The following is a 57,671-nucleotide window of genomic DNA, read 5'->3' as shown; positions in this document are numbered from 1 at the left end:
AATGGCGAAAAATCTGCGGACAAAATTTTAGACCACCAAATCCAGAAGCGTGATTTTTTTAAAATAGTAGCCTATCAAGAATTAAAGACATTCTTTGTTGTCTCAAAGGTTGGAAAATGTTTGAGAACGGGAGGAAGCGAAAATGAATATCAAATGTAATGTATTTTATGACGAGAAGGCGAGAAAAATCGTCGTAGAGTTGCCCATTACTTTACAAACAAGTTTAGTTAGAGTTAAAGATGTAGATGGAAGTCCAATAGGTAGCGTTAGATCACAAAATTTAAGAGAGAATTGGTATATAGAATGGCAGATTTCTTACTTTGATGAAAATAGGCGGCTTGTGGAGTTAGGGGAAATGTTTAGATTATTAGTCACTAAAAAAGTAATAAATGAAGCTAGGATAAAAGAATTATACAGTTATCTAAAAAATAGAGATGTTTTCTTCGAGGAAACTTTTTTTATCAATATAGAAAAAGACGAGAAAGCCAAGAAATTCGAAGGATTTACCTTACTGTACAAGAAAGCGCCAATCTTAAGAAAACAGCTGTCGGACGGATCATTTATTCATATTGAACTAAGACACAAACAGAAAGCAGTAGGATATCAGGCTATGTTATATATCTTTATTCCGATAAGAAGTGTTATATCTAAACTTGATCGTAATCCTATAGTAGATAGACCAGCACACCGAAATGAGGTGGTATTATGGTTCCCCACAGAAGAACATATCATTGAACTCATGAAAGGATTCTCCGTGATGTCCAAGAAGCATTTGAAAGACATCGTATCTATTGTGAAAAAGTTTCATGGCGTTTAACTTAGGATTCTATTCGCAAAGAAGAACTAGTTATCGCAGTTGAATCTTTTTTTTAGAAAAAAGATTAAGTGATGATAATCTTCTATTTGCAAGTTGGCAATATTTTTCGTTGATCTCAAAACCGATGAACCGTCTGTTTAATTGTTTACAAGCTACCGCAGTGCTTCCGCTACCAATAAAAGGATCTAGGATTAGATCTCCCTCCTTTGTAAACATTCGTAGAATCTCCCTTATGAAATGTTTTGGTTTTGGGGTCGGATGATTTATGAAGCCTTCGTCAGGTTCAATCATTTTTCCAGGAGTATCAACAAAAATATCTTTATTTCGCAAAACAATCCGTGGATTTCCTTTTTTGAAAACAAGACAAGACATATACTTTGTAATCCCTATTGGTGATTTAACTGCTCCCTCTGGACAGTAGAGTATAATTTGCCAAAAATAAGTGAAGGGATTATTCTTAAATAACTTGGGAAGAAATTTTGTGCTAAAAAATGTTATAAAAAAAGCATTCTTTTTTAAAACCCTGTAGCATTCGGGGAGCACTTTATAGAAAGTAGTCAAATCTTCATCGCTACATACTCCTTCCTTATACAATCCGTAAGGGGGATCGGTGATAATCGCATCAACACAACCATCTGGTATCTTCTTGATTAATACAAAACAATCACCACAAATTATTTTGTTGATAAAATCGTCGGGAAATTTGAGTTCACGTTCATTTTTCATATAAATCCCTTCTTTCATAAAAATACTCTTCTCATGTAGTCTAAATATTTTCGGCATCTAGCATGACTCATTTTTCTCCCCCTCAATCTTCTGGGTGGAGGTCCTTTTTAAAGAAAAAACGAGCACGGTGGGGTTCTACAAGTGGTTTAGGACTCTTTCCCGTACTATAAATTCCAATCTTTTTACATTTTTCCCTTTTTTTGCCTCCAAAATACGTCCTAATTCTTTGATGCCTGAACACATCATACAACAGTTGTGGCGAAACGTCCCTGAAAATGGGATTGAAAGTGGCTACTAGCTTAAAGTGAAAACCCTCAGAAAAAGGTAAAAATCCATCTATTCCATTATTCTCCGTGACAGACACAGCATTCCTCGTCGGATATTCTATCTTCGCCGGGCTAACTTGGCTCATACTTTTTGTCCTCCTCGCCATTAGGAGCGACAAGAGCTTCATGCGTCCAGTCATCTACGGCCTAATGATGGGACTAATCGGTCAATTCTTTGGTATTGGACTCTTTGGATTGTTGATCGGCGGCATGCTCGCCGGCTACCTTTTATCGAAAACCGGGAGAGGAGCAATGGACGGATTCAAAGGAGGGGGAATGTCCGGCCTTCTCATGAACCTTTCCACCCTGTTAGCTCTCGGGCTCTTCATCGGCTTAAGGGATCCCGATATAATCGTTGGACTTGGCGAATTCTGCTCTGTCGTCGCTTTCATGATTCTCCGAGATATCATGCTTGCTGGGATAGGAGGAGCAATGGGTGTAATGATTGGAAATCTGATGAGAAAACCTCGGTAAATATTTTATCCCACAAAACTTGTAAATAATCATATTGGAGCGGGGTGGGGCAGCGTGGAGTGCCCGCCGGGCTCATAACCCGGAGGTCGGAGGTTCAAGTCCTCCCCCCGCTACCATTTTCCTTTAAATTCGGCAAATCTCATTAATCTGGATGCCGCAAGCGATTGTGACCGAAAATCTAACAAAATACTACGGGAAGCTGCTCGCGCTGGACAATCTAAACATGAAAATAAAGCGGGGAGAAAGCGTCGGGCTTCTAGGCCCGAATGGAGCCGGGAAAAGCACAACCATAAAGCTTCTGTGCGGGCTCATAAGACCTTCCGGAGGAAGAGCGTATGTCAACGACTTCAATGTCATCGAAGAGCATGAGGCGGCGGTCGAAAATTTGGGCGTGATTGTTGAAACCCCAGAGTTCTATCCGTTTCTTACACCGGAGGAGATCTTGAAATATTTTGGACATCTCCGGGGCGTAAAAAACCTGAAGGAAAAAATTAAGGAAGTCCTCAGAATGGTTGGGCTGGAAAAGTGGGCAAAAGTCAAAATCGAAAATTTCTCAAGCGGAATGAAGCAAAGGCTCGCGATCGCTCAGGCATTTCTTCACGACCCGCCCATTCTAATTTTAGATGAACCATCTTCCGGTCTTGACCCAAAAGGGATGGTGGAAATCAGAAACATTTTGAAGTCTATAAAAGGAGAAAAAACCATTCTCCTGTCATCTCATCTGCTGAATGAAGTCGTACAGGTTTGTGATAAAATCGCAATCATGAATGAAGGAAGACTTCAAGCGTTCAACAGCGTGAGAAATCTGAAGAGGAAGTACGGCTCACTGGAAAGAGCTTACATAAGACTGACGGGTGGTTGACATGAACAAGTTCAAGACTGTTTTCAAGTATGAGCTGCTGAAACATTTGCGAAGAAAGCGCTTTTACGGAGCGTTGGCAGCAGTTCTACTCGCGACCTTTCTGATGACCTTTCTTTACCGTTCTATAGACATTCCGGGAAAGATGCGTGAAAGTCTTCTCGAACGTTTGCCTGAGAATATTCCTAGGGAAACCGGAGAGATGATCCTCGATCAGTACGGAATAAAAGATAGTCCGGAGTTTTTCGCAGTCTTTACTGGCTCTGTTGGACCGTCTATAGCCCTCCTATTTTCCGTATTCTTCGCTGGAGATGCAATAGCTTCAGAGTTTGAGCGAAAAACAGGAGTCTTTCTGTTTTCCTCACCGGTGGGGCGAAAAACAATCGTGGCGGGTAAATATTTCGCCTGTCTGATAGCCACGATATCCCTCCTCGCAGTTGGCTATGCGGTTTCCGCTCTCTCCATTCTTGGACTATACGGCACGGTACCGTTCGGAATGCTCGGATCCCTGGGAGTGGCTTTCGCCGTGGCCACTTTCATGGTTGCAATGACGTTCATCTTCAGTTCGTTGATGCGAGGAGGCATGGGGGCAACGGTTGCCACGCTACTTACATACATGATCATCTTCAGCATAATATCAACGTCTTTGGTTTACGCCGGCTATGACCCATGGTTCATGCCAGACAGAGCCGCGGACGCGATAAGCGCAACCTACAATGTGAGCCTCGAAAGCGTTTATGGCGCTTTCGGAATATCGGCTCAGATAAAGACCCCAGAACCTCTCACGAGCTCTATACTCTTACTCTCCTACTCAGTTTTTCTCCTCCTCGCGAGCATTATCCTAACCGAAAGAAGGGAATTCGCTTGAAGGGGAAGACAGAACTCCTCGAAATTCATGGAAAAATAAAAAGCGAAATAGAGCGCAGGCTTCGGGAGTTCGAAAAAACGTGGAGAACAGACGATGAGAAAGTCTTCTCTGAGCTAGCCTTCTGCCTTCTTACGCCTCAGTCGAAAGCGAAAGTTTGCTGGGAGACAGTTGAGAAACTCGAAAAAAGTCGGACACTTTTCTCTGGAGGAGAAAAAGAAATTGCGGAATTTCTACGTCCGATAAGATTCTGGAGAAAAAAGGCGAGATATATCATTGAAGCCAGAAAGAGATTCACAAAAGGTGGAAAACTTGTGATAAGAGAAGAGCTTACAAAATTCTTGAATAATCCCATGGAAGCCAGAGAATTCCTTGTAAAAGAGGTCAAGGGGCTTGGATACAAAGAAGCCAGCCACTTTCTGAGAAATATCGGCTGGGGGAGAGATCTGGCGATACTCGACAGGCATATACTCAGAAGCCTGCTGGAATTCGGAGTTATAGACGAGATTCCAAAAAACCTGAATAAAAAAACTTACCTTTCGATCGAGCAAAAGATGAGAAAATTCTCGGATGAATTGGGAATTCCCATGTCGCATTTGGATTTCGTGCTTTGGTACAGAAAAACAGGTGAAGTCTTCAAGTGAAAATTTTTCATGCTCGCAGCGGAATCCATCCGGTTTTGTAGAGATACTCTGCAGCTAGAACGGCTCCTTTTGCTGCCCCCAACTCCGTGTTATGGGACAACACGGTGTACTGGAAACCTCTTTCAAAACAGTTGGCTTCAATTCCTCCGACAACTACGGCCATTCCTCCCTCAATGAGCACGTCAAACCTAGGTTGTGGTCTGTCTCTTTCCTCCATCACAACAATCGGGTTCTTGGGCGCAGTCGGTAGACCAAGTCTCTGTGGTTCTCCTTTATAACTCTTCCACACATTTATCAAATCTTCAACAGAACAATCTTTTCTCGTCTGGATGAAGACCGACTCTGTATGACCGTGATGAACCGGAACTCTGTTACACTTACACGTGATCTTTAAATCTGCTGGAATTATTCTACCCCCGTCAAAGCGACCTAAGAGTTTCACCGTTTCCTTCTTGACCTTCTCTTCTTCGCCCTTTATGTATGGAATCACATTCCCTTCGAACATTCTCGGTCTGTACTCCTGAAGAACGGATGGTAATTTCGAACCGACTTCCGATCTCTGCTTTGCCCATTCAACGACGGCTTCATAACCGGCTCCGGATACAGCTTGCATTGAGGCCATTATCACGCTCTCCAGACCGAAGGCATCGTAAATCGGTTTCAGAGATAAAACCAGCCCAATTGTTGTGCAATTTGGCTGAGGAACAACGAAGCCCTTCCATCCCCTGTTTCTCCTTTGAACTTCTATCATCTGCACGTGATCTTCATTGACTCCTGGAAGGTATGTGAAACTGTCTTCAAAATATCTGTAGGCGGAGGCTGTGCTGACTACCGGTTTTTCTTTAGCGACTTCTCCCTCTATTTCTAGAGCTATCTCAGAAGGGAGAGCGGAGAAGATGAGATCACACTTTTCTCTGACCGCCTCTTTGACGTTTTCTACTCTTATCTCCAAGATCTCTGGCCGGGGCTCTTCTTGAAGAAACCATCTTGATGAGTCAGTTCCATAACCTAAGGCCTCGCCATATGTCTTGCCCGCAGACCTTTCTGAGGCGAAAAGACTTTGAATTTCAAACCATGGATGATTTTGAAGATTTACCACGAACTTCTGGCCTACCTCGCCCGTCGCACCCAGAATTCCAACCTTCAGTTTCTGCATTTTTCTCCAGCAGAATAAACAGTGAAAAGTTTTTAACTTTTTTGATAGGACTTTAAGAAGCTTTACATTTTGTTAGAAAGTTTGGCGATTTTCCTGACTGCGCCCTCGGCTGCTGAAGAAACTATGCGAGAGTAAAAAGCAAGATATCCTTTCTTGAATTTTGGTGGTTTAGGCTTTAGCCTCTTAAGTCTGCTCTCCAACTCATCTCTCGGAATTAACAAATCGATTTTTCTATTCGGAAGATCAATCAGAATCTCGTCGCCATCTTTGACCACCGCAATCGGTCCTCCTTCAGCTGCTTCTGGGGAGACATGACCAATGCAGAGTCCTCTAGTCCCCCCAGAAAATCTCCCATCTGTTACTAGAGCTGCCCGGATACCCATGCCAGAGATCGCAGAAGTCGGGCCCAACATCTCCCTCATGCCAGGTCCTCCCTTAGGCCCTTCATACCTTATGACCACAACGTCGCCATTCTTTACCTCACCATTATAGATCGCCTTGACTGCGTCTTCTTCGCTGTCAAAAACTTTTGCCGGGCCTCTGTGCTTGCGCATCTGGGGTGGAACGCCGGCAAATTTAACAACCGAACCAGCCGGAGCAAGTGAGCCGTAAAGAACCGCTATGCCCCCCTCTCTCATGTATGGTCTGCCGAGAGGTCTTATGACGTCCGTCTCAACTAGTTTGACATACTTAAGATTTTCAGCAACTGTTCGGCCGGTTACCGTGAGAGGACTTCCACAGATCAGCTTACCAAGACGCTTCATAACAGCTGGGATCCCACCCGCTTGTTCGAGATCCCACATCGTATGCGGACCGTTTGGTCGTATGGAGCAAATCGTTGGAACGCGTCGACTTATTCTATCGAAAATATTCAAATCCAAATTTATTCCGAGTTCATTGGCGATTGCCGGAAGATGGAGCAGCGTGTTCGTGGAACCTCCTAAAGCCATATCCACTGTGATCGCGTTCTCAAAGGCTTTGCGCGTCATTATTTTGCTCGGGATGAGTTTCATCTTAAGAAGTTTCAACACCTGAAGTCCAGCCCTCTTGGCTAGTCTGATTTTCTTTGCGTCTGCTGCGTGGGCTGTCGCGGTTCCCGGCAGAGACATGCCGAGCGCTTCTGTGAGACATGCCATTGTGTTGGCTGTGAAGAGACCGGCACATGAGCCGCACCCCGGACAAGCCCTATCTTCGATTTCTAGAGCCTCCGCCTGCGTCATTTTCCCAGCTTTCACAGCACCAACAGCTTCGAAAGCGCTTATGACGTCTAGGTTCTGTCCCTGCCACTTACCTGGAAACATTGGCCCCCCGGTCACCATTATCGCCGGGATGTCTAGTCTGGCGATTGCCATAAGCATTCCAGGAACTATCTTGTCACAGCTTGCCACACAAATCAGAGCATCAAATCTATGTGCTTCGACCATCGTCTCCACGCTATCGGCAATAAGCTCCCGGGATGGAAGAGAATAACACATCCCTTTTGTTCCCATCGCTATTCCATCGCAGATCGCAATTGTGTTGAACTCGAAAGGAATTCCTCCACCAGCAATTACCCCTTCCGCGACTGCGCGGGAAATCTCACGAAGATGAATGTGACCGGGAACTACGTTCGTATAAGAATTCGCTATCCCGACAAAAGGTTTTTCCATCTCCGCATCGGTTACTCCAACCGCTTTCAGAAGTGCTCTTCTGGGCAGACTTTCAAGTCCCTCAACAACCTCTTTACTCCTAAACTTCAAGGCAACCTCCGGCGTATCCTTTGAACTGTTTCAATTTAAAATTTTTCCAATCTTTGGGAAAAAACGAAAACTATGAATATTCACGCGGCGGTAGCACAGATTGCACTTTTACTTTTCTATTCCCGCCCACTTGCGAAGTTCTCTCCCCACCTTCTCTATGAGATGCTCTTTTCCTTCTTCCCTCATGCGCTTGAGCGTTGGGATTCCCTTTTTGGCTTCCTCCACCCATTCTCTCGCGAAATCTCCGCTCTGGATATCTTTAAGAATCTTCATTATAGTCTCCCGAACATGAGAATCTATTATTCTCGGACCCCTCGTTCTTCCGCCGTATTCTGCCGTATTGCTTACTGCTTTCCACATACCTTCTATGCCGTGTTCATAGATTAGATCTACTATCAGTTTGAGTTCGTTCAGGCATTCGAAGTAAGCGACCTCCGGCTGATATCCCGCTTCGACTAGCGTCTCAAAACCTGCTTTTATGAGTTCAGTTACGCCACCACAGAGAACTACCTGTTCACCAAAGAGATCGGTTTCCACCTCCTCCTTGAAGGTCGTCTCAATAACGCCTATGCGAGTCAAGCCCACGCCCTTCGCCAGTGCCAGAGCGATCTGTTTAGCCATACCGCTTGCATCCTGTTCAACGGCAAGCAAGCCCGGAACTCCGCTTCCCTGAAGATACATACGACGAACAAGAGCGCCCGGTCCCTTTGGAGCGATCATTATAACATCGACGTCTTTGGGGGGAACGATCTGCTTGAAATGAATGTTAAACCCATGACTAAAGCAGAGAGCTTTCCCGTGTTTCATGTGTTTTGCTATGTCCCTGTTGTAAACCTCGGCCTGATATTCATCTGGAATCAGCATGTGGACAATATCTCCGATTTCAGCCGCTTCCGAAATCGAATAGACTTCAAAACCATCGCGGACAGCTTGCTCATAACTCGCATCTCTTATGCTTCCGATTATAACCCTGCAACCGGAATCGCGCAGATTGTTCGCCTGCGCATGTCCCTGATTTCCATAACCTATAATCGCAATAGTCTTGTCCTTTAGGATACTCAAATCCGCATCCTTGTCATAATATATTTTTGCCAAATGTCCACCTCGAAAGAAATCAAAAGTGAAAGAATAAAAAGATGTCTGTTCGTTCGGCTCTTCACGGAAGCCATTTCAGTGTGCGGAAGATTTCCAGCTGTAGTTCTGCAAAATTTTTATTCTTTCCCCGAATCTTAAAACCTTCTATCTCTTCAACTCTGTGCGCCCCGATGAGAGAATTTGTCAAAAAAACACAGTCGGACTCCAGCAAATTTTTCAGTCCGTATCTCCCTTCTTTAACCTTAAATCCTAGCTTGGGAGCAAGAGAAAGAACCAATTCTCGGGTTATTCCCGGAAGAAGACCACAAGATTCATCGGGTGTATAAATGACCTCGTCCTTCATCCAGAAGATGTTTGAAGCACAACATTCCGCGACTTCTCCTCGCTCATTTAAGAATAGTCCCTCATCAAAACCCATTTCCTTGGCTTCTCTTCTCCCGAGAACGTTTTCCAAGTAGTTTAGAGATTTTATCCTGACGACTGGTGACTTCGAGTTTCTCGGAAAGGAAACCAAATGTAATCTAAGTGGTTTTCTTGGTCGCTCATATCTTGAAATAAAGCAGACGAGCTCGCTTTCCTTAGGTTTCTCATCAAACACTTGCGATCCAAATGAAAACAGACAGACCTTCACGCGCAGATCTGCAGAGACATCGATCTTCTCTTTAACTGTTTGTTTGAATTCCCTCCAGCCCGGAGTCGGGATTCTAAGAAGCTTGGCTCCCATCTTCATCCTCTCAAAGTGCTTCCTCAGAAAAACGGGAAGACCGTGAAAACACCTGAAAGTTTCAAAGACCCCTTCCCCGTAAAGCGTCGACCTGCAAATCAAGCCTCACACCTCAAGTTTTTCCAATCCCAGGGCTTTGCAGGTTGCAACGGCTTTCACAACGGTCTCATCATATTCCGCCTCCGGATCCGAGTCCCATGTTATTCCCCCGCCAACCCAAAAAGCCCCATAACCATTTCTCATTGCCATTGTCCTTATCGCAACACTCATTGTGAAGTCTCCAGCTGGCATGACAACCGCCGTTGCACCACAGTATGGTTCCCTTCTGTGTGGTTCGAGCTCTTCGATGATTTCCATTGCCCGCATTTTGGGCGCCCCGGTAACGGAGCCTGGCGGAAACGTTGCCACCAAGATGTCCTGCAAACTCATTCCGTTTCTCAGTCTGCCAATAACCTCTGAGAACATTTGATAGAGAGTAGAGAAACCCTCAACTTCAAATAATTTCGTAACTCGAACACTTCCAAATTCGCAGACTTTAGACAAATCGTTCCTCATGAGGTCAACTATCATCAGATTCTCGGCTCTTTCCTTTTCACTTTCTCTGAGATCTTTAACCATCTCTCTGTCAATCCTCACGTTCGGATGCCTCGGTCTGGTGCCCTTTATCGGTCTGGTCATAATTCTTTTTCCATTTCTTTTCAGAAAGAGCTCCATAGATCCGCTGATTATCTGAAAATCTGAAAAATCGAGAAAACACGTAAAAGGTGCGGGCTGAGCCCTAATGAGGTTTGAAAAGATTTCCAAAGGTTTACAGCTGCTTACAAAGTCGAAACGCTGCGAGATGTTGACTTCATACACATCGCCCTCCGCGATGTATTCCTTTATTCTTTCGACCATTCGGAGGAATTCTCTCTTCTCAATCGTTGGTTCTATTTTTGTCTCACCGTCTTTTCCTACAAACATTTTCGAAATCTTGGCACCGCCGTCGAAAAACATGAACGCCGATGGTGGAATTCCAATCTTTAGCTTATTCGCACGAAATCTTACGGGCAAGAAATCCTGTGAAAGCTCGTAGCCGAAATATCCGATTCCAATCAAACCATCGTCAAGAAGCGTAGACAATTTTCTAAAAAATCTACGAATTGATCCCTTCATGATCACCACCTCAACTGGATTTTCGAAAAATGTCAGAAATTTACCGAGTCCCCAGCCAGGCCCCAATATAGCCGTATTTTCAGAATTCATACCTTTCCGAATATGAACGGTATGAAAATTTGATGTCACCGTAGAACCTCCAGCAGATGAAGTATAAGCAAAACGAAAGAAATCAGGATCAAGATCGGCGAGGTGACGAAGTAGAAACCATCTGACCGATAAACGTAAATAAGCCAAGAAGGAATCCGCTCCACGTCAAAATAGCGCGCAATTATCGGAGCTATGAGAAAAGCTAAACCGAGCAGGATCAGGACGATGCCCAGTAGACTGAGCGGATACATCTCCGACTCTCACAGAATCTCTTTTTTGTCCACATAACCGCCGCAGTATTTCCTAGCGTAAAGCGCAAGACTCTCGACTGCTCTTTCAACATTCTCTCTCGGAATCCCCGGCGCATTCCAGAGAACGAAAATCACGGAAGATGTCCCATAGGTTATTTTGCTTATCTTCGAGTCGCCAAGTGTGTAAGCCGAAAGTATCTTTTGGTCATCTTTCAAAACTATCTCGCCGGGCAGAGGCTGAAGTTTCCGACCATCTATCAACTCTATCGGTTTATCGTCTGGACTGGCCAGAGTCGTTCGGAGCTCTCCCACAACTTTCTGAAGATCGTAAACTCCGGCCGACACCATGTGCTCAACGGAAGCCAGCATGCAGGAGTCCACGACGTTGTTTATCCTCGGAAACTGATCTTCGAGCGTTTTCCTAAGCAAATACTCCACAGAGGGTCTGAAACTCGACGGGTCTCTACCCATCTGCTTGAAGAATTCTCTGTAAGCCTTTATCTCCGGTATTTCCGTTACCTGAGTCTGCGCGAACTTGGCTTTGATTTCGGAAAGCACAGATGACAATCTATTGTTCAGGGTTTCCACATCCGTTTCTACGGTCACGCCGGTAGCGAGCACGTATCCAGCGATAAAGTTCGGGTATTTTTCTCTCACTATTTCATCAAGCTTCATGCTCTCCCCAATCTATCATCAAAGCATGCTTTAAATCTGTCTATCTAAAGAAATCCATCGCAAATTTTCGGGTCTATGCAGACGGAGATTTCTTCACAATATGTCCAAGATTCTGTCCAATCTCGAGATAAGCCCAAGCCCAGACCAAGCACTCAAAACTCCTAACCAGATCCCCCTTCCTCAGAAAGTGATCGCAGTCTTGTCTATACGCTTTTATATTCGAAAGCATTGCTTCACCTACTGAATCGATCGGAGCAGCGGTCAAGATACCTTTATCTAATTTCGCCTTCCACTTCTCAATTTCGTTCAAGAGGTCATCCGACAAGCTCATCTACGGCATCCTCCGGCGCACGAGCAAAAACCTTCAGAGCTTCAGCTTCTATGAAGTGAAGCCTGCCAGGAACCACCAAAGAGTGAGGCGGAGGACCAAAATCCACACCCAGCATTTCCTCCACTCTGCCAGCTCTGACCAACTCATCTTCGCAACCTGCCCTAGCCACAACTACCACAAGAGTCTTCGGAGTGAAAATCGATTCCCGGCGCACGAGTTCGTGCCCAAGCATTATCTCCATCCCTTGGTTTGCGCTCATCACCCTTCCTTCCTCAGCCCGGATATCTAGAAAAAGAAGGGTGTGAAATCCTCTTTTTCTGTTATCCGCGAGAACCTCATATGGTCTTGCTGAGGGATTGTCCGGAAAGGGAATTGTTGCCGAGGGACCGAATTTATAACTCTGGAGCCCACAAACCCCGGCCACGGCGGAGAGAATCGAACCTGCATGAACTATTTTTGTTTCCACGTTCATCTTTGCGGCTCTCAGTCTCAAATCGATGTGAGTTGTGGCGACCATTGGATCTCCCGGAATTAGTAGAACCACCCTGCCATCCCTTGCTTTTTCGAGAATCTCATGAGGCTCCTCCTCAAGCACCCTCCTGTCCAGTACCTTCACTTTTTTTCCTGTGAGTTCCTGCAAGTAAGAGACGCTTAACCCGGGAACTATGCTGGTATATGTCTCAAGATATACCGCATCGGCCTTCTTTGCCTCTTCTATCCCACGTAGTGAAATCCCTCCTTTTTCGAGGCCAAGGCCAACAAACACCAGAACCATCGACTCCTCCGAAGAAGGATAGCCCAAATTGGTTAATAACAGATGTGGCTTGATTTTTAAATTTTTGGAAAACTAATAACAAACTGACGGGCCCGTAGCTCAGTCTGGTCGGAGCGGCCGGCTCTTAACCGGCAGGTCGGGGGTTCGAATCCCCTCGGGCCCGCTAATCTTTCCTTTCACGCCACGAAGTCGAGAGGAAAAATCCAGAAATCCCCGCCAGTACTCCAGCAATCGCCATGTAAAACCCGTACGAGAGATCTGTAAGCAGCCTCCACCACCCAACAGGAGAAGAGAAAAACATGTACAAGCCGGGCGCCGGATTACTTAATGTAAAACCACCTTTCAGATACCAAAGGGTTAACGCGACCCCGATTATTCCGATAACGGAGCCGATGAAAAAAATATTCCCCATGTCTTTCCTCGATAGAAATCTTGCTAGAATTCCGCCAAACAAAAGGATGAACCCTCCGAAAAACAGCAGAAAAATATGGAACATGAGAGGGCCGCCGCTCCTTTTCATGAGCAGAGTTATGCATGAGAAAGTGAACCTTCCGCTAGCAGGATACCATGGGGCAAAAACACTCAATAAGACAAGGATCCCGCCCACAATTCCCAACATCGGCGCAATCCAATCTCTGAGCAACATAAGTAGCTCTTAGCTGTGAAATTAATAAAATTTCTCCGTTCGTCTTCAAAAAATATCCAAAATTAGCTCCACTCTTTTAAATATCCCGAAAATCAGGAGCAATCGGAGGTAAAAAATGAAAAGAGCTACAAGAAGAATCGTTCCCCTCTGGTTGCTCGTGGTCCTCGGAGCTGCAGTCGCGTCCGGTGCAGTTCTCTACACATACCAGACAACGACTTTTACCGCAACAATAGTTGAAAACGTCGGAGTCTGGGGAGTGATGGAAAACACGAATTTCCAGATACCCGACAACGGAGCTGCAAATATCAAATATACTGTTTATAACCAGAGCGGAGAGACAAAAACTTTGACCCTGATAAGTAACGTTGATAGCGTTACTGGAGACAGACTGTGGTATGCCTGCGCTTATCCGTGGCCAACTTCAGCCAACAAAGTCTGGGCAGACGGAGTCAACTATGGATTCACCCTTAACAGCGGCCAATCACTGGAGCTAAAGGTCACCGTTGGAGATGCTGGTCCAGCCGTTCCGGGCAACTCATGGAACAACCTGCAGCTCTATCTGATGGACAACGCGCTCTACTAGAGGGGCTAGAAAGGTGAGCCGCCTTGTCGGCTCACCGCCCTTTTATTTTTCCCAAAAAAAGAAAAGGTGAGATGATATGCAAAAAAACACATGCCCGCTTGCGATCATACTTGCTTCTCTTGTTCTCTCATCGGTGGCCTCTGGTGTGGTTTACTATACATACTGTGAGACAAAATTTTCCGCAGAAATCATCGAGAAAACAGTCGTGACCGTAGACGGACGTCGGCTGCTCGTAAACGGATCTCCTTTCACCGTAAAAGGGGTTTGCTATTCACCAACTCCGCCAGGAGAGGGGCCCGACTTCTTCTGGTGGCATGCGCAAGAAATCTATGAAAACGATTTCGAGAACATCCGAAGCATGGGAGCGAATACCATCAGAACTTATAATGCCGGCGTAACCTACTTTAACGATGCCTATTATTGGGTTTACCACGACGATGGAATTCCTCTGGATTCCTATCTCTGGACATGGCAAGGGGGTGGTGGAAGCTTCACAGAAACACATGAAATAACCCCTCCCGAAGGAACAAAATCGTTTAAAACTGTGAGCGCAAACTGGGCTGGCTGGGGAATTTTCCTAGCGAACCCTTCTGCTCACACAATAAATCTCTCTGGTGCTACGGCGCTCAAATTCTGGGTCAAAACTACCGCAAATCTGAAGGTTGAGATAGAAGCACCACAGGGAAACACACAGACTAAATACATAAGCAATTACGGCTGGGATGGAACAAACAACTGGCAAGAGATAACGATTCCCGCCAGTCACTGGAGTAACCTGAACCAAGTCTACTGTCCTTTCAAAATAACGATGGAGACTAGCGGAACGTTTTACATAGACAAAGTTAGATGGACCGGTTTTTCTCCTTACTCTGATGGCGGGATACCTGGAGGCGTCAAAATCCTAACGTGGGGGGGTGGCTATTTTGAAGCCAGATATACTGGGTTCGGACCGGGCAACGTTCCCGAAGGAGGGAGATGCTTCCTCACACAGCCTTCTGGGAGCTATGCCGGCTGGGGTCTTTTTCTCGCACTCCCGCATGATCACACCGTTGACCTCTCTGGCGCCTCCGCTTTGAAGTTCTGGGTTAAGACACCCGTTAACCTGAAGATCGAGATTGAGGCTCCGAAGGGGAACATCCAGAGTTATTACATCAGCCAGTTTGGATGGGATGGAACAAACAACTGGCAGGAGATCACTATTCCTGCAGAGAACTGGGAAAATCTTGACAAAGTTTACAGTCCCTTCATGATCACCGTGGAAACAAACCAGACGTTTTATGTAGATTTCGTCCGGTGGGAAAATTTTGTCCCACCGCCCCAGCATGCAATATTAGAAAACCGAGATATTCTGGATGCCGCTTGGAGCCAACGGTTATATGTTATCATGGGATACTGGGTGGATCGATCCGTAGACATGAGTAAAAGCTGGGTGAGAGAGAACCTGAAAGAAGGTTTTCTCAAACTGGTTAATAAATGGAAAGACCACCCGGCAGTTCTGATGTGGGCATTCGGAAATGAGGTCGATGTATACCCGGCGAGAAAGGAAAACTGGTTCTCGCTCGTTCAGGCTGTGGCATTTGCCGCCAAACAAGTAGACGACAACCATCCTGTTATGACAGTTAACCAAGACATCACGCGTATAGGGGATCCAAGCATCGGTTCGGCTGACGAAAACCTGACGTCCTTGGACATATGGGGAGTAAACGTGTATTATGGTTCCTCTTTCGGCAATCTCTTCAGCAACTACAAAGTCAAGAGTAGCAAACCCCTTCTTCTGGCGGAGTGGGGGTGCGATGCTCTGGACGCAAGGGACAACACAGAGAACCAGCTCATGCAGAAGCTGTATATAGAAAATCTTTGGGATGAAATTTCAGAAAATCTGAGCGCGGAAAACGAAAATCGCGTTTGCATTGGAGGAACGGTCTTCGAGTGGTCCGATGAGTGGTGGAAGGCCGGAAATTATGAAATCCATGACAATTTGGCGACTTGGGCGAATCCCAACTACTACGACTACGTCGCCGGCCAGAACAACATGAATGAGGAATGGTGGGGGATAATGAAGCTCACCTCGCTCGAAAGTCCCGTCAAGATTCCTAGACTTGCGTACTACGCTCTCAAGGAGAAGTGGACGTAATGAAAGATAAACACGAAGAAAAACGTGTATACGGCGAAATTCGCTTCATATATGTTCTCGCAATAGTGATCATCCTCACTGTGATAATCTTTGTTCTCCTATTACGACCCAGACCCAAACCCGTTGTCAATATCCCACCAGTCGCAGATTTCACGTGGTCTGTTGATTCTCTGACAGGTGATAACGTTGAACCGCAAGAAAACGAGGTCGTCCAGTTCATCGATAACTCGTACGATCCAGACGGCCATATCGTAAGTTGGCTTTGGGACTTTGGCGACAACACCCGTTCCACAGAACAAAACCCCACACACAGATACTTGAGGGATGGAGAATACACAGTAACTCTGCTCGTAACCGATAATGCCGGTGAAAATGCAACAAAAACTAAAGTTATAAGAGTGAGACCTTCAGGAATCCCCCGCGCATTTTTCATATTTTCTCCCCCACATCCAACGGTGCTCGACACTCTTCAATTCATCGACAACTCGTACGATCCAGACGGCCATATCGTAAGTTGGCTTTGGGATTTCGGAGATGGAACCTTCAGCAGAAGTCAGAACCCAACACACATTTTCCATGCAGCGGGCTCATACAGGGTCATCCTCACAGTCGTGGACAATGACGGGAATGAGGGAAGATTCGAGACTATTGTCTCTGTATCGCTTCCGCCTTCAGAGTTAATTTACATTATCTACTGGGATGGGGGAATGGGTGAGGATATCGGTGCTCCGGCTCGTTACGGACATCCAAACAACGGACAACATCTTTCGCTGCTCGAGATTCAGACTGGCGGATGGGAGTCTGACTCCGATAAAGCTTGGAAATTTATCTATTCAAACATAAGCGGAGGGTGGGCTGGATTTTACTGTGAATTCACGAGCGGCCCGAAAAATCTCTCCGATTATGAAAACCTAGTGTTCTGGGTAAAAGGAGAAAGAGGCGGCGAAGACTTTGAGATAATTCTTGAAGACATCTATGGCACAGGAGGAAAAGTCAGAGTAAGCGACTACGCACATATCACAACCTCGTGGCGTAGAGTAGTTATTCCACTAGGAGCATTTGGGGAAGACCTCTCCAACATAAGAGTTCCGTGGAACATCGCTTTCTCGGACGGCATCACCGGAAAAAATGTGATCGTCTATATCGATTACATAATTCTTGTAAAAAGAGTCTCCGTTGTTGGTGCGCCGGTGGCTAGATTTACGTATTCTCCAACTTCTCCGACGACCTCTGACACCATACAATTCATTGACAACTCGTACGATCCGGACGGTCATATAGTGAGATGGATCTGGGATTTCGGAGACGGAACTAGCTCAACAGATCGCAACCCCACCCACAGATATTTAAATCCTGGAAGTTACACGGTGACACTCACGGTGATCGACAACAGCGGAACCTCTGCTTCCTGTCGCTTGACGATAGTTGTTTCCTCACCCATTTCACCCCCACCTCCTCCGCCTCCTCCACCTCCAGGAGTCGTGACTCTTTCTGGTATCCCGTCTGCGGTTAACATTCCACGCATAGGATCGGTGACCATAACTAATATTCTTCTGAACAACAGCACCAGCGAGACTAAAACTCTGAAGGTTATCTGCGACGCTTGGGATGCTTCAGGAGGTAAACTCTGGTCAAACATTTACACTATGGATGGACAAAACGTCTTTGTTAATGGGGTAATCTACCCGCTCGTGCTTGCTCCAGGAAGCTCCAGATATCTAAAACTGACAGTCGGAGGTACATCGACTGCGCAGTCGGGCGAGACTTTCACGCTTCACATCGTCGTGGAAGATTACTAAACAGAATTTTTAGCTGGTGAGATATTTCTCTTTTATAATATTGTAAACTGACCTCGGCTGAAGGATGTCTACGCCTCCCGCGCGGTTCTCAAGAACTCTGCAAACACCAAACCATTCCTCGTTTGCCACGCCGTCCGGGAATGATGGCATTGAGAATCCTCCAATATCGTGTGCGCTGGGATTTCCGCTCTTTTGCCATTCGTCTGTCCATTCAAAATAACATCCGCCAAGAATTCTTTCCCCAGCCTCGAATAACTCCCTCAGAAGATCTTTGGCGTACTCAGCCTGAGCGTTTTCATCCTCTTTTTTCTGAAGATTGTCCCAAGCGTCTATTCCAAATTCGGTGACCACGAGAGGTTTCAAGCTTCTGCTTCTGAACTGATCAAAAGCCCCTTCAAAAGACCTACCACGGAAAAGAGTCGCTCCCCAAGCATCTAGAAACTTTAAAGAACCGTCATCAGATCCTATCGAATTTTCTCCGATGACATAAATTTCCGCCGCTGAGGTTATAACTGGATGGTAGGATTGACCCTCGACTTCAAAAGCTGCTTTTGCCAATTCATTCAGAAGCGAAAACCAGTCCCTCAGCTTCGTTTCGTCGCCCGGCCATAAATTCTGAATCTGAAACTCGACCTCATTTCCAACACACCACATCAAGACTGCTGGATGATCCTTGAACCTCCTCACATACTCTTTAAAATCATTCAGCGCGGAATGACGATGCAACTTGTGAAGGGATAGAAACGTGATACCTAACAATCCTTATATACTGGAAGCATAGAAATGAAGGCAGAACTACAGCGAGATTAACCTGGGAAACCCGGGACAGCTTTTCGGCTGTTTCTCGCTGAAGTTCTAGGAGAAGTAGGAAAAGTGGCATATGGAAGGTTCGGCAGAAGAGGACCAAGGCAAATGTATAAAGCAGTCTGTTCTGACTGCGGTGCCGAGTGCGAGGTCCCCTTCAAGCCGACGGAGGGCAGACCGGTTTACTGCCGGGATTGCTGGCAGAAGAGAAGAGCCGCGGGTAGATAGAAAAATCTGATTATCGTGGCTCTAGCTTTTTTCTTTTTTATATTTCTTTCCATTTTGTGATTTTCACAGCCAATAAAACGAAAACTACAGAAAGAGCCCCGAGTACAACGAAAGATGTTAGAGCACCGGCAGGATTCCCGAGGATGAGTGTCTGCCTGAGACCTTGATGGAAGTAATAGAGAGGCATACACTTTGCAATTGTCTGCAAAATTTCTGGCATTATCTCTATTGGCCAAAACGCACCAGAAAGGAACATCATCGGAAACGCAACAAGATTCCCCGCTGCGCTAGCTGCTTCGACATCTTTTATCAATCCTCCCATAGTTATACCTATTGCGCAGAAAAGGGTTGCTCCCAGCAGAACCAAGCAAATGAAGAAAATGTCTGGGGTTCCGCTGGTTCCAAATATTAGGCGTCCCAAAAAAATCATTATAATCGTGAGAAGAAAAGCAAGTATGACCTGCGTAATCAGATTTGCCAGAATCCAAGATTTCTTCGAAAGAGGTGTTGCGGCCACTCTTTTAAGAATTCCATTTCGCCTGAACTCGGAAATGTTCGATGTCAAACCAATTACACCATTCGTCATTATGAAAGCTGCGGTATATCCTGGCACGTAATAATCTGCCGGCTTGAGCGTTCTCTCCGAGAGCGTTGTAAATTTCACCTCGATAACCGATTGTGCGCTTATCAGAGAATTGTTGAATGCTTGAACTATGCTCTGCACTGCGCTGCTAACTACTTGAGCCGATGCATCTCCTTCTTGAACATATAAAATAAGTGTTGCTTCCTCAGGTGTAATTCCTGTTACCCAGTTCTCCAGAGCCGATTTGCCTTCTTGAATGGATCTAAGATTGTTCTCATCCATATATTCCCCATAAGTTTCGACTATCAGATCTAAACTACTCAGAATTATCATGCCACGGACCTTGATGCCCTTCTCGGCAGCCTTTTTCCCGAAATTTTCCGGTATCACTAGAACTCTGTAGCTGGTAAACGAAGGTATGTGCTCCTTAACCCAGCTCGAGATTTCGACAGAGGGTGGTATCATCTTGATTGAGAAAACACCCGAATTCTCCATTGCGGATATGAAGGCAATCGATAGGTCGCTCGGAGACCCATTTTCCAAGTCTCGATTTTGCACCCATATGCTGTACCTCCCGGCTCCTCCTCCAAAGACTGATCCAAAAATCAAAAGGAGAACGACCGGAAAGAGAAATGAAAAGAAAACCCCCATTCTGCTTCTGATCCAGTTTTTAAAAAGCACTACAGTTAAGTGAAGAGTCTTCACTGTATCAACTCTCCATGCTCGTTTATTCTCCCTCCTGCCAAGTTCAGGAAAACTTCATTCATAGAGGGTTCTTTCATTTCTGGTTTCAGACCATGCCTACTAAGATAAAGGAAAGCCTCGAGCATGTCTTCGCGAGATTTGAAAAACGCTGTTGTTTTACCATCTTGCTGAACGATTTTTTCGCCGACTTTCCTCAAAATTCTTATGCCTCTTTTCTCCGAAATAGACACCCTGAAACCACCGCCATACTTGGAAATTAGGGATCGCACAGAATCCGTTATCAATATTTTACCATTGAGAATCAGCGCAGCTCGATCCGCGAGAGCTTCTACTTCCTCCATGTAATGAGTAGTCAGAAAAATTGTCATGCCTTCCTTTCTCAAATTCTTTATTGTTTGCCAAAGCTCCTGTCTTGCTTGAGGATCAAGACCGGTAGTCGGTTCATCAAGAAAGATTATTTCTGGACAGGATGCAAGAGCCATGGCAATTCCTACGCGTCTCTTCATCCCTCCAGATAACTCTCCAAATTTTCTCTTTCGATGCTCGAGCAAGCCGAGGGTCTGAAGAATATTTGAGACGTCAACTCTGCGTTCATAAATCTTTGCGATAAAGCGAATATTTTCTTCTACTGTAAGTCTCTCAAAGGTACCGAATTCCTGTGGTAAAACTCCAATCCGCTGTTTTATCTCCTCTTCGTGCCCCTCGATATCCATTCCAAAGATTTTCACGTTTCCACTCGTCGGGTTTCTAAGACATTCAAGGATTTCGACCGTAGTCGTTTTGCCGGCGCCGTTCGGACCGACCATTGTAAAAATCTCTCCACGATAGACATCGAAGGAAACTCCAGACAGGGCTAAAATGTTGCCATACCGCTTGACAAGATTTCTAACCTCTATCACTTTTCTTCTCACGATCGCCCCCCGATTTTATACCGATAGAGGCAAAAATAAGTTTTATGAGGAAAACATGTGAAAATTTGATTGTTGGGCCCGTAGCTTAGCTTGGTTAGAGCGCTCGGCTGATAACCGGGAGGTCCTGGGTTCGAATCCCAGCGGGCCCACCAGATTTCGAAATCTCAGAAGCATCTATTTTAAATCCTAGTGTACAATTATTTTCAGAATGGCACAAGAAAAACTCCCAATATCTTTACTCCCAAAAGAAAAGCTACTAAAAATTTTAAAACCACAAAGGCTAGCTTTTTTGGGCCATTTCATTCTTTCAGGGATCATTTTTATAATCGGTCTAATTCTTCTAGGCTATCTCTGGTGGTTGGGAATACTAGTAACATTTTTCGGAATAATCGGGATAATCGCAGTGATTTTTTACTCACAAGCGTTTACTTACTATCTCACAAATAAAAGAATCGTGATCTATCGCAAATTCATAACTATCTCATCTAGACAAATCCAATACGACGACATATCTGATGTTGTAGTAGACCAAGGCATAATTGGTAGGATTTTCGGCTTCGGAAATGTAATACCGATAACGAAATCCGGACTTGGAACCGGAATGGTCGGATGGCAGGCGGGTGGAGGAAGAGTAGGACCTTCCGGAACTATTGTCGTCGGAGGGCCAGTCGGAGGGCAAGTCGTTCCTGTTGCTAGCCCATCTACTTGCGTCTATGGTGTGAAAGATCCATTCGCTGTAAAGAACATTATATTTAAATATCAGGAAGAATACGCAGAGGCACCCTATCTAAAAAGAATCGCGAAAAGTTTAGAAAAACAACCTAAAGCGTCCGGAGTGAGCTACTGTCCGTTTTGTGGTGCGGGGATAAGTGTTAAAGAGGCAAAATTCTGTCCTAACTGTGGAAAGAGACTTGAGTGAAAAGTATGGTCCAAAATAAGTTCAAACCCGATCCGAATCTGAAGAAGGTCTATGGGATCTATCTTTTACTTGCTGGATTGCCGCTTTTCTTCATTGCTAGCATACCCGTCTGGGGAGCATACAAATTCGCTCCGGAAATCTGGCGAGAATACAAAATATTTACATTTATACCTCTCGGCATTGTCACAATAGGTATTTTGTTTGTTGCATATTGGATTCCGCGATACTACGACACTATTTTCTTCACAATAGAGGAAGACGAAACAACAGTAGAGCGAGGAGTTTGGTGGAAAATGAAACATACAGTTCCTTATTCTCGCGTTATGTGTGCTGATGTGATACAGGGTCCGATTTCCCGATTTTTTGGTCTGGGATCCGTTCACATATATACCGCCGGATACACTGGGGCCGCTGGTGGCACTGCTGGACCTGGAACGAGAGGGGCTGAAGCGTCAATATGGGGGATTCCAAATTTTTTGGAAATCCGGGAAATCATCCTAAAATCTGTAAAAAACAGGCCTCTCTTTGCGCAGGCTCAGGTGGGTCTGGAAAGAGAAATCTTGGAGGAATTAAAGCAGATAAGAAAAATTCTGGAAAAAACTGCTTGAACAATTAAATCAAGATTCTTTTCTCAGTGAATTTTGAAATTTTTCTACGTCTTTAAAACTACGAATTTCCACAACATTGCCCAACTCGTTTTCAATTTCTTTTTCTAATCCGATCTTCGCGAATAAGCGTTCCACAGTTTCTGTTTTTGCGCTTGTCGAGGGATATCTCGGAACAACAGTACAGCATCCGGCATGTTTCTCGCTCCAAATTCCAATTTTCCTCGCCTCTCTTTCTATCTCGAGTTTGTCCATCGTCAGAAGTGGTCTAATGATCGGAAACTTGATCCCAAATGATGTCACGGCAAGATTGTCAAGAGTTTGGGATGCCTTCTGACCGATTGACTCCCCGGTGACTATCGCCGAACATTTTTCTCTCTCACATAACGCTTCTGCAGCTTTCAGCATCCCCCTTCTGCAAAGAACACAAGTGTACCTTCCACCAGCATGAGAAATTCTGCGCAGAATTTTAGACCAAGGAAAAATCAGAATTTTTTCTACGTCTAATCTGTCTTTCAACTTCTTGAGAATTTCAATTGTTGTAAAAAATGTCTCGTCACTCACGTAAGGATAAACACAGAAATGAAGTGGAATTATCTCAAAATTTTTCGATGCTAAAGCACAAGCAAGTGGAGAGTCTATTCCACCGGAAACTAAGCATATGACTTTTTCCATCAACTATAAGCTCGCTTTTCGAGCTATTAACAGGTAAAGCTCCGTTATCTATATAAACGCTGCTCATGGAAGTACTTTGATGAAATGACTGAAATTAGCCAAGTATACAGATGCAAAATCTGTGGAAACATTGTGACCGTGCTTCACGCTGGTGCTGGACAGCTTGTTTGTTGCGGACAACCGATGGAGCTCTTGCAGGAAAAAACCGTAGATGTCGGCAAGGAAAAGCATGTCCCGATAATCGAAAGGGTTAAAGGTGGGGTAATAGTCAAAGTGGGCTCGATACCCCATCCGATGGAAGAAAAACACTACATAGAATGGATAGAGCTCGTTACAGATAGAGGATCGTACAGAAAATTCCTTAAGCCTGGCGATGCTCCAGAAGCTTTCTTTCCAGTACAAGAAGAACAGGTAAAATCGAGGGAATACTGTAACATCCACGGTCTTTGGGGATCTAGCTAAACGGTTTATCTGAGATAAAGTTGTGTGGATGCGGACATGCGCCGAACAAAGGAACAAAAATCGAGGGCGGGTGATGTATGACGATATACGAACTTATTATAGTTGGTGGCGGTCCGGCGGGAATAACTGCAGCCATTTACTCTGCGAGAAAAAGAGTAAATTTTGTTTTAATAACAAAAGACATAGGAGGCAAAGCTGCTTGGAGTGCAAACATAGAAAATTATACTGGATATCAGTTCATAACCGGATCTGAGCTAGCCCAAAAATTTGAAGAACATGTCCGTGCTTTCAACATCACAATTCTTTTCGAAGAGGCCAAACATATTGAAAAAATCCCCGAAGGTTTTGAAGTTCAAACCACGAGGGGTCGGTACAAAAGCAGATCTGTGATAGTCGCCACCGGGACCGAACCTAAGAAACTAGGTGTGCCTGGTGAGGACGAATTTAAAAATCGTGGGGTCACATATTGTGCGACATGTGATGCTCCTTTATTTATGAACAAAAATGTGGCTGTGATCGGAGGAGGAAATGCTGGACTTGATGCGACTTTGCAACTTACGAGAATCGCTAGACAAATATATCTAATAGAAATTTCCTCTGAGTTAAAGGGCGACAAAATAATGAAAGAGAAAGTTATACAAAGCGACAAGGTCGCGATATTGACAAACACAAAAGTACTGGAGATATTGGGAAATAGATTTGTAAAAGAGATTGTTGTCGAAAGAGAAGGAAAGAAGTTCACATTACCAGTGGATGGGGTCTTCATCGAAATAGGACAAATCCCAAACTCAGACATTGTACGCCATTTGGTAGAACTGAACGAAAAAGGAGAGATAATAGTTGATGCAAGATGTCGTACAAATGTGGATGGGTTGTTTGCGGCTGGAGATGTGACGAATGTCCCACAAAAACAAATCGTAGTTGCGGCTGGAGAAGGAGCAAAAGCATCAATTTCAGCCTATGAGTATCTACAGCGATTAAAACAGTAGGTTATCCTATCTTTAGTTCATATTTCTCAGCTATCTCCAAGAAAGCTTCTCCTACCTTTTTTATCTTTTCCCAATCAAGACCATATGTGTTGAGTTTGAAATGCTTGGTTAACCCGGGTTGAATTCCGACTATTCCCCTTTCCCTTAGTTCGTCATAAAGGAAGTAGCCACGACGTTTATGAGTTTGTGATACTTTGAAAAATCCCTCTGACTCGATGTGGACTAGTGTATGCTCCTTCGGTTTCACACCGAGTTGTTTGGTTCCTTCTATCTTTTCAAGCTGATCAACCAACCATCTCGTTTTCTCGACTTCTTCTGGCCATCGCTTGACTCTCTCGACGACGTAAGGAAAAGATGCCATAAGAGAGATCAATGGTGCGCCCATTACTGTGCAACCGAGCAATGCGTACTCTTTTACACCAAAAGTCCTGCCGGTCAAATCTCCCCGGATTTTGGAGGGTGCCAAGATCCGCTCGGCTATCTCTTCCGTCATTGCTAAAATTCCGGTCGGGGCGCTCGCAGCCCAAGATTTGTGACCGCTTCCAGTGATTATATCCACACCTAGCCTTTTTCCATCAACCGGCATTACGCCCGCTGTATATGCGGCATTCAGAAGAACCGGAACATTATATTCATGGGCGATCTTCGCAACTTTCTCCGCATCATTCAGGTTTCCATAGAGATAATCGACATGTGTAAGAAGAACCAACGCCGGTGGCTTTCCTATCTCTTTCTTCACTTCTTCTATTTTTTCGGCATAGGCATCCAAGTTGAGCCGAAACTCTGGGTATCCACTATTCGGAACCTCTTTAACTTTAAGTCTAGCCAACTCTGCGGCGATGTACGTCGAGTAGTGTGCGAGGCTGTCTATTACAACATAATCTCCCGGCTCACCGAGCATCCTGAAAGCTATGAATTTCGCTTCTCTGCATCTAGTCACAACTCTTGCGACATCCATGCCAAGAAATTCGGCCAAATCTGCATAGAAATCTGCTATCGGCGGGGTCCCGATTTTATCTAATCTAGCCATTTTTGGAGGACACCAGTCACAAACAGAGTAACCATCACCAAATTCAAGTAGTGCCTCTCTGGCAGCTTGTGTCAGAATTCCTCCACGCTGAAGCGGATTGAGGTTTATATATCTCTCTTCCCTAAATTCCCGCCTCAGATGAAGATACTTCTCGAGCTTTTCCCTCGGTATATCTGGGATTTTCTCGCCCTCCAGATCTCCAGTCAAATTTCAGACTAGTAAGTTATAAAGAAACCTCAGGATTTCATCTTTGCGATTCTTTCGATCATTTCGATTAATTTATCGATTTCTCTAGCAGTGTTATATATAAACAGAAGCTCTGACGCTTCCCAGTGGTCTTCTGAGAAGCTCGACATGAAGTGGCATCGCACAGTGATGACCTGATCTGACCATTATTCCTCCTTTTTCATCGAGAATTTCTGCCACTCCGTTTGGATCTAAATCCCGAACATTGAATGCGACAATTCCTATTATATCATCACAAGTCAGTGGTCCGTAAATTTCTGTGTCCTCGATTTCTGAAAGACCGGAAATGATTTTCTCGGTCAGTTTACGTTCATGAACAGCGATGTCCTCCATATCAAGTCTTCGCAAATATTTGGCCGCCTCTCCAAGCCCGATAGCTTGAGCAATTGGTGGTGTTCCTGCCTCGAACCGGTCGGGCGATCTCGTTAAACTGAAGTCCGATATTGAAACATGATCGACTGTCCCTCCTCCTACAGCTAAAGGCTCCAAAACATCGGAGCTATCACTGTTAACATATAAAACTCCAATGCCAGTTGGAGCCAACATCTTATGGCCAGAAAACGCTAGAAAATCACAACCTATTTCGGAGACATCTACAGGCATGTGCGGCACAGATTGGGCGCCGTCGATTAGAATTTTTGCTCCTCGTTCATGCGCGATTTTCGTAACTTCCTTTACCGGCAAGACTGTTCCAAGAACATTTGAAGCATGGGAAATCGCGATTAATTTCGTACGTTCATCGATTGCTTTTTCAAAATCGGTTATTTCAAACCTGCCAGCGCCATCGGATTTAACTATCTCAATCTTTAAGCTCAATTTTTTGGTTATTCTTAACCAAGGGATAAAATTTGAATGATGCTCAACAATTGTGGTAACTATCTTGTCACCGCTTTTCCATTCTAGTCCGTGAGCAACCGTGTTTATGCCTTCGGTTGTGTTTTTAGTAAAGATTATCTCGCTTGCATCTTTAGCATTTATTAATTTTGCTACCTCTTTTCTGGCTCTCTCATATTCGTCTGTAGCTTCTGCTGACCAAGAATAAACACCACGCCCGACGTTGGCTCTGTACTCTCTGTAAAACTCCAAAACTTTTCTTATTACGGGTTCAGGTGTTAAGCTACTTGCCGCGCTATCAAGATATATCTTTCCGGAAGACAAAATGGGAAAATCCCGCCTGATTTTGCTAACATTTAAAGGCAGAGAACTCACCTCCTGAGATAATCCGCAAGAGATTCGAAAATCAGACGCCCATCGGCCCATTCCTCATCTTTTGAAGCCGTCCAGTCCGGTCTGTGGAACCAGTAAAAAGCCCTTTCAGGATGTGGCATCAAACCAAATACCACTCCAGATGGATCGCAAACTCCAGCGATATCGAAAATAGACCCGTTAGGATTATGTGGATATCTTCCCTGCGCCGGTCGACCGCTCTCATCGGCATATCGTAAGACCAATTGCTTGTTTTGCACGAGCTTCTTAATATCCTCGTCTTGTCTATTTAGATCGAAAATGAATTTTCCTTCCGCGTGCGCGACCGGAAGAAAGAGAGTTTTTTTATCAACTTTGCTCATGAAAATGCATTTGCTTTTTTCCACTCTTAGATAGACCCATCTGCATTCGTACCTACAGGAATTGTTCACGGCTAAAGCAGCTTGTGGTTCTTCGCTCGGTCCCTCAAAAGCCGGAAGCAGACCACCTTCGACCAATACTTGAAATCCGTTGCATATGCCTAGAATTGGCTTGCCCTCTTCCACAAATTTTACAAGTTCTTTTCGCAAACGAGCCAGCAAACGTTTAGCCATCACTGCTCCCGCCCGTATGTGGTCTCCATACGAAAAACCTCCTGGAATAACCAGTGCATCGTACTTTCTGAGTTTGAAACCATCGAGTTTGCGTAGATGAACTATTTCTGCCAGTAGGCCCACATTTTTTAACGCCAGCGCCGTTTCCCAATCGCAGTTCGTCCCCCTGGTCCGGATTACACAAACATTTTTCATTTTAAATCACCATAGTCTCTTTTTCCAAGCTGAACGCAACTTCTCCGAAGAAAGACATATTATTGTTTTTCCATCACGCCGGATCTCCAAAGATCTCTTCTTACAAACTACGCCTATCTTCGCGAAGTCTCCTTTGACTAAGCTCTCAAACTCTTTTTCTCTTTCTTTGGCAACTTCTACGAGAAATCTTCCATTAGACTCCGAGAATAAAAGAGAAGTGTTGGATAATTTTGTTTGAGTGGGCACTTCTGATAAATCCATAGAGGCTCCAAAATCGCTAGAGATCACCATTTCAGCGAGCGCCACAGCCAACCCTCCCTCCGAGAGATCATGGCAAGCTTTTACGCATTCACTATCAATCGCTCTTTGAACAGACTTCATCACTTTTTTGGACTCTTTTGGCCTGACTCGGGGAACGTTTGACCCTAATTTTCCAAAAATAGCCAAAAGCTCAGATCCGCCAAGCTCATTGTACGTGCGGCCCAAAATATACAACGGATCTCCTACTTCCTTAAGGTCCAGAGAAACCGCCTTCTTAATATCTCGAATTATTCCAACAGCTGTTATCAGAAGCGTCGGTGTCACAGGATCGAGCTCAGATTCGTTATAAAGACTGTCCTTCCCAGAAATGAATGGCACACCAAATACCTTGGCAAAATCATAACAGGCTTTGCAGGCGCTGAGCAAAGCACCAAGCTGTTCTGGCTTTTCCGGATTCCCCCACGTAAAGTTGTCCAAGATAGCTTGTCTTTCTCCACCAACAGCGATGTTATTCCTTATGGCTTCCTCGATTGAAGATGCCGCCATCCAATAAGGATCTATCTTTCCATATCTTGGCTTCAGTCCGCATGATATCACTACACCTTTCCAAGAATCCGGTAGTGGACGAAGAACTGCCGCGTCGTTTGGTCCGGAATGTTTACCTTGAAGGGGTTTCAGCACACTTCTTCCTTGGACTTCATGATCATACGTTCTTATGATGTCTTCGCGACTGCAGATATTTGGAGAAGAAAGAAGTCGCAAAAGAAGTGTTTCCTCTTTTCCGTCTGAAATTTTCGGTTCTGGCTCTCCACATGTAGATATCCTAGCTACTCTAACCGGGAGCGGTGGAGAAAAGAGAAAATCTAATTTAAGATCAAGAATTCTAATCTTTTTCCAGAAAACTTCGACGGACTTTTTATTATTGAAAACTCCCACCGGTGTTGCTTCCACCTCTTCTTCTTCGAATATCTGAAGAACCCTCCGCAAATTTTTCTTGGGAACTGAGAGTAACATCCTTTCCTGAGATTCTGAAATCCATATCTCCCATGGAGCCATTCCAGCATGTTTCAATGGAACTTTTTCCAACCAAATTTCAACGCCACAATTGGCCCTGTTCGCCATCTCGGAAGCTGCACAGGAAAGTCCACCTCCACCTAGGTCGGTTATTGCGGATGCGAGCTTTTCATCCCGAATTCTTAAAATTGCCCTTCGTAACTTCTCCTCTTCTATTGGGTCTGGAATTTGAACCGCGCTTCTCAAGGCCTCAAGATCTCCACGCAATTCCTCAGATGCAAAAGTAACTCCATGAATTCCATCTCTTCCAGTTCTCCCACCAGCTAAAACAGCGAAGTCTCCCGGCCGCGTGTTCTTCACGCATTTATCAAGAGGAAGCAAACCTACACAACCACAGTAAACAACTGGATTCCCAATGTAGCTTTCGTCAAAATATACGGCGCCAGCAACAGTTGGGATTCCCATATTATTTCCGTAACAACCTATTCCCGCTACAACACCTGAAAAAATATACTTCGGATGTTTCATTCCCGGAGGCAAAATCGAATAACTCACGTCTAAAGGACCAAATCCCAACACATCGATATTTGCGATCGGTTCCGCCCAAACACCGAGAATGTCTCTTATCACTCCGCCGATACCGGTTGCAGCACCACCAAACGGTTCCACAGCAGAGGGGTGATTGTGCGTTTCAACCTTTACCGCAATCCCATAACCATTTTCAAAGTCTACTATTCCAGCGTTATCTTCAAATACAGAGATACACCATTCTGGAGCCAATTCTTCTGTGGCTTTGCGAATGAAATCTTTAAAAAGTCTGAACTTTTTACCTTTGAAGATAACCGTGCCTTTAAAAGTTTTGTGAAAACAGTGCTCTGACCACGTTTGACCAATTGTTTGTAGTTCTATGTCCGTCGGATTTCTTCTGATTTTTTGAAAATACCTCTTGCAAGCTTTCATCTCTTGAAGATTTAATGAAAGACCAAGTTCCCTGCTGATGCGCAAAAGATTTTCGTCGCTCGCGGCGAGTATGTTTACCTCAAAAACTTCAACAGGAAGATTTTTTCTTTTGTAAAGTTGCTCCATTTTCTTCTTTCACCTCAAAAACATAATCATCCTTGACCGGATTGGAAAGCAATTTTCTACACATCTCGTCGACTTTCTTCTCCGCATCCTCCCTTGATAAAGCATAGATCTCCATTTCATACACTTTCGCCACTCGCACCTTCTCAACCTTGAAACCCAGATCTTTTAGAGATCTCTCTGCTGTTGCCCCCTCGGGGTCGAGGTAAGCTGGCTTTAATTTTACCTCCACTCTCGCACGAAATTTCTTCAAGGCTACCCGTACTCAAACTTTCCAAACATGCTTTTAATAATCACTCTGTTGCCCCTTTTGCTGCGATCGCAATAACCGATGACCATGGCTTGAACTCCGAATTTTTCTGCGATTGAAATTACGTTGTCTACTTCTTCTTTCTTGACAATGACTTCAAATCCTATCCCCATGTTAAAAACTTCAAACATTTCGTTCCAACTGACTCTACCCTCCTTCTGAATGAGCTTAAAAATGGGATCTGGTTCGGGTAGATTTTCCTTCACGTAGAGAATGTTTTTCCCCAGTCTCAAACATTTTGTCAGACCGCCTCCAGTGTTATGAACAAGTCCGGATATCCCTCCACATTGTTTAAGAATCTTGAAGACAATTGGTGTGAAAATCCTGGTGGGAGAAAGAATAGCCTCGCCCACCGTCATATTCAGTTCCTCAAGATAGTCATCAAAGGAAAATCTTCCGAAATATCCACTTCCGATTTCCGGACGCTTTTTAGAATATTCCGGCTTCATCAAGCAGTGTCTAGCCAGTGTTATACCATTACACATGATCCCGCTATTCTCTCTATTCTCGTACTTTGCTCTCCCACCACTCCTGATACCAACAATGATATCACCAGCTTTTATGTTTTCTCCGCTGATGATTTTTGAAAGTTCTATGATACCCACTACGGCGCCAGACACATCGAGTGTCATCAGCTGATCGGGAAGCTCAGCGGTTTCGCCGCCAGCAAATATTATAGATATCCCAAACTTTTTGAGAAGAGAGAGAGTCTTCTCAAAGCCTCTTGCCAAAGATTCCAAGATCTCTTTTTTCGGAACAATACGTGGGTTCAGTGCAATGTAATCGACTAAAGAAATCGGAATCGCACCGACACAAACAATGTCATCGATGTTCATCGCGACTACGTCCTGCGCGAGTCCCTCAAACCATCTTTTATCTCTTGTCTCTGCCCAATGAAGATAAGCCTGAACCGGTTTACTACCGGCTCCATCGGTATGGAAAACCAAACCAGTTGAAGAATCAAGAGGATTTTTGAAGACAGAACAGAATGACTTTTCGTGGATCGACTTTATATGCTTCTTAAAAACTTCTATGCCTGATTTTTTGACATCTACGCCAACTTGTCTGTATTTTGAGGTCAACAGATTCACCCAAATCTCAGAATTCTTTCCTCAGTTATCAATATTTTCACCGGAACATCCGCAGATTTCTGATTGGGTATGTTTTCAACCAGCTGCATCTCGAATGCAAGACTAACAACGCACACATTTGGATTCACGGAAAAAAGTCTGCTGAGAAATCTATCGTAAAATCCTTTTCCATATCCAATTCTCCGTCCCTTTAGGTCAAAAGCAATTCCTGGAACTACAACAAGTTCTATTTGTTCAAGAGGGATTTTCTTACGAATTTCTATGCGTGGTTCCAGAATGCCGAATGTTCCGGGCTGAAGATCGCAAAGCCCAGAAATCTCCGTAAATTCGATTTCGTTTCCTACAACAAACGGAACCAAAACTTTTTTCCCGAGCTCCAAGGTTTCAACAATCATTTCCTGCGTTCTGACTTCTTTCGCTTCTTCTTTTGCCACATAAAAGGCCACTGTTTTTGCGCTTTTGAACTCCGGAAGAGAAAACAGCTTCTCTTTTATTTTCCTGCTCTTTTCCAAAACCTCCTCAAAAGTCAGAGCTTCCCTTTCCGCTTTCTTTTTTTCACGGAGATCTCTAACATTAAACATTCCTTTCCCTCTGAAGATTGGTGGCTATCAAAACATTTTCCAAAAGCATTGCACGAGTCATTGGACCAACACCACCGGGTACTGGAGTTATGTAAGAAGCTATATCTTTTACGGATTCAAAATCAACGTCTCCAACCATCTTACCCTCGACAAAGGAAATTCCAACATCAATTACAACTGTTCCTTCTTTGACCATTTCTTTTCCTATCCTGAATGATGGGGCACGGCCGACACCAGAAACCAAAACATCCGCCTCCTTTGTCCTCTCTGATAGATTTCTTGTTTTAGAATGGCAAATTACAACCGTCGCATTCCTATCGAGCATCATTTTTGCTAGAGGTTTTCCAACCAGATCGCTCCGGTTGATTATTACAACCAGCTTTCCTTCTATTGAGAGATTGTAACGATCTAGAAGCCTGAGAATTCCCTTCGGTGTGCAGGGAAGGAGCGAATTCTGGAGAGAATAATCACCAAGCCAGAGTTTACCAACGTTCTCGGGATGAATACCGTCCACATCCTTTGCTGGATCGATAGCCGAGATAACTCTGCGCTTGTCTATTTGTGGAGGAAGAGGAAGTTGTACTATTATCCCCTGCACGTCCGCGGCATTTAGATTCTCAACTAGTTGAACAACTTCATTCGAACTTGAGTCTTCAGGAAGTTGATGGAGCCTGAAATTTATGCCAACGGCTTTACAGTCCCTTTCCTTTCCCCCAACATACACCTGCGAGGAAGGATCTTTTCCCACCATAACAACAGCAAGAGATGGACGGAGTCCTTCAATTTTCAGTTTTTCAACTTCCCGAGCGATTTGTTTTTTTATTTCTTCAGCAAGTGCCTTGCCATCCATTATTACAGCCAATTTAACACCTCAGAATTTCGTGCCTTCTGTCAAACATACTCTATCTCCATATTTCTGTAATAGCGGCTTGATCACTTCTTTAACGAATTTTTCGCAACGCTCCGGAGCATCGCCAATATAATTTTCTACTTCGAAAAACTCGTCAAGCTCTTCTCTGGGCAACTTTGATTTTATGCGCATATCCTGAGACAAAAGTTCGTGAAGTGGGTTTTTTTCTCCTCGCATGACGACCTCCCAAGCTTTTCTTGAAATCTCTCTCAGATACTCATGCATTTTTTGTCTGTCCTCACCAAGTTCAACAAGACGCATTAGAATCGGTTCAATAGCAGCAAAGGGCGCAAATTTCTCCAAATTCTTTTTTATCATTTCTGGATAAACTATCATGCCCCTCGCGAGCCATGCATAGATTATCAGACATTCGTCAATTGCGAGAAAAGCCTCTGCTAGAACTATTCTTCTGTTTGCGGAATCGTCCAGCGTCCTTTCAAGAATCGTCTGTGAGGCATTGTCCCATGCGATTTTTGGTAAAACGGACACATATCTTGCCAGCGAGCACATTCTTTCAGCGGAAATTGGGTTCTTTTTAAACGGCATTGCCGAAGAACCTACCTGCGCCTCCTTCATCGGTTCTGATATTTCCCCAAAAGCCGGAGACTGCAATAGGCGGAAATCCAATCCAAATTTGTGAGCACTCTGAGCAATGCTTGCGAGAACGTTCAAAAGAATAAAATCCAACTTTCTAGGATATGTTTGAGTCGAAATGTGAAAGGAACTTATTCCAAGTTTTTCCATGACTTTTTTCTCCAAGTCTTCCGGACGTCCTTTTTCTCCGAGCAAAAACTTAAAACTTGCAGAAGTCCCCACGGCGCCCTTTATTCCTTTTCCTTTCACAAGATTGTTCATGAGAAATTCCACAAGCTGCACGTCGAGCACCAAGTCTTGCGCATAAAACGCCAAGCGATATCCTAAGGTAGTCGGCTCGGCCGGTTGAATGTGTGTCCATCCCAAGCATGGCAAATCCTTATACTTGATTATTTTTTCAGATAAAGCGTCCAAACAATTAATCAGCCTTGTGAGGATTATGTCTAGAGCCTCTTTTATTCTAATTGCGTCCGCGTTATCTTCTATATCCATAGAAGTGGCGCCAAGATGAATCTTGCCTCCTCCAACTGGACACTGTTCGGCAAAAACTTTGATCTCCGCCATCAAATCATGCCTTATTTCTCTTTCGACTTCATGCGCTCTTTCGATGTTTACATATTCCGGACCTGATTTAGATCGAATATCTTCCAATTCCTCCTGAGAGATCAGACCATACTCAGCTTGAGCTTCGGCAAGCGCGAGCCATACTTTTCTCCAAAGAGTTCTCGTGTAAACTTCGGAGAACAAACGTTTCATCTCTTTCGAGCCGTACCTCCAAGTGAATGGAGAGAGGAACGTTTCGTAGCCGAATTCTGCCATCTCTATCCATCAATTTATCGTAGGCTAATCTTTAAGCCTTCTGCATGGAGCGTATGGAATTATAAAAGAACAGAAACAATGTTTTGTGATGACAAAAGTGGTTATCATCATGGGATCAAAATCCGATTTTGAATTTGCGGATAAAATCGTGAAAACTTTGAAAGATTTTGGAATTCATTATGAACTGAGAATCGCGTCGGCGCACAAGACTCCTGAAAAAGTCTTGGAAATTTTACGAGAGTACGAGAAAGGGAATGAAAACCTAGTTTATATAACTATTGCTGGAAGATCTAACGCCCTCTCTGGGATGGTTGATGCCAATACGAGATATCCAGTCATAGCTTGTCCATTATATTCGGAAAAGTTTTCCGGGATCGATATATTTTCTTCTCTCAGAATGCCTAGCGGTGTAGCTCCTTTAGTCATATTGGAACCAGAATCCGCCGCGTTGGCCGCGGCAAAAATTCTTTCTTTGAAAGACCAGAAACTCGGTGAAAAGGTTTCGGAATATCAAAGGAAGATGAAGGACAAACTCGAGAGAGAAGATGAAGAGCTAAGGAAGGGATAACGATTATTAAATCTCGCGTCTACTTTTTTCGATGGAAATGAGCAATACAATTTCCGAGGCCTGCGGGGTCTTCGGAGTTTACTGTTTTAATTCCAAATCAGCGGCTCCTTACCTTTACTGGGGTCTCATCGCACAAAACCATCGTGGACATCACTCTTACGGTTTTCTCACTTATAATGGAAATTTTCATCAGTATCACGACCTTGGATTACTGCCTCCAAGTAGAGCCCCAGTCACAAAACTCATTCTTAGGAAACTGAAGGGAAATGTCGGAGTTGGACATGTAAGATACGCAACCGCTGGAAAAGACACGCCCTACTGGTTGAGAAAAGACGCCCAACCATGTGTACTCAAATCTGGCAGGACTAAAATTGCAATAGCATACAATGGAAACCTGGTTAACTCTAAACAACTTAGAAAGGATCTGAAATCTGAGTTTGGTAATCTATCTTCTTCATCTGATGCCGAGCTTATTGGAAGAAAGATCCTCTTTGAACTTAGGAAAAAGAAAGACTTAGTAGACGCTGTGCAAAGATGTATGACAGATATTGAGGGTGCTTTTTCCGTTGCTGGAATGACTGGAGAGGGAGAACTTTTCTTTTTCCGTGATCCACTGGGTATAAGACCACTCTGCTACGGAATGAACGAGAGCGAAGAAATAATTGCTGTGAGCTCCGAAAGTGTTGGACTCGACATCAACGATTTTCAATTTTGGGGAGAGGTAAAGCCAGGAGAGCTTTTCATCGTTTCAAAAGATACCATTCGAGTTGAGAAAATCTGTGATGTTGGTAAAAGAGCCTTCTGTGCTTTTGAGTTTGCTTACTTCGCAAGGCCTGATTCTATTTTGCGTGAAGGTTGCAAGCCGGTTTACAAGATACGGGAAGAGTTTGGGAGGAACCTTGCAAAAGAAAACCCCGACATAAGAGAAAAAATCGACGTGATCGTATCAATTCCAGAGACAGCCGATGATGCTGCCTACGGAATGCATGCGGAAACGGGAATTCGTTGGGAGCGATCTCTACGAAAACACAGATATCTGACAGACAGAGCTTTCATATCCCGAGAAGAAGAGAGAGATATGATAATAAACAAAAAACTAAACATAATCAATGAAATTGCCGGAAAACGAGTAGGAGTGGTTGAGGATAGCATTGTCCGGGGAGATACTTCAAGACGCATTGTCAAGAAGATAAGACGCGCCGGAGCCAAAGAGGTTTACATGTATGTTACATTTCCGAGGATAATTTCACCCTGCTTCTACGGAATAGACATGGCAACTTTTTCCGAACTGATTGGCTATAAATTTGACGAAGAGGGGATAGCAAAATCGATTGGAGCTGACGGTGTGAGATATCAATCAATGGAAAACTTCATAAAAGCAACTAATTTTAAGGAAAACGAGCTTTGCTTGGGTTGCCTAACATGCAGATATCCCACACCTCTGGCTCAAAAACTGGCCGATGAAGTGAAGGCTAAACTGAGCCGAGGAGAAAAAGAGACCGGCAGAATCTACGAGGTCTGAAACCTCAGCTTTCGCATGTGTGTGATGCTTCTCTGTATGTGTTCTGGTAGAGCGATGTCTTCTCGATGTCTGAGAGGACCATCGATTTTTCTTATGCCCTCCAGCGAAATTTCTCTTGCTTCTTCTAGGCTCTCCGCGATTCCAACTACCGCAACAGTTCTAGAGGAAAGGGCAAATGTCTGATTTTCCCTGACTTCCATCGAACCGGGATATATTCGTATGTTATCACCATATTTCTCACGAAGCTTTTCGGCCTCCGATAAATTCACCGGTTTTGGTCCAGAATATTTCGCATAGCCACCATAATCGAGTGGAACAGCATAAGTCACGACCGTGGCTTTCTCCTGAAAGCGAAGAGGTTGAAGGTTTCCATCTATCATCCTGTAGCAAACTTCGACGAAGTCATCGATAAGAATTGGTAAGATGTTCATAACTTCTGGGTCTCCCCACCTGCTGTTAATTTCCAAGACCTTCACACCATCTGCTGTTGCTATGAAACCAAAATACATTATCCCGCGCAAATTTGGATTTCCCGATGGACCAGCTAGAGAATCGTGTACAAGTTTTCCTATTTTGATTGCCCCCTTCCAATCCTCGTCATCCATGAAAGGTAAAATTTCTCCTATACTTTTGTAAGAGCCCATCCCCCCGGTGTTTGGGCCCTTATCCCAGTCAAACGATCTTTTGTAATCTCTAACGGCAGGTGTTGGGACTATATGCTTTCCATCTGTCAAGAACTGCAAAGAAAACTCCTCACCATCCAATTTTTCCTCAATGATTACCGAACCCTTCTCGAAATTCGGAAGGAAGAACTTTTCAAACATCTCCTCTCTAGATTTAAAGTGATCTCCCCAGACCCCTACACCTTTCCCTGTTGCCGGTGCATCTGGTTTAACCGCTACGGCATCGCCGATTGTATCGAGCCAATCAAAAACGTCCTTTTTTACTTCCATCAATGACCGATAGTCGGCGGGAGAGAATACCTTAAATTTTGGATTTGCTTTTGGGCAGACTCTCTGGATTACGTGCCTCTGTTCTACTTTACTCCGCTCTATGAAGAAGCGAAGAATTGGACATATCATTTTTATATTTGTTTCTGCCTCAATTTTGTCGCGCAACCCTTTTAGTCCGGGCCCTTCTGGACCGAGAATCCCAAAATCTATCCGATCCGCGTGTTTCTTCGCAAAATTCACAATCGACTCAACACTCAGATCTGGAATCACGATATGCTCTCCGCCGGTTTCTTCGGCTATCTTGACATTGAAAGGATTCTTCTGTTTATCGGCTATGAAAAGTCTAACCTTTTCATTGCTCTTTGCTAAAGCCTCAGCAATGCAGGCTTCTCGACTTCCATAGCTTATGAGAAGAACTCCTATCAATGTTCCCCCTCCATTCTCACAAATCCTTTCTCCCATTTTCCATTCTTCATGATATAGACATTTCCTTCGCAATCGATTGCAACCATACCCCTTGATATCAACTCCAATGCCTTTCGATAAGCAGGCCCATCACACTTCTCCTTCATCAAGTTCTGTTGCTCCTCCGGGAATCTACCTTCTACAGGTAAAGGTGGAGAAATTACAACTATTGGTCCGTGATCAGGGGTCTCGTTCATTATGTGAATTGTCGATCTCGTCGCCTTTTCTCCTGCCTCTATCTGAGCTTTCACCGCGTGCAATCCCGTATATTTTCTTTTTCCTCCCTCGGTTATGGAAAGATCTGCTGGGTGAACGTTTAAAACACGATTTGGAAATTCCCGCAGAAATCTAGGGGTGAGAACATACATGTATCCGGAACAAGCGATTAAGTCAGGATTCCACTTTTTTTCCTTTATTATTTGAATAAGCTTTTCCTCATATTCGCTTCTGACTTTCATATCGGAAATTGGCCTGCCGGCATAGAACTCTTTTATGTCAACAACCTCGACAGGAATTCCAAGCTTTTTTAACTTTTCTACCCCGCTAGCAGTTTTCGAACTAGATATCGCCCCAACTACCTCAAAATCGTCGCTTCCAAGCATGAAGGGAACAGCACTCGCACCTCCAGAGAATAACACAACTACTTTCATTTTCCTCTTTTCTTTTTGGGGAGAGAAGATTGGTTTCGGTTCGCACATTTTCTCACTTGAACTTTAAACGATTTATTATTATATTCCCCGGCCCCTGCTGGATCGTCATAGTTTTCCCATTGAAAGCGGTAATAGCTTCGTTGCATTCGGCACTATTGAAATCTTTGCCTTTGGTCAAGAAAGTTTTGTTAAAATTTAACATAATGTAAAAATTTGAAAATCAGCTTGTATTTTTTGACCAAAAAGCTTATATATGGGATGTAAAAACGTAAACAGATAACCATGACAGAACGCGTGATGAAAAATTCGTCGTATTTGAACGCGCAATCGACTACCGGAACCAGAACGAGAGTCAGAGATGTTAGCCCAACAAGCGGAATGTGCCCGATCTGCGTAAAGGAATGTCCATTTCTCTGTGAAATCGGTCTTTCAGCGTTTCGAGGTAGAGAGGTTTTATATCCGATACCAGAATATTTCGGTCAAAGCACGGCGGCATCTCTCAAGAACTACGGACTCGACTGGTCGCACTTCAACATTCTCGCTCGGCTACGTGGGGCCGAGGGAATTCCGGCGGATTCGGATCTTGCACTTTTCCCAAATGTTGATATAACATCAGAGCTCGGTGGGGTACGGCTGAAGCTCCCGCTGGCTTCTGGAGCTTATGGATCTACAGCCGTTGCAAAGAACTACTGGGATTCGTTAGCTGTTGGAGCCGCCCTCTCCGGAATAATTTTGATAATAGGGGAAAACGTCTGTGGAATGGACCCTGAAGCCGAGCTCACAAACGGCAAAATATCCAAGTCTCCTGATATGGAACACCGTGTTAAAAAATTCAGAGAGTTCTGGGACGGAAAACATGGAGATGTGGCTGTGCAGACTAATGTAGAAGATCAAAGACTCGGGGTTGATGTTTACGTGATATCCAAGCTAGAAGTCAATATAATCGAGAGAAAATGGGGACAGGGGGCCAAAGCGATTGGAGGAGAAGTTAGACTTAACTCTATCGAGCGAGCCTTGACGCTAAAGAAAAGAGGTTATTTAGTTATTCCGGACCCGGAAGACAAAGCTGTTCAAGAAGCGTTTAAGGCCGGATATTTCAAAACTTTTGAAAGACACAGTAGGGTTGGCATGCCATCCGAAAGAGATTTTGTCGAAGACGTAGAGTGGCTACGCGAACAGGGGGCAAAAAAAGTTTCCATCAAGACTGGTGCTTACAGACCTGTAGATGTGGCTTGGACGATGAAAGTTGCTTCCGAAGCGAAAGTGGACTACATAACGTTCGATGGTGCTGGTGGTGGAACCGGAATGAGTCCAGTTCCGATGATGAATGAGATGGGAACACCTACAGTGTATTTGGAAGCACAAGTGTTGAAGTGTGCTCAAATTCTAAAGAAACATGGAAAGTATGTTCCAGATATAAGCATGGCTGGAGGTTTCATAAACGAAACTCAAATCTTCAAGAGCATAGCGATGAGCAACTTTGGGGATGGACCGTTTGTCAAAGCAATAACAATGGCGAGAGCACCACTAACAGCGGCGATGAAATCCACATATTTCATCGAGCTCGCGAGAGAGGGGAAGCTACCAAAAGACTTTGCCGAGAATTTTGGAGCTGAACCTGAAAAATTCTTTGTTGCGATTCCTGAGTTGAAACAGAAATATGGAAAGGACTTTGAAAGGATTCCTCTTTCGGCGATCGGCGTATACACCTACCTAACGGACAGAATCGGTGTGGGGCTAAAACAATTGATGGCTGGAGCCAGAAAGTTCAAGCTAAATCTAATAAACAGAGACGATCTGATTGCGCTGACAAGACTTGCCTCAGAGGTTACAGGAATTCCAATGGCCCACGAAGTCGAATCAGAAGTTTTCGAGCAGATTTTGCTAGGTTAGCCTAACTAACAGTCACAACCAAATATGGCCGCTGAGAGGGAGTGCCCCACTCCTTTGAATACCAATATGGCTCCGCGCTGTTCCAGTCACTTCTCTCATCAACCATTCTAATAGCAATCGAAAGAATTCTATCACCCTTGTACTGGTTGTCCGCCCAATTTGTGATGTTCCAGACCTCCCAGAAGCCGGTCGAAGTTGGTGTGTAAATATAATTCTCGAGTGAGCCTATTGCTGGCTGGTTGTTCCAAGTTATCACCGATTCTGACCAGTCGTCGTTATCGACACGGTAGACTCCAACATTTCTGTTCGTGTCTCCCGGTTCTGTTCCTCCCTCACCATACTTGTAAAGATAGAGTTTTGCATCAATAATCGAGCCACCGCTCGGGATGGAAGAAAGATCAAATTTCAAGAAGGATCTTCTATAGAAACTCGGATTGGGTGCGGCTGCAGCGATATGAGTTTCGTTTCCATAGTTTGTGTCAGGTGAACTACTTTCTACTTTGGCATCAGCTGATGGATAGATGACCAGTGTCATGCTGCGCAGAACTTGTAGTCTTCTAGATTCTGACCAAACTGTTGTTCCCTCAAAAACTGCTCCGACCCGCCAATAGTAATTGTCCTGTGCGAGTTCGTTTTCGATGGTGCACTGATTAGCGTTTCCTGCAAGGTTTCTATTTTCATAGACTGGGGAGCTGAAGTCCGGATCGTTGTCTATTTGCAGAATGTGAGATTCTGCTCCTCCACCGGGAATCCAAGTGAAGGTCGGGGTGTTGTCAAAAGTCGTTGCATTGTTCTCGGGCGATAGGAGGACCGGCGCTCCACGTAGTTCGTAGTATTTTATCTCCAGGAATGGTATGTGGCCTAAAACTTCTTCCTTTGATTCAAACCAGGGTTCAACCGTGTTAGCCGGTTCAATTGTTCTAAGAATGATAGACACAATGTTATCCACACTCATCTGATTCTGTACCCAAGCCGTCACGTCCCACGAAATCCAACCGGTGGTTGAAATCGAATTCTCGCTAATCACTGGCCCGTTCTCAGGCTGCGTGTTCCAGGTCAATGTTGTCTCTTTCCAGTTGTCATTTTCAAGTCTACACGCGTAAACAACTTTGACCTGGTTGCCAGGATTAATTATTTCTCTGGCATAAACCCACAACCTCGCTTCTGAAATCTTCGCCTCCTTCGGTAAACTAGACATATCAAATTTGAGATATGATCTGCGATAGTATCCTGAAACTCCACTTACGGCCAATCTTTTCGGATTATTTTCCCCCATCGGAGTGTTCCGCTTCTCGTAATCCGTATACGTGTCTTCGATTGGGAGAAGTCTTTCCGTTACCGTTCTTGTTGAGGCGAGCTTTACTCCGAGATAAGGCCTCTGAGACCTGTTCTCCATATATTCCTCAGATCTGAAACTTGCCGAGCCCTGACTTATCGCGAGTACAAGCGAAAGCTTTCGGTCAATGTTGAACTGCGCTCTTGCCCATTGGGTAACATCTAGAGAAATCCATCCGTTCTCGCATTGAACATTGTCGATGATTTCTCCATAGGGCGGACGATTGTTCCAAACCAAACTGTTTTCCGTCCAAGCATCGTTTTCCACCCCGTATGCGATTACGTATGCTTGAGCGTTCTCGTAGACAAATAAGTTGAGCCTAGCCTCGCCGATTCCAAAGGTTGATGGTAAACCAGAAAGATCAAACTTCATGTACGTGAGTTTGATTGAAGAGGAACTATTCTCGATTTTGAGTTGGCTTTGCTGACCATAATTTGTGTTTGGATATACATTGTCAACAAATGTGTCATCACTCGGATATATACGCCAGACGAAGCCCGCTTTTCTGAGACCCTCCAAGATGTAGAAATTGTTCATCATCTCCTTCCATACTAGACCGCTAATGTAGGCTTCTGGTAATAGAACTTCCGGACCTTTGTTTATTCCGACGAAGTTCTCGCAGAACCAGCCTCGACCGGAGTTATAGCCCGAATCCATTGAATCCTTGAAGCCGTAGATGCCCCATATGTTCTCCCCGTAATGTTCGTAAATATAGCGGACATCTGGAACTGCAAAATCTGGGAAGAATGGAACCGAGCCTACAACAGCAGAGGGTGCTATTGTTCCACGGAATGGATCCCAGCCGAGATATCCCTCAGGCCCCTCACAGGCATTCCATCCCCAGAGATTGTCGTCATACTCTGGATAGTTTTCAGCCCAGTCTCTACAATATTCACGGTTGGCCAAGAGAGCGTTTACCATCGTGTCCCAGTAATCGACATAGTTATCGTGTTTATTCCTGAAATCTATCCAAGAGGCCGGAAAGTGATACAAGTAAGAAGTCGGTCTCATGTAACCGCCTGGACAGAGGAAAGTGTAATTTTCATAAGAAGCCCACTTGTATCCCGATCTCCAGACATCCCAACTGCTTCTTGGAAGTGGCTTCGTTGAGGAACCCAGACCGATTATCCCGGCTAGGATGTACTCGTCATAACCAAATCTTTCCCCGTAAAATCCGATCTCTGGAGACCAAGCTGCATCAAATGTTCCACTTGGTCTGACAAACCAATACCAATCAACTGCATTGAAGATCTCCTCGGCCAATGAAACAATTTGTTGGTTTTCTTTGAAATGTTCAGCCACATGGAGCACACCAGCCATTAGCATAGCCGTATCGATTATGGAAATCTCTGAAGTTCCGAAACGAGAACCGTTGTCAACGTGCAGGAAGTGGTAGGGCATTCCGTTAACCTTTTCCGCATTGTCTCTGAGAAATCTCAACGCTTTTAGCACTCTTTCCATCGCTTCTTGTCTGGATATCCAACCTCTGCTTTCTCCTACGCATATTGCTGAAAGGCCAAATCCAGTTGCTGCGATGCTTGCCATTTTATCTCTATTCTTGTCCGGGACCAACCCGGTCTGAGGGTTCATCTCCCTCCAGAAATAGAGGAAGGCTCTTTTCTGAGCCTCTTTGTAAACATCCCACTCGAAGAGAACCAAATCTATGTAAACCGTGCCACTGTTCGGCGAGGTGTCGAAGACTATATTCACTTGTCTGAGATTTTTCAGATCGAGGCCGGTGAAATCTGATAGCGGTATCGATATCTTCTGATAGGTTGTTCCTGGAACAGTAACATATATTGAACTCGTGTTGTTGGATGTATCTTTTAGTTCTACTTTGAATCTTTCCCCTCCACTCGCTCCCTTCACCCACATACAGAGATTTTCATAATCCGAGACGTCGTACCCAGTCTGATCGGGTCTCATGAAACTCCAGTATCCCACCCAACTCGCCGCGCCTCGGTTGTATGTTAATTTTAGAGCTCCAAGTCCCTCATAGGAATCTGTAACATACGATGCTGTTATCCATTCGGTTGGATCGCCTGGGTTTGGATCCATTGTTCCGTTGGATCCGCCGAGCCTGTTTGGGCCAAGACCACCGTTAAAATCATCAAAAACTAGACCAATTGGAGAGGGGGTGTATGGTGAAAACTGCGTAAAGACAATGTTGTCAATATATATCGTCCCAGAATATGGATAAGTGTCAAAGATGATGTTGACTTGTTTCACGTAATAGAGGTTTAAATCCGGAAAGTTGTAGAGAGGTATAACAAGCTCCCGCCAACTAGTGCTCAGACCGGACTCAAAACCAGGGACCATTGAAATGTAAACTGTCCTAACAGTGCCGAATTCATCCTTAAGTTCTATTTTGAAGTTTTCTCCTCCATTCTCACCTTTTACCCACATCCTTATGTCCGTAAACATGCCGATATCATATCCTTTCTGACTCGCGAGGAAAAAACTCCAGTAACCACACCATTGTCCGACTGGAACGCTGTACGAAATTTTAAGCGCATAGGTGCCTTCATAACCAGAAACAAAACTCAGGCTGGGGTCGTGGGCCCCATCGTATGACATTGCGCCGGCACCCCCACCAAGGTTCGTGCCTAGGACACCATCGTTGAAATCGTCATATCGCAGAATTCCTGGTAAACCGCCAACAACCATTGCTCCGAATTTCACGGTAAGACGAAAAAGTCCAGCACATAAAGAGACCACAAACAGTATTACCAACACGGATGGGATTATTTTCCAAACATTTTTCATTTGTCCCCTCTCTTTTCTCCCCGTTAAAAAAATAAAAATAATGGGAGGGACCGAAGACCTGATCCCCCCTCTCTACAGAACAATGTTGTCCAAGAACAACGAGAAGCCAGTATTTAGACCCCAGATCCAGTAGTCGCCTGGATTAGCATTGACATCAGCCAGAACCACTTTGACCACTCTTGTTTGCCCAGCGTTAAGATCTAGCCTCTTGTAGTTGGCACCATAATCCGAGTCCGGTAGCTCGTTTCCTGTGGCATTATCATAGAGACCTGACCAGACCTTACCTCCGCTTACGTCAAACACTGTTGAGTAAACTGCAACTCCCTGGAACCTACCAGACTGGTTCGTGAAGCTTATCCAGAACGTTGTCTCTCCGCCATCCGGAATCGGTATATTTTCCGAGTTATCAACTCCGATAAACTGCCATGTTATTGGCGCAGAAACTACCGTGGCTCCAAACCTCACGGTTAATCTAAGCGCAGCGACGGCCAGTCCTACGCTTGCAATCAGGGCGATGACTGCTATCCAACCGGCTCTCGTCAGAGTTCTTCCATTCCTAAACTGCATTTTTTCACCTCAGAACAACTTCTCTTAGTTGTCCTTAAAAAGAAACTCTAAACTCGGAGTTTTTCGAAAATTTGCGAAAGGTTAATAATCCGTTCCCTGTACACAAATATGCTTATATATGCCTAGACTCGACACGCTTTTATCTTTCGTGGATGTAGATAAGGAAGGGCTTGTGAGTGAAAAATTCCATAAAAAAATAGAGACGTTGCGCGAAAAGAAGGGAACTCCGATTGTTTTAGCTCTCGATTTTTTGCCAGACTACACCGAATCCTTTTGCAACAAAAAAGAATCTCTGAAAAAACTTGAAGCTCTGCTATTGGAGTTAGAAGACTATGTATCCGGAATCAAAATCGGTTTACCACTTCTGCTTTCGTTGGGACTTGACGGAATAAAACGGCTGACAAGAGAGCATACCAAAAGGTACTTCTTCATCTGCGACACGAAGATGGCGGACATTGGGCACATAAACGTGCTGACGGCGGGGTTGCTCTTCGATGCCGGTTTTGACGGAATAATCGCTCACGCCGCCATAGGAGCCAAAGATGGTTTGATCCCGGTAGTGAAATTGGCAAAAAAGAAGGATAGAGGAGTTTTGGGGCTATGCGCGATGAGTCATGCAGGAGCGAACGATTTCCTCAACAAGAACTTTTTGAAACTCCTTCTGATTGCCGACTCTGCAGGAGTCGATGGCTTCGTGCTTCCTGCAAGCAGACCAGACATCATTAGGAAGGCTAGGAAGATGTTTGATAAGCCGATTTTTTCGCCGGGGGTCGGAGCTCAGGGTACTCCATTCGGATCAGCAATAGTCGCCGGATCGGACTTTGAGATAATAGGCAGGTCGATAACTGAGAGTTCCGAACCAGCTAAGAAAGCAAAAGAGATCTTGGAGGCGATCAGGAATGCCAAGAGATGAAATTTACTTAAAGCTAGCCGAGCTCGGATGTATTATGACTGGCGAGTTTAGGCTTTCTTCAGGTAGAATCAGCCCATACTATATCAACCTGAGAAAGATTATTTCTTACCCAGCCATCTTCGACGAGATTACGAATGATTACGTAGAAATTATAAAAACGCTGGGGGAGTTTGACAGAGTCGCTGGTGTCGCAACCGCGGGCATACCAATTGCCACAATTGTTGCTTACAAACTGAAAAAACCCCTGATTTACGTCAGAAAAGAAAAAAAGACCCATGGGACCGAGAGCGAGATCGAGGGTGAATTGGAACCTGGAAATAGGGTTATCCTGGTTGACGATGTGGCTACCACTGGAGAAAGCTTGTTGAAAGCCGCTCTCTCGATTAAAGAAAAAGGCGGAATTTTGAGATACGCCGTTGTGTTTGTGGATAGAGAAGAAGGAGCCGAACAAAATCTCAAAAAAGAAGGAATAACGCTCGTTTCCTTATCCAAGGTAAGTGAGATATTTTCTAGACTCTATTTACTTGGAAGCATGGGACGAGAGAATTATGAACTCGTAATGAGATATCTGGAGGAGAGGAGATGTTCAAAAACAGAGATGTGATTTCCATACTGGATTTCAGCGATGCCGAACTCAAGAAAATATTTGAGGTTTCGAAAAAAATGGAAAAAACCATGAAAAAAGGAAGCTCTGTGTTAAAAGGAAAAATTCTCGCCAATGCCTTTTTTGAACCTAGCACTAGAACGAAGTTAAGTTTTGAGACGGCAATGCACAAGCTTGGCGGCTCCGTTATTGGATTTACAGATATAGAGGCGACTTCGATTGCGAAGGGGGAAAACTTGGCTGATACCATCAGAATGCTGGATGCTTATGCGGATGTCATCGCAATTCGACATAAAGTGGAAGGTGCGGCGAAACTTGCTGCTGAAATCGCTGACGCTCCTGTGATAAACGCAGGAGATGGTACAAAAAATCATCCAACACAAGCGATGGTCGATCTTTACACCGTCTGGAAAGAATTCGGAAGGATCGATGGACTGAACTTCGTATTGATGGGGGATCTGAGATATGGAAGAGCTGTCGCATCATTTCTTTACGCTTTGACAAAATTCAAACCGAGAAAAATATATCTCGTGTCTCCGCCGTTGCTCAAACCCAGAAAGGAACTCGAAGAGCACCTCACAAAATCTGGGGTGAATTTTGAAATAAGAGAAAATCTCCAAGACATTATACAAGAGACAGATGTTCTATATGTGACGAGAATACAGCGTGAAAGGTTTCCGGATCCTGCGGAATACGAAAAGGTCAAGGGTTCATATAGGGTGGATTTGGAGACCATCAAAAACGCAAAAGATGGAATGATAATAATGCACCCGCTGCCCAGAGTTGGTGAAATAGCTCTTGAAGTTGATACTCATAAATCTGCGAGATATTTCCAACAAGCAGCAAATGGGGTTCCAGTAAGAATGGCTTTGTTGTATCTTTTGCTCGAGGGAGAAAAATGAAAGAGGAAGGAAACAAACTCATAGTCAGGAGAATAAAAAATGGTACCGTAATAGATCACATTCCTGGAGGACAGGCGCTGAACGTCCTAAAAATTCTTGGAATAACTGGAGAAGAAGGATATACCGTGGCTCTTCTCATGAATGTCAGAAGTAAAAAAATTGGAAAAAAAGACATTGTAAAAATAGAAAATCGGGAATTAGACCCGAAAGAAGTAGATAAAATTGCTCTTCTGGCGCCCGAGGCAACGATAAATACAATTAGAGACTATTCCGTGGTGAAAAAAACGAAGGTGAAACTTCCAAGCATAATAAAGGAAATCGTGACATGCGTAAATCCAAATTGTATAACAAACAAGCAGGGAGAACCAGTGGTTCCTACTTTTAAGGTAGTTTCGAGTGAACCACTAGTTTTGTGCTGCGAGTATTGCGGCACATACGTAAATCAGAATGACATAATCGAACAATACTCGCGAGCTGCTGCTAAGCGGTGAGAGAATTGAAAAACGTTGATCCTTATCTGCAATTCGCACCCAGAGCCTGCAAAATAAAACGTGTGAAGGAAGAAGCTTCAAACATCAAGTCTTTTTACTTACAATACGCTGGACAAAAACCCTCGCCGGGGCAGTTTTTTATGATCTGGGCTCCCGGAGGGGAAGAGATCCCTATCTCCGCATCCGGTTTCGAGCAAAACATATTGAGACTAACTGTCGCTGCTGTCGGGAAAACCACTGAGCTTATGATGAACCTTAAAAAAGGCGATATTTTGCTTTTGCGTGGCCCATTCGGACGTGGTTTTTCGCTGAACGGTTACAAAAAAGTAATGCTAGTCGCGGGAGGATACGGAGCTTCTCCTCTTATCTATGCTCTAAAGTCTATCAGAGAAAATCGGGGTGAGTGTTGGTATGTGGTCGGAGCAAAAAAATCTGAAGAGCTTCTCTTCATTCATGAAGCTAAAAAACTCGGAGCGAAAGTCGAAGTCGCCACAGAAGATGGTTCCGCTGGATATAAAGGGCTCGTAACCGAGCTGTTCGAGAATCTTTTGAACAAAATCAAACCTGAATGCGTGCTAACTTGTGGACCTGAAATGATGATGAAAAAAATTTTAGAAATCGCACTGAAAAAGGGCATCCATGTACAGGCTTCCTTAGAGAGATATATGAAGTGTGGATTTGGAATATGCGGCTCCTGCGTTCTCGACCCAGTCGGATTAAGGGTGTGCATAGACGGTCCGGTCTTCTGCGCTAGGGAACTTTTAAACACGGATTTCGGCAGATTCTCCAGAGATGCTGCTGGAAGGAGGGTGCCAATCTGAGCCTCGTAGTCAGCGGCAAAATCTACACATCTACCAAAATAATCGACGGCAGCATCCTCATAGAAAATGGAAAAATCGCCAGAATCAGGAAGAACCTTGAAGGTGAGGAAAAGTTAGATTTCCGGAGAAAGGGAAACCTTATTTTACCTGGACTAATCGATATGCATGTTCATCTTAGAGATTTTAAACTCGACTATAAAGAAGACTTTGAAACCGGTACGATGGCTGCGGCGATGGGCGGATTTACAGTCGTGTGCGATATGCCAAACACCATACCTCCGATCAATAAACCTTCGGTGCTAAGAAAGAGAGAAAAAATCGCTAGGAAAAAAAGCTTTGTTGACTACGGACTGTATTATGGAGTTCCAAAAAAACTTGAACATTTGACGGAAGAAGTTGTAGATTTGGCGATTGGTCTAAAGATTTTCATGCATAGAGAATTCTATTCACAAGAAAACCATGAGCTGATGAGAAAAATCTTGGATTTCGCTTCAAGAAAGAACATGCTAGTGGTTGCGCATGCGGAGAGACCAGAACCTGTTAGACACACTAAATTCGGTCCAATAAGACTACCTGAGGCTGAAGCCGGGGCGATTGAGGATATAACCGAGCTCTCCAGAAAAGTTGGATTTAAGTTGCATGTCACACATATCTCGTCTACCAGAGGGGCGGAGATTTTCTCGAAAAAGAAAAGTCTGTTACCGCTCACCGGTGATACTTGTCCACACTATCTTCTGCTTACGGAAAAGGACGTTGAAAAAATAGGAAAAATCGCACGAGTTGAACCTTCACTCAGAAGCGAGAGAGACAGAAAATTTCTACTGGAGAAACTACAGAAGGGAGTTATAGACTGTGTAACATCAGATCATGCGCCACATTCGTTAGAAGAAAAACTGGCAGACCCACCAGCATCCGGATTTCCTTCACTTGAGACAACGGTTCCGCTTTTGCTCACTATGGTAAAGAAAGACATGTTGCGACTGGAGGATTTTGTCAGAACATGCTCGAGCAGGCCTGCCAGAATTCTTGGACTGAAGCACTTTGGAGAAATCAAGGAGGGAATGACCGCAAATCTCACCGTGGTGGATCTGGAAAAAGAGTGGAAAATCGATCCTTCAAATTTCATCAGTAAGGCAAAGTTCAGTCCGTTCGCAGGAACGAAGGTCATCGGCGTTCCTATCGCCACACTCGTGAGAGGAAAGTTAGTAATGTTTGAGAGAGAAATAGTTGGAAGAAGAGGATGGGGAAGAAATGTCAAAACTTTCGGTTAAGATTGGCAGATTGAAGTTGCGGAATCCGATCATGTTGGCAGCAGGAATCCTCTCAAACGGTCCTCTTTTGAAACAGGCAGCACTGGCTGGCGCCGGAGCAGTTGTGACAAAAAGTCTAACTGTGGAAAAACGGGAAGGAAGCAATACACCAGCCGTAATAGGAGTGCGGGGCGGATTTCTTAATAACATCGGAATCGCAAACCCTGGTTACATAGATTTCTTGTCATATGATCTTCCGATAGCGAAAGAAGGAGGAGTTCCAGTAATCGTCAGTGTGGCCGGATTCAGCGAAAACGAATTCGTCAAAATATGCGGAGCGGCTGATGATTGCGGGGCCGATGCTGTTGAACTAAATCTTTCCTGCCCAAACGTCAAAAGAGGAGGACTCGAATTCGGCCGAGAACCAGAAGTTGTTAAAAGAATAGTCCGAAGGGTTAAGGATAACGTCACTATCCCGGTTTTCGTCAAACTTGGCTTGACCGACAGATTAGTTGAAGTCGGAGAGTCTGCCCAGAAAGCCGGAGCCGATGGTGTGGTTGCGATAAACACTATTACCGGCATGGCTATAGACGTGCACACGAGAAGTCCAATTCTTTCGGAAATCTATGGGGGGCTTTCCGGCCCGGCTATTCATCCGATAGCGTTGAGATGCGTCCATCAACTTCACAAACGGCTTTCCATACCGATAGTTGGTTGTGGTGGAGTAGAAACATGGGAAGATGCTGTAGAATTCATCTTGGCCGGAGCTACCGCCGTTCAGGTAGGGTCTGCCATAGCAGTAAAGGGCCTTTCGATCTTTAGGGAAATCTGCAGAGGCATTGAAAAATATCTGGAAAACCTAGGGCTCAAGAATATAAGTGCGATAGAAAAACTGAGGGTGTAGGACCATGAAGTACATAGTAGTTACCGGAGGGGTAATGAGCGGACTTGGAAAAGGAATAACAACAGCATCCATCGGAAAGCTTCTTCAATCGCACGGCTTTTCTGTAACTGCAATAAAAATTGACCCCTATCTGAATGTCGACGCTGGAACGATGAATCCCTTTGAGCATGGAGAGATATTTGTAACCGAGGACGGTGGAGAAATAGACCTCGATATGGGTCACTACGAAAGATTTTTGAATATCAATCTTACAAAGCATCACAACATAACGACGGGGCAGATCTATGGAAAAATTATAGAGAGGGAGAGAAAGGGGGAATATCTCGGAAAGACGGTGCAGATAATTCCTCACGTGACAGATCTCATCAAAGAAAGAATAAGAAGAGTTGCGGGGGACAGCGGGGCTGAGATTTGTTTGGTCGAAATCGGGGGAACGGTTGGAGATATCGAGAGCATGCCGTTTCTCGAAGCTGTCAGGCAGATGAGACTCGAAGAGGGATCAACCAATGTTGTTTTTGTTCATGTTACCCTAGTGCCGGTTTTGGATGTGGTCGGCGAACAAAAGACAAAACCTACGCAACATAGTGTGAAAGAGTTGCGTGAGCTTGGAATAATGCCAGACATAATAGTTTGCAGATGTAAAACTCCCCTCACGAAGGAGGCCAGAAGGAAGATCTCGCTTTTCTGCAATGTGCCCCCCGATGCTGTCGTTAGCGCACCGGATGTTGACAATATCTACGCCGTTCCGCTTATTTTGAAGGAAGAGAGGATGGATAATCTTTTGCTTAGGCTTTTATCTCTGAGGTCTAGGAGCGAGGATCTCACCGAATGGAAAAGAATTGTGGAACAGATGGATAGAGCTGATAAAGAAGTTATGATTGCTATGATCGGGAAATATGTCCGATTTGCGGATACTTATCTAAGCATAAATGAAGCACTTAAACATGCTGGTGGGATAAACAACTGCAAGGTGAAAATAAACTGGATCGAGGCTGAGGAACTTGAAACGGCGAATCCAGAGAAGATTTTAGCAGAATATGACGGAATACTGGTTCCGGGGGGTTTCGGGAAGCGGGGGTCCGAAGGCAAAATTTCAGCTATCTCATATGCGAGAGAGAAAAACATACCATTTTTGGGTCTCTGCTTCGGGTTTCAATTAGCCATTGTAGAGTTTGCACGTCACATTGGACTGAAAGACGCGAACAGCACCGAAATCGACCCGAACACTCCTCACCCCGTCATCGATCTCCTGCCTGAACAAAAGAAGATCACTGAGATGGGGGGGACTATGAGGCTCGGAGCTCAAGAGGTTTTGGTGAAGCCTGGAACACTTGCTTTCAAGATCTATGGGAAAGATAGAATATTCGAGAGGCATAGACATAGATACGAGGTCAATCCCGCATATTTCGAGATTCTTGAAAAGGGCGGAATCATTTTCTCTGGAAAGACTCCAGATGGTAAAGCGGAGATAATCGAGCTTCCAAACCATTGTTTCTTCATTGCTACACAATTCCATCCTGAGTTCAAATCTAGGCCCGGTAAGCCGGCTCCAGTTTTTGATGCATTCATCAAGGCGGCGATAGAAAAACGCGAAGAAAAGAGGAGAACAACATGAAGATAAAACGTGCACTTGTAAGCGTCTACAACAAGACGGGGATTGTTGACTTTTGTAAGGAACTGCAAAAGCTCGGAATAGAGATAATATCCACAGGACGAACTGCAAAATTGCTGAGAGAAAATGGGATCAGAGTACTTGAGGTTTCAGAAATTACAAAATTCCCAGAAATGCTGGATGGAAGGGTAAAAACCCTCCATCCGAAAATTCATGGCGGAATTCTTGCCATCAGAGATAAAGATGAACACATTCGGCAAATACGAGAGCAGGGAATAGAACCAATTGACCTAGTGGTGGTCAATCTCTATCCTTTTGAGGAAGTCGTCGCAAAAGGGGCAAGTCTGGAAGAGGCTATTGAGAATATCGACATAGGTGGACCAGCTATGGTGCGTTCTGCTGCAAAAAATTATAAATATGTTGGAGTCATCGTGGATCCAGAAGATTACCCAAAAATTTTAGAAGAAATCAGAAACACCGGTGAACTGAGCGAAAAAACTAGGGAGATGCTCGCGGTCAAGGCATTCTTGCACACAGCGAGATATGATGCGATTATCTCGAACTACTTGGGGAGCGTTTTTGAATATGGAGATTTTCCCGAAATCTTCAACCTTTCTTATAGGAAAATCGCGATGTTAAGATATGGAGAAAACCCCCACCAGAGAGGTGTCTTGTATTCTGATGGGAGTAAAAAAGGTATCGCAAACGCCGAATTTTTACAGGGGAAAGAACTTTCATACAACAATCTGCTAGATGCAGAAGCCGGCTGGAAACTTGTGAACGAATTCAAAGAACCCGCGGCTGTGATAATAAAACATGGGAACCCCTGTGGTGTTGCTTGCGCTTCAGATCTGCAAGAAGCATATTCCAAAGCGTACGAGTGTGATCCAGTATCGGCTTATGGCGGAATAGTTGCCGTGAATGGAAAAGTGACTCCTCCACTTGCCGAAAAAATAATCTCTGTCTTTCTTGAGGTTCTATGCGCACCGGATTACGACAAAGAAGCTTTGAAGATTTTAGAGAAAAAGCCAAACTTGCGGGTGCTTCGGGTTAGCGGAGATTTCGAGCGCATTGGGATAAGACAGATTTCTGGAGGGCTGCTTGTTCAGGATGAAGATCTGGTCGACTTAAAACCAGAGGAGTTAAAAGTTGTAACAAAAAAGAAACCTGGAACTAAAGAACTTGAAGACTTGCTTTTTGCTTGGAAAGTCGTCAAACATGTAAAATCAAATGCCATCGTCTTGGCAAAAGATAAACAAACGGTTGGAATCGGAGCCGGACAGATGAGTAGAGTAGATTCTACGGAGATTGCGATAAGAAAAGCTGGAGAGAGAAGCAAGGGGAGTGTTCTTGCCTCCGATGGCTTTATCCCGTTTCCAGATACCGTTCAGAAAGCAGCGGAGGCTGGAGTAACTGCGATCATACAGCCGGGAGGCTCTATTAGAGATCAGCAGATAATAGATGCAGCAGATGATCTGGGAATTTCGATGGTTTTCACCGGAATCAGGCATTTCAGACATTAGAGTTTTTCGATGGACTCGCTAGGAAGCAGAATATCGTGGGGCTTCGTCTCCTCGATTCCGGCTGCGGTTAGTAGACCAAACCTTGCTTTTGCCCACAGATCCCTGATGTTTTTTGCGCCAGCATAACCCATCGCTGCGCGTAGACCATCACAAAGTTCCTTGAGAACTGTGCTCACCTCACCCCTGTAAGGAACCCATCCCTCTACCCCTTCCGCTATTCCCTTTGCTGGCATGCTGTAGCGGTCTAATGAGTATCTTTTCGCCAAGGCGGAGGGGCTGCCCATTCCACGATATTGTTTGTAATATCTCCCACCAATTGCCATCAAGGTGCCAGGCGCTTCTTTACATCTCGCAAAGAGATTCCCGGCCATAACCGCAGAAGCTCCTGCTGCTAGAGCTAGAGCAGCATCGCCTGGTCCTCTCACACCACCATCGGCAATCACCGGTATATCGCAGCCATAATCCGCCAAAGCATCAGCGATTTGAGCTACAGCAAAAAGTGTTGGCGCTCCAGCTTTTGTCACCTCCGACGTTACGCATATCGAACCAGAGCCTACTCCAACGCGTAAACCCGCCACCCCTTCGAGTTGTGTAATCGTGTCCACGGCGGCTTCATATGTTCCAATGTTTCCTACTATCACATCGGCGTTCACCTCTTGAAGAAGCTTCTTCGTTGCTTGGATAACTCGCACATTGTGGAAATGGGCAACATCGGTCACTAGGATATCGACATATTTATCCAGTTTTTTTGCCCGTTCTATGTCGAAGGGAGAAATCGCTGCTGCACAGAGAAGCTGTCCTTCTTCATCGCGTGCTGCGTTCGGATATTTGCCTCGAAGTGAGATATCCTTAAACGTTATCAAACCTTTTAGCTCTCCACTCTCGTTAACTATGGGGAGCTTTTCTATCCGGTGCCTGTGCAAAATTTCCTTGGCCTTTTCGATGTCGATGTCCTCCCCCGCTGTAATCACATCCTTCGTCATAACATCGCGAACTTTAAGATGAGCATCGGCGAACCTCACATCCCGCCCGGTGATTATCCCGACAAGTTTCCTACCCTCTACAACAGGCAGCCCGGAAATTTGATGAATTCTCATAAGTTCAACGGCCTCTGCAACAGTTTGATCCGGAGATACCGTAACAACGTCTCGAATTATCAGTGCTTCAGCGCGTTTCACCCTTTTCGCCATTTCCACCTGCTCTTCCACGGAGCAGTTGCGATGCAAAACTCCTAAACCTCCTTCTCTGGCTATGGCGATCGCCATCTCGCTTTCTGTAACGGTGTCCATCGGAGAGGAGACGAATGGGATGTTTAGTTTATAATTCTTCGAAACTTTTGTGCTTACATCCACTTCGGCAGGCTCAACTTCCGCCAGACCAGGCAGAAGGATGACATCACGGAAAGTGACAGCCACCCCGGCCATTTTGAGCTTTTCGGTGAACTTCCCCATCTTTACCACCTTATTTTATGAAAACTTCTCAGCAAAAGGTTAAAAAGGATGCTTTCCAATACTTCTAGAGTCAAATGGATGCTGTGAGGTTCATAGAGGAAAAGAAGGAGTGGATCAGAAGAACGGTTGGAGAGGATAAAGCTGTTGTTGCCACGTCGGGCGGCGTGGACAGTATGACTACTGCTGTCCTTGGACATAAAGCCCTCGGGGAAAAGCTCAGCGTCGTTTTTTTGGATGACGGATTGATGAGAAAAAAGGAACCAGAACAAGTAAAGAAGACTTTGGCTTCATTGGGGATCAAACTTAAAATTTATGATGTGAAGGACAAATTTTTTTCTGCCCTAAAGGGTAAAACTGACCCGGAAGAAAAGAGGAAAGCTTTCAGGGAAACTTTCTACACAACTTTTGCGGAAATCTCGAAGGAATTGGGTGCAAAATATCTGTTGCAGGGAACCATAGCAGCAGATGTGATCGAAACCCGCAAGGGTGTAAAAACTCAGCATAATGTTCTTGAACAGATAGGGATCTCCCCCTTGGAAAAGTATGGTTTCGTGGTGCTTGAGCCCCTGAAGGATCTCTTCAAACCACAGGTTAGAGAAATCGCCAAAGCTCTTGGACTCCCCAATGAAGTCGTGAACCGCAGACCATTCCCCGGACCAGGTCTGGCGATAAGAGTCATAGGAGAAGTGACACCAGAAAGAGTTGAGATTGTTCGCGAAGCTACAGCCGTTGTGGAGGAGGAAACAAAAGAAATTGATTGCTTCCAAGCCTTTGCCATCCTGCTTAACGACAAGGCCACCGGCGTCACAAAGAAAGGACGTAAGTATGGGGATATCATCGTTGTGAGAGTTGTACAATCGAAAGATGCGATGGAGGCTCAAGCCGTTGAACTGCCCTGGAAAGTTTTGCAAAGGATTGAGAAAAAGATCAGAGAAAGGCTGCCCTCAGTTACACATGTTCTCTACGACCTGACTGGGAAACCGCCCGCCACAATAGAGTTTGAGTAGTGAGAATCTCTATTCGCTAAGTTTTAATCCGCAAGTAGAATGTGTTCGTGTAGTCTCCTGGAACTGCGTCGGCAGGTATGTCGAGTCTCCACTGAATCTGCTTCTGAACATCTTCACCGTAGGAGACATTGCTCCAGACTGCTTGGTAAGTCGTACTCAGAGCCACCCAATCTCCTTCTCCCTTCGCCTTCGTTGCGCTCGCAGGCATCGTGTCAGCACCCTTCACCCAGTCACCTGCTGCTTTGACTTCTAAGTAGAAGTTCTCGTTTGCCGTCACTGTTGCAGTTATAGGACTCTCGCTCGCATAAACACTTTCACCCTGCTTACCACTGAAAGTGAGCGTGCTTTTGTCAACAGACATTTCTAGATAAACAGCCATTATTATTGCATCCGTCCTCTTCAGCTCGGATTGTAGACCAAATTTGTCTGTAACCCTAACGGCAATATCCCAGCTTCCAGGAACAGCTGTTTTGGCCACTCTTACTTTGAAAGTTGTTATGTACGATTTTGTTTGCGAGTTTTCGACCATTGAACTCCCCGCGGGATCTATGTATGGCGATCCAGTTGGGCATGAGAATTCCCATGTCCCGTTACTCTTGTTCGCTAACCAAGTGTAGCTGAAACGTGCATTATTGGAGTAAGTTGGCTCTAGAATCGTTGCTCGATACCTCCAGAAACTGCTATCGGTCGCTCCTCTAATCATATACAAATACGTACCGTCGAAAGCAAGTCTATCGTTCGCGTTTGTTACTGTTGCGGGAAAACTCGAAACATTTTCCCACCTGTTCTCGGAAA

At 44.7% G+C, this 57,671-nt stretch carries 57 protein-coding genes and 3 tRNA genes (1 of these 60 running past the window's edge); 29 read left to right on the top strand and 31 right to left on the bottom strand.

The genetic code is table 11. The features are described 5' to 3' along the window. Both QXF64_00300 and QXF64_00295 read left to right on the top strand, forming a co-directional pair. Positions 1-159, top strand: partial view of a hypothetical protein gene (locus QXF64_00300; protein ID MEM1688938.1) — the 3' portion only. The gene continues 81 nt to the left of window position 1, outside the view; 159 of the gene's 240 nt are visible here — the last part of the coding sequence; the start codon falls outside the window, past its left edge; the stop codon is at positions 157-159. Next, the gene (locus QXF64_00295) at positions 143-817 is read left to right on the top strand and encodes a R.Pab1 family restriction endonuclease (protein ID MEM1688937.1); all 675 of its coding nucleotides are present in this window, start codon (positions 143-145) and stop codon (positions 815-817) included. The genes QXF64_00300 and QXF64_00295 overlap by 17 nt, the downstream gene beginning before the upstream one ends. A 30-nt stretch (positions 818-847) precedes the next feature. Here QXF64_00295 and QXF64_00290 read toward each other — a convergent pair whose 3' ends face one another. Both QXF64_00290 and QXF64_00285 read right to left on the bottom strand, forming a co-directional pair. Beyond that, positions 848-1,561, bottom strand: a complete 714-nt coding sequence (locus tag QXF64_00290) for a site-specific DNA-methyltransferase (protein MEM1688936.1) — start codon at positions 1,559-1,561, stop codon at positions 848-850. Between the two features lie 64 nt (positions 1,562-1,625). Next, a complete protein-coding gene (locus QXF64_00285) occupies positions 1,626-1,955 on the bottom strand; it encodes a hypothetical protein (protein ID MEM1688935.1) in 330 nt (109 codons plus the stop codon). Between the two features lie 40 nt (positions 1,956-1,995). Between QXF64_00285 and QXF64_00280 the strand changes: the two genes are divergently transcribed. The 5 genes from QXF64_00280 (at position 1,996) to QXF64_00260 (ending at position 4,711) form a co-directional block, all read left to right on the top strand. After that, the gene (locus QXF64_00280; GenBank protein MEM1688934.1) at positions 1,996-2,343 is read left to right on the top strand and encodes a hypothetical protein; all 348 of its coding nucleotides are present in this window, start codon (positions 1,996-1,998) and stop codon (positions 2,341-2,343) included. Between the two features lie 38 nt (positions 2,344-2,381). Beyond that, positions 2,382-2,459 (top strand) — tRNA-Met (locus tag QXF64_00275). 35 nt (positions 2,460-2,494) lie between these two features. Then, complete coding sequence (locus tag QXF64_00270; protein ID MEM1688933.1) at positions 2,495-3,205, top strand: ABC transporter ATP-binding protein; 711 nt, start codon at positions 2,495-2,497, stop codon at positions 3,203-3,205. A 1-nt stretch (position 3,206) separates the two neighbouring features. Next, positions 3,207-4,070, top strand: a complete 864-nt coding sequence (locus QXF64_00265) for an ABC transporter permease subunit (GenBank protein MEM1688932.1) — start codon at positions 3,207-3,209, stop codon at positions 4,068-4,070. After that, entirely contained in the window at positions 4,067-4,711 is a 645-nt protein-coding gene (locus QXF64_00260; protein MEM1688931.1) for an N-glycosylase/DNA lyase, read from the top strand. Before QXF64_00265 ends, QXF64_00260 begins: the two co-directional genes overlap by 4 nt. Positions 4,712-4,718: 7 nt before the next feature. Here the strand turns inward: QXF64_00260 and QXF64_00255 are convergent, their stop codons facing one another. The 9 genes from QXF64_00255 to dph5 all read right to left on the bottom strand — a co-directional run bounded on the left by QXF64_00255 (position 4,719) and on the right by dph5 (position 12,702). After that, entirely contained in the window at positions 4,719-5,867 is a 1,149-nt protein-coding gene (locus QXF64_00255) for an aspartate-semialdehyde dehydrogenase family protein (protein ID MEM1688930.1), read from the bottom strand. A gap of 62 nt (positions 5,868-5,929) precedes the next feature. Beyond that, positions 5,930-7,606 (bottom strand): dihydroxy-acid dehydratase, encoded by a 1,677-nt coding sequence (gene ilvD / locus QXF64_00250; GenBank protein ID MEM1688929.1) that lies wholly within the window; start codon positions 7,604-7,606, stop codon positions 5,930-5,932. 108 nt (positions 7,607-7,714) lie between these two features. Continuing rightward, the gene (gene ilvC, locus QXF64_00245; GenBank protein ID MEM1688928.1) at positions 7,715-8,701 is read right to left on the bottom strand and encodes a ketol-acid reductoisomerase; all 987 of its coding nucleotides are present in this window, start codon (positions 8,699-8,701) and stop codon (positions 7,715-7,717) included. A 61-nt stretch (positions 8,702-8,762) separates the two neighbouring features. After that, the gene (locus QXF64_00240) at positions 8,763-9,527 is read right to left on the bottom strand and encodes an aminotransferase class IV (GenBank protein ID MEM1688927.1); all 765 of its coding nucleotides are present in this window, start codon (positions 9,525-9,527) and stop codon (positions 8,763-8,765) included. A 3-nt stretch (positions 9,528-9,530) separates the two neighbouring features. Continuing rightward, positions 9,531-10,580, bottom strand: a complete 1,050-nt coding sequence (pabB, locus tag QXF64_00235; GenBank protein ID MEM1688926.1) for an aminodeoxychorismate synthase component I — start codon at positions 10,578-10,580, stop codon at positions 9,531-9,533. A gap of 125 nt (positions 10,581-10,705) precedes the next feature. Next, positions 10,706-10,921, bottom strand: a complete 216-nt coding sequence (locus QXF64_00230; GenBank protein MEM1688925.1) for a hypothetical protein — start codon at positions 10,919-10,921, stop codon at positions 10,706-10,708. A gap of 9 nt (positions 10,922-10,930) precedes the next feature. Further along, complete coding sequence (locus tag QXF64_00225; protein MEM1688924.1) at positions 10,931-11,596, bottom strand: phenylalanine--tRNA ligase beta subunit-related protein; 666 nt, start codon at positions 11,594-11,596, stop codon at positions 10,931-10,933. A gap of 73 nt (positions 11,597-11,669) precedes the next feature. Further along, entirely contained in the window at positions 11,670-11,927 is a 258-nt protein-coding gene (locus QXF64_00220) for a DUF357 domain-containing protein (protein ID MEM1688923.1), read from the bottom strand. Continuing rightward, the gene (dph5, locus tag QXF64_00215) at positions 11,911-12,702 is read right to left on the bottom strand and encodes a diphthine synthase (protein MEM1688922.1); all 792 of its coding nucleotides are present in this window, start codon (positions 12,700-12,702) and stop codon (positions 11,911-11,913) included. The genes QXF64_00220 and dph5 overlap by 17 nt, the downstream gene beginning before the upstream one ends. An 88-nt stretch (positions 12,703-12,790) precedes the next feature. Between dph5 and QXF64_00210 the strand changes: the two genes are divergently transcribed. Beyond that, positions 12,791-12,865 (top strand) — tRNA-Lys (locus QXF64_00210). Here the strand turns inward: QXF64_00210 and QXF64_00205 are convergent. Beyond that, on the bottom strand, positions 12,866-13,348 hold the full coding sequence (locus QXF64_00205; protein ID MEM1688921.1) for a hypothetical protein: 483 nt from the start codon (positions 13,346-13,348) through the stop codon (positions 12,866-12,868). 115 nt (positions 13,349-13,463) lie between these two features. On the opposite strand from QXF64_00205, the gene QXF64_00200 reads away from it, so the two are divergent. From QXF64_00200 to QXF64_00190, 3 genes are all read left to right on the top strand, one after another. Further along, entirely contained in the window at positions 13,464-13,931 is a 468-nt protein-coding gene (locus QXF64_00200; GenBank protein MEM1688920.1) for a hypothetical protein, read from the top strand. Between the two features lie 76 nt (positions 13,932-14,007). Further along, positions 14,008-16,065, top strand: a complete 2,058-nt coding sequence (locus QXF64_00195; GenBank protein MEM1688919.1) for a glycoside hydrolase family 2 TIM barrel-domain containing protein — start codon at positions 14,008-14,010, stop codon at positions 16,063-16,065. After that, positions 16,065-17,864 carry a PKD domain-containing protein gene (locus tag QXF64_00190; protein ID MEM1688918.1) on the top strand — a complete coding sequence of 600 codons (1,800 nt, stop codon included), beginning with the start codon at positions 16,065-16,067 and terminating at the stop codon, positions 17,862-17,864. The genes QXF64_00195 and QXF64_00190 overlap by 1 nt, the downstream gene beginning before the upstream one ends. Positions 17,865-17,873: 9 nt before the next feature. On the opposite strand, the gene QXF64_00185 is transcribed toward QXF64_00190, so the two are convergent. From QXF64_00185 to QXF64_00175, 3 genes are all read right to left on the bottom strand, one after another. After that, positions 17,874-18,590, bottom strand: coding sequence for a glycoside hydrolase family 2 TIM barrel-domain containing protein (locus QXF64_00185; protein ID MEM1688917.1), 717 nt, complete (start codon positions 18,588-18,590; stop codon positions 17,874-17,876). Positions 18,591-18,933: 343 nt separating this feature from the next. Further along, positions 18,934-20,184, bottom strand: coding sequence for an ABC transporter permease (locus QXF64_00180; protein MEM1688916.1), 1,251 nt, complete (start codon positions 20,182-20,184; stop codon positions 18,934-18,936). Next, positions 20,181-21,095, bottom strand: a complete 915-nt coding sequence (locus QXF64_00175) for an ABC transporter ATP-binding protein (GenBank protein MEM1688915.1) — start codon at positions 21,093-21,095, stop codon at positions 20,181-20,183. The genes QXF64_00180 and QXF64_00175 overlap by 4 nt, the downstream gene beginning before the upstream one ends. A 74-nt stretch (positions 21,096-21,169) precedes the next feature. Here QXF64_00175 and QXF64_00170 point away from each other — a divergent pair. From QXF64_00170 to QXF64_00160, 3 genes are all read left to right on the top strand, one after another. Further along, positions 21,170-21,247, top strand: a tRNA-Ile gene (locus QXF64_00170). Positions 21,248-21,303: 56 nt separating this feature from the next. Continuing rightward, positions 21,304-22,014, top strand: coding sequence for a PH domain-containing protein (locus QXF64_00165; protein ID MEM1688914.1), 711 nt, complete (start codon positions 21,304-21,306; stop codon positions 22,012-22,014). Between the two features lie 5 nt (positions 22,015-22,019). Continuing rightward, positions 22,020-22,622 carry a PH domain-containing protein gene (locus tag QXF64_00160; protein ID MEM1688913.1) on the top strand — a complete coding sequence of 201 codons (603 nt, stop codon included), beginning with the start codon at positions 22,020-22,022 and terminating at the stop codon, positions 22,620-22,622. 9 nt (positions 22,623-22,631) lie between these two features. Here the strand turns inward: QXF64_00160 and QXF64_00155 are convergent, their stop codons facing one another. Next, positions 22,632-23,294 carry a hypothetical protein gene (locus QXF64_00155; GenBank protein MEM1688912.1) on the bottom strand — a complete coding sequence of 221 codons (663 nt, stop codon included), beginning with the start codon at positions 23,292-23,294 and terminating at the stop codon, positions 22,632-22,634. 84 nt (positions 23,295-23,378) lie between these two features. On the opposite strand from QXF64_00155, the gene QXF64_00150 reads away from it, so the two are divergent. Continuing rightward, entirely contained in the window at positions 23,379-23,756 is a 378-nt protein-coding gene (locus QXF64_00150; GenBank protein ID MEM1688911.1) for a desulfoferrodoxin, read from the top strand. 77 nt (positions 23,757-23,833) lie between these two features. After that, entirely contained in the window at positions 23,834-24,745 is a 912-nt protein-coding gene (locus QXF64_00145) for an FAD-dependent oxidoreductase (protein MEM1688910.1), read from the top strand. Position 24,746: 1 nt separating this feature from the next. Here QXF64_00145 and pscS read toward each other — a convergent pair whose 3' ends face one another. The 9 genes from pscS to purB form a co-directional block, all read right to left on the bottom strand. Continuing rightward, on the bottom strand, positions 24,747-25,982 hold the full coding sequence (gene pscS, locus QXF64_00140; protein MEM1688909.1) for an O-phospho-L-seryl-tRNA:Cys-tRNA synthase: 1,236 nt from the start codon (positions 25,980-25,982) through the stop codon (positions 24,747-24,749). Positions 25,983-26,075: 93 nt separating this feature from the next. Beyond that, on the bottom strand, positions 26,076-27,179 hold the full coding sequence (locus QXF64_00135; GenBank protein MEM1688908.1) for a cysteine desulfurase: 1,104 nt from the start codon (positions 27,177-27,179) through the stop codon (positions 26,076-26,078). 47 nt (positions 27,180-27,226) lie between these two features. Beyond that, the gene (gene purQ, locus QXF64_00130) at positions 27,227-28,015 is read right to left on the bottom strand and encodes a phosphoribosylformylglycinamidine synthase subunit PurQ (GenBank protein ID MEM1688907.1); all 789 of its coding nucleotides are present in this window, start codon (positions 28,013-28,015) and stop codon (positions 27,227-27,229) included. A gap of 6 nt (positions 28,016-28,021) precedes the next feature. Then, positions 28,022-30,376 carry a phosphoribosylformylglycinamidine synthase subunit PurL gene (gene purL / locus QXF64_00125; GenBank protein MEM1688906.1) on the bottom strand — a complete coding sequence of 785 codons (2,355 nt, stop codon included), beginning with the start codon at positions 30,374-30,376 and terminating at the stop codon, positions 28,022-28,024. Beyond that, entirely contained in the window at positions 30,339-30,626 is a 288-nt protein-coding gene (gene purS / locus QXF64_00120; protein MEM1688905.1) for a phosphoribosylformylglycinamidine synthase subunit PurS, read from the bottom strand. The genes purL and purS overlap by 38 nt, the downstream gene beginning before the upstream one ends. A 2-nt stretch (positions 30,627-30,628) precedes the next feature. Beyond that, entirely contained in the window at positions 30,629-31,765 is a 1,137-nt protein-coding gene (locus tag QXF64_00115) for an AIR synthase related protein (protein ID MEM1688904.1), read from the bottom strand. 5 nt (positions 31,766-31,770) lie between these two features. Beyond that, positions 31,771-32,355, bottom strand: a complete 585-nt coding sequence (locus QXF64_00110; protein MEM1688903.1) for a 5-formyltetrahydrofolate cyclo-ligase — start codon at positions 32,353-32,355, stop codon at positions 31,771-31,773. Then, entirely contained in the window at positions 32,348-33,217 is an 870-nt protein-coding gene (locus QXF64_00105; GenBank protein MEM1688902.1) for a tetrahydrofolate dehydrogenase/cyclohydrolase catalytic domain-containing protein, read from the bottom strand. Before QXF64_00105 ends, QXF64_00110 begins: the two co-directional genes overlap by 8 nt. Before the next feature lie 9 nt (positions 33,218-33,226). After that, positions 33,227-34,678 carry an adenylosuccinate lyase gene (gene purB / locus QXF64_00100; protein MEM1688901.1) on the bottom strand — a complete coding sequence of 484 codons (1,452 nt, stop codon included), beginning with the start codon at positions 34,676-34,678 and terminating at the stop codon, positions 33,227-33,229. 88 nt (positions 34,679-34,766) lie between these two features. Between purB and purE the strand changes: the two genes are divergently transcribed. Both purE and QXF64_00090 read left to right on the top strand, forming a co-directional pair. Continuing rightward, the gene (gene purE / locus QXF64_00095; protein MEM1688900.1) at positions 34,767-35,246 is read left to right on the top strand and encodes a 5-(carboxyamino)imidazole ribonucleotide mutase; all 480 of its coding nucleotides are present in this window, start codon (positions 34,767-34,769) and stop codon (positions 35,244-35,246) included. 37 nt (positions 35,247-35,283) lie between these two features. Then, on the top strand, positions 35,284-36,768 hold the full coding sequence (locus QXF64_00090; protein MEM1688899.1) for an amidophosphoribosyltransferase: 1,485 nt from the start codon (positions 35,284-35,286) through the stop codon (positions 36,766-36,768). Here the strand turns inward: QXF64_00090 and QXF64_00085 are convergent. Then, complete coding sequence (locus QXF64_00085) at positions 36,756-38,183, bottom strand: hypothetical protein (protein ID MEM1688898.1); 1,428 nt, start codon at positions 38,181-38,183, stop codon at positions 36,756-36,758. The two genes, QXF64_00090 and QXF64_00085, sit on opposite strands and share 13 nt — an antisense overlap. After that, the gene (locus QXF64_00080; GenBank protein MEM1688897.1) at positions 38,144-38,884 is read right to left on the bottom strand and encodes a formyltransferase family protein; all 741 of its coding nucleotides are present in this window, start codon (positions 38,882-38,884) and stop codon (positions 38,144-38,146) included. Before QXF64_00080 ends, QXF64_00085 begins: the two co-directional genes overlap by 40 nt. A gap of 249 nt (positions 38,885-39,133) precedes the next feature. Between QXF64_00080 and QXF64_00075 the strand changes: the two genes are divergently transcribed. After that, positions 39,134-40,729, top strand: a complete 1,596-nt coding sequence (locus QXF64_00075; protein MEM1688896.1) for a glutamate synthase-related protein — start codon at positions 39,134-39,136, stop codon at positions 40,727-40,729. 1 nt (position 40,730) lies between these two features. Here the strand turns inward: QXF64_00075 and QXF64_00070 are convergent, their stop codons facing one another. Together QXF64_00070 and QXF64_00065 are read right to left on the bottom strand one after the other, a co-directional pair. Next, positions 40,731-44,831 carry a DNRLRE domain-containing protein gene (locus tag QXF64_00070; GenBank protein MEM1688895.1) on the bottom strand — a complete coding sequence of 1,367 codons (4,101 nt, stop codon included), beginning with the start codon at positions 44,829-44,831 and terminating at the stop codon, positions 40,731-40,733. A 72-nt stretch (positions 44,832-44,903) separates the two neighbouring features. Beyond that, the gene (locus QXF64_00065) at positions 44,904-45,398 is read right to left on the bottom strand and encodes a hypothetical protein (GenBank protein ID MEM1688894.1); all 495 of its coding nucleotides are present in this window, start codon (positions 45,396-45,398) and stop codon (positions 44,904-44,906) included. A 118-nt stretch (positions 45,399-45,516) separates the two neighbouring features. Between QXF64_00065 and QXF64_00060 the strand changes: the two genes are divergently transcribed. The 9 genes from QXF64_00060 to purH are packed head-to-tail and all read left to right on the top strand — an operon-like array spanning position 45,517 to position 54,418. Beyond that, the gene (locus tag QXF64_00060; GenBank protein ID MEM1688893.1) at positions 45,517-46,311 is read left to right on the top strand and encodes an orotidine 5'-phosphate decarboxylase / HUMPS family protein; all 795 of its coding nucleotides are present in this window, start codon (positions 45,517-45,519) and stop codon (positions 46,309-46,311) included. Next, entirely contained in the window at positions 46,298-46,915 is a 618-nt protein-coding gene (pyrE, locus tag QXF64_00055; protein MEM1688892.1) for an orotate phosphoribosyltransferase, read from the top strand. Before QXF64_00060 ends, pyrE begins: the two co-directional genes overlap by 14 nt. Next, positions 46,894-47,817 (top strand): aspartate carbamoyltransferase, encoded by a 924-nt coding sequence (gene pyrB / locus QXF64_00050; protein MEM1688891.1) that lies wholly within the window; start codon positions 46,894-46,896, stop codon positions 47,815-47,817. Before pyrE ends, pyrB begins: the two co-directional genes overlap by 22 nt. After that, on the top strand, positions 47,814-48,308 hold the full coding sequence (pyrI, locus tag QXF64_00045) for an aspartate carbamoyltransferase regulatory subunit (GenBank protein ID MEM1688890.1): 495 nt from the start codon (positions 47,814-47,816) through the stop codon (positions 48,306-48,308). Before pyrB ends, pyrI begins: the two co-directional genes overlap by 4 nt. Next, positions 48,305-49,129 carry a dihydroorotate dehydrogenase electron transfer subunit gene (locus tag QXF64_00040; protein MEM1688889.1) on the top strand — a complete coding sequence of 275 codons (825 nt, stop codon included), beginning with the start codon at positions 48,305-48,307 and terminating at the stop codon, positions 49,127-49,129. The genes pyrI and QXF64_00040 overlap by 4 nt, the downstream gene beginning before the upstream one ends. Next, a complete protein-coding gene (locus QXF64_00035; GenBank protein MEM1688888.1) occupies positions 49,090-50,400 on the top strand; it encodes a dihydroorotase family protein in 1,311 nt (436 codons plus the stop codon). The genes QXF64_00040 and QXF64_00035 overlap by 40 nt, the downstream gene beginning before the upstream one ends. Further along, complete coding sequence (locus QXF64_00030) at positions 50,357-51,283, top strand: dihydroorotate dehydrogenase (protein ID MEM1688887.1); 927 nt, start codon at positions 50,357-50,359, stop codon at positions 51,281-51,283. The genes QXF64_00035 and QXF64_00030 overlap by 44 nt, the downstream gene beginning before the upstream one ends. 4 nt (positions 51,284-51,287) lie before the next feature. Further along, positions 51,288-52,898: a CTP synthase (glutamine hydrolyzing) gene (gene pyrG / locus QXF64_00025; protein ID MEM1688886.1), complete on the top strand. Its 1,611-nt coding sequence runs from the start codon at positions 51,288-51,290 to the stop codon at positions 52,896-52,898. Continuing rightward, positions 52,895-54,418, top strand: coding sequence for a bifunctional phosphoribosylaminoimidazolecarboxamide formyltransferase/IMP cyclohydrolase (gene purH / locus QXF64_00020; protein MEM1688885.1), 1,524 nt, complete (start codon positions 52,895-52,897; stop codon positions 54,416-54,418). The genes pyrG and purH overlap by 4 nt, the downstream gene beginning before the upstream one ends. Here purH and guaB read toward each other — a convergent pair. Then, the gene (gene guaB, locus QXF64_00015; GenBank protein ID MEM1688884.1) at positions 54,415-55,869 is read right to left on the bottom strand and encodes an IMP dehydrogenase; all 1,455 of its coding nucleotides are present in this window, start codon (positions 55,867-55,869) and stop codon (positions 54,415-54,417) included. The genes purH and guaB overlap by 4 nt on opposite strands. Positions 55,870-55,943: 74 nt before the next feature. Here guaB and guaA point away from each other — a divergent pair, with 74 nt between their 5' ends. Next, positions 55,944-56,876 carry a glutamine-hydrolyzing GMP synthase gene (gene guaA / locus QXF64_00010; GenBank protein MEM1688883.1) on the top strand — a complete coding sequence of 311 codons (933 nt, stop codon included), beginning with the start codon at positions 55,944-55,946 and terminating at the stop codon, positions 56,874-56,876. Between the two features lie 16 nt (positions 56,877-56,892). Here guaA and QXF64_00005 read toward each other — a convergent pair. Next, a partial coding sequence (locus QXF64_00005) for a hypothetical protein (protein ID MEM1688882.1) occupies positions 56,893-57,671 on the bottom strand: 779 nt, incomplete at its 5' end.

This window comes from Candidatus Hadarchaeales archaeon (assembly GCA_038823825.1).
In the GTDB taxonomy this organism is placed as follows: Archaea; Hadarchaeota; Hadarchaeia; order Hadarchaeales; family Hadarchaeaceae; genus JAVZGN01.
The sequence above is the reverse complement of the archived record's forward strand: the minus strand, read 5'-3'. Positions and strand labels throughout refer to the sequence as shown.

Bases quoted from the DNA above. Each gene is read 5' to 3' on its own strand.
- purH (MEM1688885.1), top strand. From the start codon at position 52,895: ATGAAGATAAAACGTGCACTTGTAAGCGTCTACAACAAGACGGGGATT.
- QXF64_00150 (MEM1688911.1), top strand. From the start codon at position 23,379: ATGACTGAAATTAGCCAAGTATACAGATGCAAAATCTGTGGAAACATT.
- QXF64_00160 (MEM1688913.1), top strand. From the start codon at position 22,020: ATGGTCCAAAATAAGTTCAAACCCGATCCGAATCTGAAGAAGGTCTAT.
- QXF64_00155 (MEM1688912.1), bottom strand. From the start codon at position 23,294: ATGGAAAAAGTCATATGCTTAGTTTCCGGTGGAATAGACTCTCCACTT.
- QXF64_00295 (MEM1688937.1), top strand. From the start codon at position 143: ATGAATATCAAATGTAATGTATTTTATGACGAGAAGGCGAGAAAAATC.
- pyrE (MEM1688892.1), top strand. From the start codon at position 46,298: ATGCCAAGAGATGAAATTTACTTAAAGCTAGCCGAGCTCGGATGTATT.
- guaB (MEM1688884.1), bottom strand. From the start codon at position 55,869: ATGGGGAAGTTCACCGAAAAGCTCAAAATGGCCGGGGTGGCTGTCACT.
- QXF64_00165 (MEM1688914.1), top strand. From the start codon at position 21,304: ATGGCACAAGAAAAACTCCCAATATCTTTACTCCCAAAAGAAAAGCTA.
- QXF64_00220 (MEM1688923.1), bottom strand. From the start codon at position 11,927: ATGAGCTTGTCGGATGACCTCTTGAACGAAATTGAGAAGTGGAAGGCG.
- pyrI (MEM1688890.1), top strand. From the start codon at position 47,814: ATGAAAGAGGAAGGAAACAAACTCATAGTCAGGAGAATAAAAAATGGT.
- purB (MEM1688901.1), bottom strand. From the start codon at position 34,678: ATGGCAGAATTCGGCTACGAAACGTTCCTCTCTCCATTCACTTGGAGG.
- QXF64_00070 (MEM1688895.1), bottom strand. From the start codon at position 44,831: ATGAAAAATGTTTGGAAAATAATCCCATCCGTGTTGGTAATACTGTTT.
- QXF64_00060 (MEM1688893.1), top strand. From the start codon at position 45,517: ATGCCTAGACTCGACACGCTTTTATCTTTCGTGGATGTAGATAAGGAA.
- purQ (MEM1688907.1), bottom strand. From the start codon at position 28,015: ATGAAAAATGTTTGTGTAATCCGGACCAGGGGGACGAACTGCGATTGG.
- purE (MEM1688900.1), top strand. From the start codon at position 34,767: ATGACAAAAGTGGTTATCATCATGGGATCAAAATCCGATTTTGAATTT.
- pyrB (MEM1688891.1), top strand. From the start codon at position 46,894: ATGTTCAAAAACAGAGATGTGATTTCCATACTGGATTTCAGCGATGCC.
- QXF64_00065 (MEM1688894.1), bottom strand. From the start codon at position 45,398: ATGCAGTTTAGGAATGGAAGAACTCTGACGAGAGCCGGTTGGATAGCA.
- QXF64_00270 (MEM1688933.1), top strand. From the start codon at position 2,495: ATGCCGCAAGCGATTGTGACCGAAAATCTAACAAAATACTACGGGAAG.
- QXF64_00285 (MEM1688935.1), bottom strand. From the start codon at position 1,955: ATGAGCCAAGTTAGCCCGGCGAAGATAGAATATCCGACGAGGAATGCT.
- pyrG (MEM1688886.1), top strand. From the start codon at position 51,288: ATGAAGTACATAGTAGTTACCGGAGGGGTAATGAGCGGACTTGGAAAA.
- QXF64_00255 (MEM1688930.1), bottom strand. From the start codon at position 5,867: ATGCAGAAACTGAAGGTTGGAATTCTGGGTGCGACGGGCGAGGTAGGC.
- purL (MEM1688906.1), bottom strand. From the start codon at position 30,376: ATGGAGCAACTTTACAAAAGAAAAAATCTTCCTGTTGAAGTTTTTGAG.
- dph5 (MEM1688922.1), bottom strand. From the start codon at position 12,702: ATGGTTCTGGTGTTTGTTGGCCTTGGCCTCGAAAAAGGAGGGATTTCA.
- QXF64_00265 (MEM1688932.1), top strand. From the start codon at position 3,207: ATGAACAAGTTCAAGACTGTTTTCAAGTATGAGCTGCTGAAACATTTG.
- QXF64_00145 (MEM1688910.1), top strand. From the start codon at position 23,834: ATGACGATATACGAACTTATTATAGTTGGTGGCGGTCCGGCGGGAATA.
- QXF64_00085 (MEM1688898.1), bottom strand. From the start codon at position 38,183: ATGGGAGAAAGGATTTGTGAGAATGGAGGGGGAACATTGATAGGAGTT.
- pabB (MEM1688926.1), bottom strand. From the start codon at position 10,580: ATGAAGGGATCAATTCGTAGATTTTTTAGAAAATTGTCTACGCTTCTT.
- QXF64_00205 (MEM1688921.1), bottom strand. From the start codon at position 13,348: ATGTTGCTCAGAGATTGGATTGCGCCGATGTTGGGAATTGTGGGCGGG.
- QXF64_00075 (MEM1688896.1), top strand. From the start codon at position 39,134: ATGAAAAATTCGTCGTATTTGAACGCGCAATCGACTACCGGAACCAGA.
- QXF64_00225 (MEM1688924.1), bottom strand. From the start codon at position 11,596: ATGAAGCTTGATGAAATAGTGAGAGAAAAATACCCGAACTTTATCGCT.
- QXF64_00230 (MEM1688925.1), bottom strand. From the start codon at position 10,921: ATGTATCCGCTCAGTCTACTGGGCATCGTCCTGATCCTGCTCGGTTTA.
- QXF64_00200 (MEM1688920.1), top strand. From the start codon at position 13,464: ATGAAAAGAGCTACAAGAAGAATCGTTCCCCTCTGGTTGCTCGTGGTC.
- guaA (MEM1688883.1), top strand. From the start codon at position 55,944: ATGGATGCTGTGAGGTTCATAGAGGAAAAGAAGGAGTGGATCAGAAGA.
- QXF64_00290 (MEM1688936.1), bottom strand. From the start codon at position 1,561: ATGAAAGAAGGGATTTATATGAAAAATGAACGTGAACTCAAATTTCCC.
- QXF64_00280 (MEM1688934.1), top strand. From the start codon at position 1,996: ATGCGTCCAGTCATCTACGGCCTAATGATGGGACTAATCGGTCAATTC.
- QXF64_00090 (MEM1688899.1), top strand. From the start codon at position 35,284: ATGAGCAATACAATTTCCGAGGCCTGCGGGGTCTTCGGAGTTTACTGT.
- QXF64_00080 (MEM1688897.1), bottom strand. From the start codon at position 38,884: ATGTGCGAACCGAAACCAATCTTCTCTCCCCAAAAAGAAAAGAGGAAA.
- QXF64_00110 (MEM1688903.1), bottom strand. From the start codon at position 32,355: ATGTTTAATGTTAGAGATCTCCGTGAAAAAAAGAAAGCGGAAAGGGAA.
- QXF64_00190 (MEM1688918.1), top strand. From the start codon at position 16,065: ATGAAAGATAAACACGAAGAAAAACGTGTATACGGCGAAATTCGCTTC.
- QXF64_00195 (MEM1688919.1), top strand. From the start codon at position 14,008: ATGCAAAAAAACACATGCCCGCTTGCGATCATACTTGCTTCTCTTGTT.